The organism is Leifsonia sp. GW821-FHT13C05, from assembly GCF_058806515.1.
Window position 1 is genome coordinate 167,956 of the sequence record NZ_JBXAPT010000002.1, and the last position, 56,525, is coordinate 224,480.

Annotated in this window: 51 protein-coding genes (2 of these 51 only partly in view); 27 read left to right on the forward strand and 24 right to left on the reverse strand. The window is 68.7% G+C overall.

Annotation, left to right across the window (positions count from 1 at the left end):
• From AC1ROC_RS07380 to AC1ROC_RS07395, 4 genes are all read left to right on the forward strand, one after another.
• Positions 1 to 47: the end of a DUF8691 family protein gene (locus AC1ROC_RS07380; RefSeq protein ID WP_085369043.1), read on the forward strand. The gene continues 166 nt to the left of window position 1, outside the view; only the last 47 of its 213 coding nucleotides appear in the window; its start codon lies beyond the left edge, outside the window; it ends in the stop codon at positions 45 to 47.
• A gap of 117 nt (positions 48 to 164) precedes the next feature.
• Entirely contained in the window at positions 165 to 296 is a 132-nt protein-coding gene (locus AC1ROC_RS07385) for a hypothetical protein (protein WP_492999149.1), read from the forward strand.
• On the forward strand, positions 293 to 694 hold the full coding sequence (locus tag AC1ROC_RS07390) for a DUF7144 family membrane protein (protein WP_492999153.1): 402 nt from the start codon (positions 293 to 295) through the stop codon (positions 692 to 694). The genes AC1ROC_RS07385 and AC1ROC_RS07390 overlap by 4 nt, the downstream gene beginning before the upstream one ends.
• A 2-nt stretch (positions 695 to 696) precedes the next feature.
• Positions 697 to 1,077: an SHOCT domain-containing protein gene (locus AC1ROC_RS07395; protein ID WP_085369106.1), complete on the forward strand. Its 381-nt coding sequence runs from the start codon at positions 697 to 699 to the stop codon at positions 1,075 to 1,077.
• On the opposite strand, the gene AC1ROC_RS07400 is transcribed toward AC1ROC_RS07395, so the two are convergent.
• Positions 1,074 to 1,739, reverse strand: coding sequence for a winged helix-turn-helix transcriptional regulator (locus tag AC1ROC_RS07400; RefSeq protein ID WP_492999155.1), 666 nt, complete (start codon positions 1,737 to 1,739; stop codon positions 1,074 to 1,076). The genes AC1ROC_RS07395 and AC1ROC_RS07400 overlap by 4 nt on opposite strands.
• Positions 1,740 to 1,817: 78 nt before the next feature.
• Here AC1ROC_RS07400 and AC1ROC_RS07405 point away from each other — a divergent pair, with 78 nt between their 5' ends.
• Positions 1,818 to 3,323 carry a DHA2 family efflux MFS transporter permease subunit gene (locus AC1ROC_RS07405; RefSeq protein ID WP_492999156.1) on the forward strand — a complete coding sequence of 502 codons (1,506 nt, stop codon included), beginning with the start codon at positions 1,818 to 1,820 and terminating at the stop codon, positions 3,321 to 3,323.
• Positions 3,324 to 3,330: 7 nt separating this feature from the next.
• On the opposite strand, the gene AC1ROC_RS07410 is transcribed toward AC1ROC_RS07405, so the two are convergent.
• Complete coding sequence (locus AC1ROC_RS07410) at positions 3,331 to 3,771, reverse strand: VOC family protein (protein ID WP_492999159.1); 441 nt, start codon at positions 3,769 to 3,771, stop codon at positions 3,331 to 3,333.
• Between the two features lie 127 nt (positions 3,772 to 3,898).
• Here AC1ROC_RS07410 and AC1ROC_RS07415 point away from each other — a divergent pair, with 127 nt between their 5' ends.
• A complete protein-coding gene (locus AC1ROC_RS07415; RefSeq protein ID WP_492999161.1) occupies positions 3,899 to 4,360 on the forward strand; it encodes a pyridoxamine 5'-phosphate oxidase family protein in 462 nt (153 codons plus the stop codon).
• A 46-nt stretch (positions 4,361 to 4,406) separates the two neighbouring features.
• Here the strand turns inward: AC1ROC_RS07415 and mmsB are convergent, their stop codons facing one another.
• The 3 genes from mmsB to chvE form a co-directional block, all read right to left on the reverse strand.
• Positions 4,407 to 5,582: a multiple monosaccharide ABC transporter permease gene (gene mmsB / locus AC1ROC_RS07420; RefSeq protein ID WP_085369049.1), complete on the reverse strand. Its 1,176-nt coding sequence runs from the start codon at positions 5,580 to 5,582 to the stop codon at positions 4,407 to 4,409.
• A complete protein-coding gene (gene mmsA, locus AC1ROC_RS07425; RefSeq protein WP_492999163.1) occupies positions 5,579 to 7,123 on the reverse strand; it encodes a multiple monosaccharide ABC transporter ATP-binding protein in 1,545 nt (514 codons plus the stop codon). Before mmsA ends, mmsB begins: the two co-directional genes overlap by 4 nt.
• Positions 7,124 to 7,197: 74 nt before the next feature.
• Entirely contained in the window at positions 7,198 to 8,325 is a 1,128-nt protein-coding gene (chvE, locus tag AC1ROC_RS07430; RefSeq protein ID WP_281727771.1) for a multiple monosaccharide ABC transporter substrate-binding protein, read from the reverse strand.
• Between the two features lie 365 nt (positions 8,326 to 8,690).
• On the opposite strand from chvE, the gene AC1ROC_RS07435 reads away from it, so the two are divergent.
• Positions 8,691 to 9,719, forward strand: coding sequence for a LacI family DNA-binding transcriptional regulator (locus AC1ROC_RS07435; protein ID WP_168690289.1), 1,029 nt, complete (start codon positions 8,691 to 8,693; stop codon positions 9,717 to 9,719).
• A gap of 45 nt (positions 9,720 to 9,764) precedes the next feature.
• Here the strand turns inward: AC1ROC_RS07435 and AC1ROC_RS07440 are convergent, their stop codons facing one another.
• The 5 genes from AC1ROC_RS07440 to AC1ROC_RS07460 form a co-directional block, all read right to left on the reverse strand.
• A complete protein-coding gene (locus tag AC1ROC_RS07440; RefSeq protein WP_492999166.1) occupies positions 9,765 to 10,775 on the reverse strand; it encodes a glycosyltransferase family 4 protein in 1,011 nt (336 codons plus the stop codon).
• Positions 10,772 to 11,644, reverse strand: a complete 873-nt coding sequence (locus AC1ROC_RS07445; protein WP_492999168.1) for a glycosyltransferase family 2 protein — start codon at positions 11,642 to 11,644, stop codon at positions 10,772 to 10,774. The genes AC1ROC_RS07440 and AC1ROC_RS07445 overlap by 4 nt, the downstream gene beginning before the upstream one ends.
• Complete coding sequence (locus AC1ROC_RS07450; protein WP_492999170.1) at positions 11,620 to 12,735, reverse strand: glycosyltransferase; 1,116 nt, start codon at positions 12,733 to 12,735, stop codon at positions 11,620 to 11,622. The genes AC1ROC_RS07445 and AC1ROC_RS07450 overlap by 25 nt, the downstream gene beginning before the upstream one ends.
• A gap of 180 nt (positions 12,736 to 12,915) precedes the next feature.
• The gene (locus tag AC1ROC_RS07455; RefSeq protein ID WP_492999172.1) at positions 12,916 to 14,025 is read right to left on the reverse strand and encodes a polysaccharide pyruvyl transferase family protein; all 1,110 of its coding nucleotides are present in this window, start codon (positions 14,023 to 14,025) and stop codon (positions 12,916 to 12,918) included.
• Positions 14,022 to 15,440: an oligosaccharide flippase family protein gene (locus tag AC1ROC_RS07460; protein WP_492999174.1), complete on the reverse strand. Its 1,419-nt coding sequence runs from the start codon at positions 15,438 to 15,440 to the stop codon at positions 14,022 to 14,024. The genes AC1ROC_RS07455 and AC1ROC_RS07460 overlap by 4 nt, the downstream gene beginning before the upstream one ends.
• A gap of 129 nt (positions 15,441 to 15,569) precedes the next feature.
• On the opposite strand from AC1ROC_RS07460, the gene AC1ROC_RS07465 reads away from it, so the two are divergent.
• The 4 genes from AC1ROC_RS07465 (at position 15,570) to AC1ROC_RS07480 (ending at position 20,295) form a co-directional block, all read left to right on the forward strand.
• Positions 15,570 to 16,895 carry a hypothetical protein gene (locus AC1ROC_RS07465; protein ID WP_492999176.1) on the forward strand — a complete coding sequence of 442 codons (1,326 nt, stop codon included), beginning with the start codon at positions 15,570 to 15,572 and terminating at the stop codon, positions 16,893 to 16,895.
• A gap of 8 nt (positions 16,896 to 16,903) precedes the next feature.
• Complete coding sequence (locus AC1ROC_RS07470) at positions 16,904 to 18,364, forward strand: tyrosine-protein kinase domain-containing protein (protein WP_492999178.1); 1,461 nt, start codon at positions 16,904 to 16,906, stop codon at positions 18,362 to 18,364.
• Complete coding sequence (locus AC1ROC_RS07475) at positions 18,361 to 19,005, forward strand: arsenate reductase/protein-tyrosine-phosphatase family protein (RefSeq protein WP_492999180.1); 645 nt, start codon at positions 18,361 to 18,363, stop codon at positions 19,003 to 19,005. Before AC1ROC_RS07470 ends, AC1ROC_RS07475 begins: the two co-directional genes overlap by 4 nt.
• A gap of 198 nt (positions 19,006 to 19,203) precedes the next feature.
• Entirely contained in the window at positions 19,204 to 20,295 is a 1,092-nt protein-coding gene (locus tag AC1ROC_RS07480) for a DUF5937 family protein (protein WP_492999182.1), read from the forward strand.
• A gap of 28 nt (positions 20,296 to 20,323) precedes the next feature.
• Here the strand turns inward: AC1ROC_RS07480 and AC1ROC_RS07485 are convergent, their stop codons facing one another.
• The 9 genes from AC1ROC_RS07485 to AC1ROC_RS07525 form a co-directional block, all read right to left on the reverse strand.
• On the reverse strand, positions 20,324 to 21,832 hold the full coding sequence (locus AC1ROC_RS07485) for a glycoside hydrolase family 3 protein (protein ID WP_492999184.1): 1,509 nt from the start codon (positions 21,830 to 21,832) through the stop codon (positions 20,324 to 20,326).
• 81 nt (positions 21,833 to 21,913) lie between these two features.
• On the reverse strand, positions 21,914 to 24,670 hold the full coding sequence (locus tag AC1ROC_RS07490) for an FAD-binding and (Fe-S)-binding domain-containing protein (protein ID WP_492999186.1): 2,757 nt from the start codon (positions 24,668 to 24,670) through the stop codon (positions 21,914 to 21,916).
• Positions 24,667 to 25,356, reverse strand: coding sequence for a PIG-L deacetylase family protein (locus AC1ROC_RS07495; protein WP_085369061.1), 690 nt, complete (start codon positions 25,354 to 25,356; stop codon positions 24,667 to 24,669). Before AC1ROC_RS07495 ends, AC1ROC_RS07490 begins: the two co-directional genes overlap by 4 nt.
• 47 nt (positions 25,357 to 25,403) lie before the next feature.
• Positions 25,404 to 26,288 carry a carbohydrate ABC transporter permease gene (locus AC1ROC_RS07500; RefSeq protein WP_168690294.1) on the reverse strand — a complete coding sequence of 295 codons (885 nt, stop codon included), beginning with the start codon at positions 26,286 to 26,288 and terminating at the stop codon, positions 25,404 to 25,406.
• Positions 26,288 to 27,256, reverse strand: coding sequence for a carbohydrate ABC transporter permease (locus tag AC1ROC_RS07505; RefSeq protein ID WP_492999189.1), 969 nt, complete (start codon positions 27,254 to 27,256; stop codon positions 26,288 to 26,290). Before AC1ROC_RS07505 ends, AC1ROC_RS07500 begins: the two co-directional genes overlap by 1 nt.
• 74 nt (positions 27,257 to 27,330) lie before the next feature.
• On the reverse strand, positions 27,331 to 28,632 hold the full coding sequence (locus AC1ROC_RS07510) for an extracellular solute-binding protein (protein WP_492999191.1): 1,302 nt from the start codon (positions 28,630 to 28,632) through the stop codon (positions 27,331 to 27,333).
• Positions 28,633 to 28,664: 32 nt separating this feature from the next.
• Positions 28,665 to 29,639, reverse strand: a complete 975-nt coding sequence (locus AC1ROC_RS07515) for a GNAT family N-acetyltransferase (protein ID WP_492999193.1) — start codon at positions 29,637 to 29,639, stop codon at positions 28,665 to 28,667.
• Between the two features lie 132 nt (positions 29,640 to 29,771).
• Positions 29,772 to 30,974 (reverse strand): exo-beta-N-acetylmuramidase NamZ family protein, encoded by a 1,203-nt coding sequence (locus AC1ROC_RS07520; protein WP_492999195.1) that lies wholly within the window; start codon positions 30,972 to 30,974, stop codon positions 29,772 to 29,774.
• A 65-nt stretch (positions 30,975 to 31,039) separates the two neighbouring features.
• Positions 31,040 to 31,909, reverse strand: coding sequence for a MurR/RpiR family transcriptional regulator (locus tag AC1ROC_RS07525; RefSeq protein WP_085369109.1), 870 nt, complete (start codon positions 31,907 to 31,909; stop codon positions 31,040 to 31,042).
• A 158-nt stretch (positions 31,910 to 32,067) separates the two neighbouring features.
• Between AC1ROC_RS07525 and AC1ROC_RS07530 the strand changes: the two genes are divergently transcribed.
• The 10 genes from AC1ROC_RS07530 (at position 32,068) to mgrA (ending at position 40,359) form a co-directional block, all read left to right on the forward strand.
• A complete protein-coding gene (locus tag AC1ROC_RS07530; protein ID WP_179150761.1) occupies positions 32,068 to 32,988 on the forward strand; it encodes an N-acetylglucosamine kinase in 921 nt (306 codons plus the stop codon).
• Positions 32,981 to 33,922 carry an N-acetylmuramic acid 6-phosphate etherase gene (gene murQ, locus AC1ROC_RS07535; RefSeq protein WP_492999198.1) on the forward strand — a complete coding sequence of 314 codons (942 nt, stop codon included), beginning with the start codon at positions 32,981 to 32,983 and terminating at the stop codon, positions 33,920 to 33,922. The genes AC1ROC_RS07530 and murQ overlap by 8 nt, the downstream gene beginning before the upstream one ends.
• A 103-nt stretch (positions 33,923 to 34,025) precedes the next feature.
• The gene (locus AC1ROC_RS07540) at positions 34,026 to 34,676 is read left to right on the forward strand and encodes a GNAT family N-acetyltransferase (protein ID WP_492999200.1); all 651 of its coding nucleotides are present in this window, start codon (positions 34,026 to 34,028) and stop codon (positions 34,674 to 34,676) included.
• On the forward strand, positions 34,673 to 35,971 hold the full coding sequence (locus AC1ROC_RS07545) for a sensor histidine kinase (protein ID WP_492999202.1): 1,299 nt from the start codon (positions 34,673 to 34,675) through the stop codon (positions 35,969 to 35,971). Before AC1ROC_RS07540 ends, AC1ROC_RS07545 begins: the two co-directional genes overlap by 4 nt.
• Positions 35,968 to 36,642, forward strand: a complete 675-nt coding sequence (locus AC1ROC_RS07550; protein WP_168690301.1) for a response regulator — start codon at positions 35,968 to 35,970, stop codon at positions 36,640 to 36,642. The genes AC1ROC_RS07545 and AC1ROC_RS07550 overlap by 4 nt, the downstream gene beginning before the upstream one ends.
• Positions 36,643 to 36,757: 115 nt before the next feature.
• Positions 36,758 to 37,642, forward strand: a complete 885-nt coding sequence (locus tag AC1ROC_RS07555; RefSeq protein WP_493000001.1) for an ABC transporter ATP-binding protein — start codon at positions 36,758 to 36,760, stop codon at positions 37,640 to 37,642.
• A complete protein-coding gene (locus AC1ROC_RS07560) occupies positions 37,639 to 38,763 on the forward strand; it encodes an ABC transporter permease (protein ID WP_492999204.1) in 1,125 nt (374 codons plus the stop codon). The genes AC1ROC_RS07555 and AC1ROC_RS07560 overlap by 4 nt, the downstream gene beginning before the upstream one ends.
• 24 nt (positions 38,764 to 38,787) lie before the next feature.
• Positions 38,788 to 39,048, forward strand: a complete 261-nt coding sequence (locus tag AC1ROC_RS07565; protein ID WP_085369074.1) for a lipopolysaccharide assembly protein LapA domain-containing protein — start codon at positions 38,788 to 38,790, stop codon at positions 39,046 to 39,048.
• Positions 39,049 to 39,087: 39 nt separating this feature from the next.
• A complete protein-coding gene (locus tag AC1ROC_RS07570) occupies positions 39,088 to 39,246 on the forward strand; it encodes a hypothetical protein (RefSeq protein WP_168690303.1) in 159 nt (52 codons plus the stop codon).
• Between the two features lie 75 nt (positions 39,247 to 39,321).
• Positions 39,322 to 40,359 carry an L-glyceraldehyde 3-phosphate reductase gene (mgrA, locus tag AC1ROC_RS07575; protein WP_492999207.1) on the forward strand — a complete coding sequence of 346 codons (1,038 nt, stop codon included), beginning with the start codon at positions 39,322 to 39,324 and terminating at the stop codon, positions 40,357 to 40,359.
• 26 nt (positions 40,360 to 40,385) lie between these two features.
• Here the strand turns inward: mgrA and AC1ROC_RS07580 are convergent, their stop codons facing one another.
• Positions 40,386 to 41,093 carry an SOS response-associated peptidase gene (locus AC1ROC_RS07580; protein ID WP_085369076.1) on the reverse strand — a complete coding sequence of 236 codons (708 nt, stop codon included), beginning with the start codon at positions 41,091 to 41,093 and terminating at the stop codon, positions 40,386 to 40,388.
• A 113-nt stretch (positions 41,094 to 41,206) separates the two neighbouring features.
• Here AC1ROC_RS07580 and AC1ROC_RS07585 point away from each other — a divergent pair, with 113 nt between their 5' ends.
• From AC1ROC_RS07585 to AC1ROC_RS07610, 6 genes are all read left to right on the forward strand, one after another.
• A complete protein-coding gene (locus AC1ROC_RS07585) occupies positions 41,207 to 41,725 on the forward strand; it encodes a DUF2087 domain-containing protein (protein WP_492999209.1) in 519 nt (172 codons plus the stop codon).
• 426 nt (positions 41,726 to 42,151) lie between these two features.
• The gene (locus tag AC1ROC_RS07590) at positions 42,152 to 43,672 is read left to right on the forward strand and encodes a sugar transferase (RefSeq protein WP_492999211.1); all 1,521 of its coding nucleotides are present in this window, start codon (positions 42,152 to 42,154) and stop codon (positions 43,670 to 43,672) included.
• Between the two features lie 473 nt (positions 43,673 to 44,145).
• The gene (locus tag AC1ROC_RS07595) at positions 44,146 to 48,453 is read left to right on the forward strand and encodes a PKD domain-containing protein (protein WP_492999215.1); all 4,308 of its coding nucleotides are present in this window, start codon (positions 44,146 to 44,148) and stop codon (positions 48,451 to 48,453) included.
• A gap of 8 nt (positions 48,454 to 48,461) precedes the next feature.
• Positions 48,462 to 49,613, forward strand: coding sequence for a glycosyltransferase family 4 protein (locus AC1ROC_RS07600; protein WP_492999219.1), 1,152 nt, complete (start codon positions 48,462 to 48,464; stop codon positions 49,611 to 49,613).
• Positions 49,614 to 49,696: 83 nt separating this feature from the next.
• Complete coding sequence (locus AC1ROC_RS07605; protein ID WP_492999220.1) at positions 49,697 to 51,031, forward strand: hypothetical protein; 1,335 nt, start codon at positions 49,697 to 49,699, stop codon at positions 51,029 to 51,031.
• 121 nt (positions 51,032 to 51,152) lie between these two features.
• Positions 51,153 to 52,607, forward strand: coding sequence for a tyrosine-protein kinase domain-containing protein (locus AC1ROC_RS07610; RefSeq protein WP_492999221.1), 1,455 nt, complete (start codon positions 51,153 to 51,155; stop codon positions 52,605 to 52,607).
• Positions 52,608 to 52,782: 175 nt separating this feature from the next.
• Here AC1ROC_RS07610 and AC1ROC_RS07615 read toward each other — a convergent pair whose 3' ends face one another.
• From AC1ROC_RS07615 to AC1ROC_RS07630, 4 genes are all read right to left on the reverse strand, one after another.
• Complete coding sequence (locus AC1ROC_RS07615) at positions 52,783 to 53,478, reverse strand: DUF4352 domain-containing protein (RefSeq protein ID WP_085369082.1); 696 nt, start codon at positions 53,476 to 53,478, stop codon at positions 52,783 to 52,785.
• Positions 53,475 to 54,296, reverse strand: a complete 822-nt coding sequence (locus AC1ROC_RS07620) for a CDP-alcohol phosphatidyltransferase family protein (protein ID WP_492999223.1) — start codon at positions 54,294 to 54,296, stop codon at positions 53,475 to 53,477. Before AC1ROC_RS07620 ends, AC1ROC_RS07615 begins: the two co-directional genes overlap by 4 nt.
• Entirely contained in the window at positions 54,296 to 55,516 is a 1,221-nt protein-coding gene (locus tag AC1ROC_RS07625) for a DUF1972 domain-containing protein (protein ID WP_492999224.1), read from the reverse strand. Before AC1ROC_RS07625 ends, AC1ROC_RS07620 begins: the two co-directional genes overlap by 1 nt.
• Before the next feature lie 199 nt (positions 55,517 to 55,715).
• Positions 55,716 to 56,525: the 3' portion of a glycosyltransferase gene (locus AC1ROC_RS07630; RefSeq protein ID WP_492999226.1), read on the reverse strand. It continues 96 nt past the right edge of the window; 810 of the gene's 906 nt are visible here — the last part of the coding sequence; its start codon lies off the right edge, out of view; its stop codon occupies positions 55,716 to 55,718.

Below are 56,525 nucleotides of genomic sequence, written 5' to 3' on the forward strand. Positions count from 1 at the left end.
ACCTGACGGTGGAACTGATCTCGGTGAACAGGGTGGATCAGGTGTGAGAAGAAAAGGAGCGAGTAGACGGCCGATCTCATCCCCCGGGGGTGATGCCGCCCGAACCGTGCCCCACTACTTTCGGCACCATCAGTTCGCTCGAACTGCGGTCATCGGAGGAATCCATGTCACACATCGACCCGGCAGCGGTCAGCACTCCGGCAACGCACTCCATCGACATCACGGCGGCCCTGCAGAGCGCCGCGCCCGTCCAGCGGCCCACGAACGGCCCGGAAGCCAGAGGAGCGGCAGCATGACGACGGCCGACCGGAGCATGAACAGCTCCTGGGGCGTCTTCGCCTCGGTCGTGGTGCTGCTGTCCGGCCTGTTCAGCGTGCTCCAGGGCATCGTCGCGATCTTCGCGCCCGACCCGTACTACGTGGTCTCGCACGGGACGCTGTTCCTGCTCGACATCTCCGGATGGGGATGGTGGAACCTCATCATCGGCATCCTCATCGTCCTCACCGCCGGCGGCCTGTTCGCCGGTCAGACGTGGGCGCGGATCGTCGCCATCATCCTGGCCGTGCTGAGCGCGCTCGGCCAGCTGGTGCTCATCCCGGCCCAGCCGTGGTGGTCGGCGATCGTCATCGCAATGGACGTGCTCATCATCTACGCCGTGACAACCCACGGCGGTCGCCAGCACACGGAGGCATGATCATGAACTTCTGGGATTTCGTGGTGTATTCGTTCTGGATCTTCGTCTGGATCTCGTACCTGATGGTGCTCTTCTCGATCATCGCCGACATCTTCCGCGACCACGAGCTGAACGGCTGGCTGAAGGCGATCTGGATCATCTTCCTGGTCTTCGTGCCGTTCATCACCGCGCTGGTCTACCTCATCGCGCGCGGACCGAGCATGGCCCGCAGGAAGATGGCCGAGGTCCAGAGTGCGCAGGGGGAGACCGACGCGTACATCCGCACCGTCGCCTCCACGTCGTCGCCCGCCGATGAGATCGCGAAGGCGAAGACGTTGCTCGACAACGGGACAATCAGCCAGGCGGAGTTCGACTCGCTGAAGGCTCGCCTGCTCGCGGCTTAGGCCGCGTTCGGGCTGTATGGCACGCGCAGCGTCGCCGCGAACCGCTCGAACAGCGACGCATCGCCCTCGAGCTGCACGACGCCGGTCGCGACGGCTGTCGGCGCGTCCAGTTCGCCCGCCATCACATCCCGGATCTGCGGGCCGGCCGTGATCACGAGGTCCGGCTGCTCCGCCGGGCCCTGACCGACCCGGATGGCGCCGTCGCGCATGACGACGTGCGCCTCGATGTCGCCGACGCGCACCGTGTACGCGCTGTCCCAGTCCTGCGGGACGACGCCGTCCCCTGCCGCCACCCGCAGTGCGGCCGTGATGGATGCGGTGGTGACGATCTCCCCTTCGCGCGGGGTCCGCATCCCTGCCGCTCCCCAGCGGGACAGGGCATCCAGCACCGGGCGCAGCTCGTCGCCGCGCGGCGTGAGCTCGTAGACGACGGAACGCTCAGCCCCCGACGGCGCCACGCGGGCGACGATCCCCTCGTCCTCCAGGTCTTTCAGCCGGGAGGCCAGGGTGTTGGTCGGGATGCCCGGGAGGCCGCTCGCCAGGTCGGAGTATCGGCGGGCCCCCACGCTGAGGTCGCGCAGGATGAGCAGCGTCCAGCGCTGGCCGACGATCTCCGCCGCGCGCGCCAGACCGCAGAACTGCCCGTAGTGCTGGTTCGTCATGAATGTCACTCTACCACTTGACTTCATTAATTGCAGTGTGCTTTATTTTTTGCAGCACATCAATCAAGGGAGTTTGACATGACCGACACCATCGACCGGGCGGAGGCGACCACATCGTCGGCCACCGCTCCGCTGGCCGCCGCCTCACTGGCCTCCGCTCCACTGGCCGCCCGCAACCGCACAGTGCTCGCCCTCCTCCTCGCCGCCGTCTTCGTCGTGTTCCTGAACGAGACGATGATGGGTGTCGCCCTTCCGCGCATCCAGGAATCCCTGCACATCGACGCGACGCAGGGGCAGTGGCTGACCACCGCGTTCGCACTCACGATGGCCGTGGTCATCCCGATCACCGGCTGGCTGATGCAGCGGCTCGACACCCGTCCCGTCTTCACGGTCGCGATGTCGAGCTTCGCACTCGGCACACTGGTCGCCGCCCTCTCCCCCGCCTTCGAGCTGCTCGTGGTCGGTCGCGTCATCCAGGCGGTCGGCACCGCGATCATGATGCCGCTGATGATGACCACGGTGATGACGGTCGTGCAGGCCGACGACCGCGGACGGATCATGGGGCGCGTCTCGATCGTGATGTCGGTGGCGCCCGCCGTCGGTCCCATCGTCTCCGGCGCCCTCATCCAGGTGCTGCCGTGGCAGGGACTGTTCTGGGTGATGCTGCCCATCGCGCTGGTCATGCTCGCCATCGGCGTTCGAAAGGTGCCGAACGTCTCCGAGACCAGGAAGGTGCCCCTGGATGTGCTGTCGGTGATCCTGTCCGCCGTCGCGTTCTCCGCCCTGGTGTTCGGACTCAGCCAGATCGGCGCGGCAGCCGTCGGCGGGGCGGCGGTGCAGCCCTGGATCCCGGTCGCCGTCGGCCTTGTGACGCTCGGCTTCTTCGGCTGGCGGCAGCTCGTGCTGCAGCGCACGGACTCGGCCCTGCTCGACCTGCGCACGTTCCTCTCGCGCGACTTCGAGGTCTCCGTCTCGATGATGACCGCAGCGATGGTCGCCCTGTTCGGCGCGTTCATCGTGCTCCCCCAGTTCGCCAGGTACACGCTCGGCCTCGAACCGCTCTGGATCGGCGCGATCCTGCTCCCGGGCGGCCTCCTGATGGGCCTCGCCGGCCCGACCGTCGGCCGCCTCTACGACCGCTTCGGCCCGCGCCCGCTGGTCATCCCCGGCTCCATCGGCCTGGCCGTCGCGCTGTGGACCCTCGCCTTCGGACTCGGCGAAGGCTCATCCTGGGTCGTGCTCCTCGGCGCCCACATCGTGCTGATGCTGTCGCTCGCGTTCCTCTTCACCCCCGCGTTCAGCGCATCCCTCGGCTCGCTCCCTCCCCGCCTCTACTCGCACGGCAGCGCAACCATCGCCACCCTGCAGCAGGTCGCGGGAGCCGCGGGGACCGCGATCTTCGTCGCCCTCTACGCCACAGGAGTCGCCTCCACGGCGAACGCCGACCCCGACCTGCCGTCGCCCGCCGCCGCTGCCGCCGGATCGCACCTCGCGTTCCTCGCCGGAGCCATCCTGTCGCTCGGGGTGATCGTGCTCGCCCTGTTCGTCCGGAAGCCCGCCAGCGCGGAACAGCAGGCTGACTGACGGCCGTTCAGTCGTTCGTCACCGGCAGCGTGACACGTAAGTCGTCCTTTTCGCCGAACGCGGCGTCGGCGGGCGGGTCGGACTCACCCTGCCAGAAGTTCCACCGGTAGCCCCACGGGTCGACGATGGTGAAGGTGAGCGGCCCGTACGGTTGTTTCTGGACGGCGCTGATCGGAGCATTGCCGTCGGCCGCTGCGACGCGTGCCCGATAGGCGTCGATGTCATCGACATGCACGATGAGCAAAGCGCCGGCGCCCTCGCCGATACGCGGCGGCCGGCCCGAGACCGAGATACGGCTCTCCCCGACGAGGATGTCGGCCTCTTTGGTGGACGGCCCGCCCAGGCGCCAACGCGTCGACGGCCCGAACTCGAGCACCCGCTCGAGCCAGTCGAGTGCTGCATCCGCGTCGTCGTAGTACAAGTAGGGAATCACTTCACCGAAGGCCATGGCATGCCCCTCTCGTCGCACCGATCCAAGCAGCGAACGCGCCACACGGCAATACTCCGCTGCGCAGGAGCAGCAGCCGGAAGCAGACTGAGTTCAGCCCCGCCGCCGAGCGAAGGAGAAGACGACCATGACCGACCGTCCCGCCATCGAGGGCATCCTCGCCGCCAACCGCTACTGCGTGATCGGGAGCACGGACGCATCCGGTGCGCCGTGGGTCACCCCGGTGTTCTTCGCTCCGCTCGACGCCGACCGGATCTGCTGGGTGTCGTCACCGGATGCGCGGCACTCGCGCAACATCGCGAGCAGGGCGGCGGTGGCGATCACGGTGTTCGACTCCACGGTCGCCGTCGGCAGCGCGGAAGCGGCGTACTTCGACGCAGAGGCGTCCCCGGTGCCCGCCGATCAGGTCGCGGCCGCGCTGCTGGCGCTCAACCGGCGCCTGCCGGAGCAGAAGCAGCTGGAGCCGGCCGACCTCGAACCGGAGGGGCCGCTGGTGACGTATCAGGCGGTGGTGCGGCACCGGTACGTGCTGGTGCGCGGGGGCGACCCCGTGCACGGGAACACGCTGGACCTGTCGCTCGAGGTGTGAACGACGCCGTGAGGCCAGGAGCGTTCCCGCTCCTGGCCTCACCGGGTCACTGGCCGACCGAGCGGCGCTTGTTGTACACGTCGAACGCGACGGCGGCGAGCAGCACCAGGCCCTTGATGAGCAGCTGGTAGTCGCTGTCGACGCCGAGGATCGACATCCCGTTGTTGAGGACACCGATGATCAGACCACCGATGATCGCGCCAGGGACGGTGCCGATGCCGCCGGTGACCGCTGCGCCTCCGATGAACACGGCCGAGATGGCGTCCAGCTCGAAGCCGGTGCCCGCGCTCGGACTGGCCAGGTTGAGCCCCGCGGTGAACACGAGGCCCGCGATCGCCGAGATCACGCCCATGTTCACGAACAGCAGGAACGTCACGCGCTTGGTCTTGACACCGGACAGCTGGGCGGCGGCCAGGTTGCCGCCGATCGCGTAGATGTGGCGGCCGAACACCGAGCGGTTCATCACGGCCGTGTACCCGACCACGAGGGCGCCCAGGATGATCAGCACGATCGGCGTCCCGTTGTAGCTGGCGAGCAGCAGCGTGACGATCAGCACCAGCAGCACCAGGAAGACCACCTTGAGCACGAACCACCAGATCGGCTCGTCCTCGAGGTCGTACTTGCGGCGCACCAGACGCTGACGCACCGCGCTCGCGACGATCGCGATGGAGGCCAGCAGGCCCAGGATGAGCGTCAGCGGCTCGTACCCCGAGGTGCCGAAGGTGGGCAGGAAGCCGGAGCCGATCGCGCGGAACTCCTTCGGGAAGAACGAGATCTGCTGGTTGCCGAGGGCGATCTGCGCCGCACCGCGGAAGACGAGCATCCCGGCCAGCGTCACGATGAACGCCGGTATGCCGAAGTAGGCGATCCAGTAGCCCTGCCAGGCGCCGACGATGGCGCCGAGCACGAGGCAGAGCACCACCGCGAGCGGCCACGGAAGGTGCCACTCCGAGATCATCACACCGGCCATCGCGCCGATGAACGCCACGACACTGCCGACCGAGAGGTCGATGTGGCCCGCGATGATGACCATCACCATGCCGACCGCGAGGATCAGGATGTAGCTGTTCTGGACGATGAGGTTGGAGACGTTGATCGGTGCGAGCGTGATGCCCGCCGTGGTGATCTGGAAGAACAACACGATCACGATCAGGGCGATGAACAGGCCGATCTGGCGGAGCTGACCTGTCAGATAGTTGAGGGCCGTGCTGAGGGCTTTCATGCTGTGGTCTTCTCGCGTTCCTGGGTCATGAGTTGCATGAGGTATTCGGCGGTTGCCTTCTCGCGGGGGACATCCGCCGTGATGCGGCCCTCGCTCAGGGTGTAGATCCGGTCGCAGATGCCGAGAAGCTCCGGCAGCTCGGACGAGATGACGATGATGCCTTTGCCCGCGTCGGCCAGCCGGTCGATGATCGTGTAGATCTCGTACTTGGCTCCGACGTCGATGCCGCGGGTCGGCTCGTCGAGGATGAGCACATCCGGATCGGCGTACATCCACTTGGAGAGCACGACCTTCTGCTGGTTGCCGCCGGACAGCTTGCCCGTCAGGGTCGACACGCTCGGCGTCTTGATGTTCATGCTTTTGCGGTAGTCGTCCGCGACCGCGCGCTCCTTGAGCTCGTTGACGAACTTGAGCCAGTCGACCAGCTTGTCGAGCGCCGCGATCGAGATGTTGCGCTGGATGTTGTCGATCAGGTTGAGCCCGTACCGCTTGCGGTCCTCGGTGGAGTATGCGATCCCGTTGGCGATGGCCTTCGAGACCGTGCTCACCGAGATCGGCTCCCCGCGCTTGTAGACCTGGCCACTGATGTTGACGCCGTAGCTGCGCCCGAACACGCTCATCGCCAGCTCGGTGCGTCCGGCGCCCATGAGTCCGGCGATGCCGACGATCTCGCCGGCGCGGACCATCAGGTTGGCGCCGTCGACCACCTTCCTGGCGCGGTCGAGCGGGTGGTGCACCGTCCAGTCCTCGATGCGCAGCAGCTCCTCGCCGATGTGCGGGACGTGGTCGGGGAACCTGCTCGCGACGTCGCGGCCGACCATCCCCTTGATGATGCGGTTCTCGCTCGGGTCGTCGCTGCGCATGTCCAGCGTCTCGATGGTCTGGCCGTCGCGGATGATCGTCACCTTGTCCGCGATCGCTTTGATCTCGTTGAGCTTGTGACTGATGATGATCGACGTGATGCCGTGATCCTTCAGCTGCCGGATGAGGTCGAGCAGGTGGGCGGAATCGTCGTCGTTGAGCGCGGCGGTCGGCTCGTCCAGGATCAGGATGCGCACCTCCTTGGAGAGCGCCTTCGCGATCTCGACGAGCTGCTGCTTGCCGACCCCGATGTCCTTGATCTTGGTGATCGGGTTGTCGCGCAGGCCGACGCGTCGCAGCAGGTTGCCCGCTTCGACGTTGGTCTCGTTCCAGTCGATGAACCCGCCGCGCTGCCGCTCGTTGCCGAGGTAGATGTTCTCGGCGATCGAGAGGTACGGCGACAGTGCCAGCTCCTGGTGGATGATGACGATGCCTGCCGCTTCGGAGTCGTTGATCGACTTGAACTCGACCGGCTCTCCGTTCAGGAGGATCTCACCGTCGAAGGTGCCGTGCGGGTACACGCCGGACAGCACCTTCATCAGCGTCGATTTGCCTGCGCCGTTCTCACCGCAGATCGCGTGGACGGTACCTTCCTCGATGGAGATCGAGACATCCTGGAGGGCTTTCACCCCCGGGAAGGTTTTCGAGATGCCCCGCATCTCGAGGATCGTGTCGGACATGGTCTCCCTTGTTTCTTCGCGAGAGGGTGGGCGCGGCTGTGGCGCCGCGCCCACCCCTGTTCATGCCCTGCGGGCTACTTCAGGTCGGATTCCTTGTAGTAACCGCTGTCGACGAGGACCTTCTGGTAGTTGTCCTTGGTCACGACGACCGGCTGGAAGAGGTAGCTCGGCACGACCTTGGTCTTGTTGTCGTAGCTCTTCGTGTCGTTGACCTCGGGCTTCTTGCCGGTGAGGATGTCGTTCGCCATCTTCGCGGCCTCGTTGGCGAGCTGGCGGGTGTCCTTGTAGATCGTCGAGTACTGGGTTCCCGCGATGATCTGCTTGACGCTCGCCACCTCGGCGTCCTGCCCGGTGATGATCGGGAGTTTCTTGCCGCCCGATCCGTAGCCCGCGCCTTCCAGCGCGCTCAGGATGCCGTCGGAGAGTCCGTCGTACGGGGACAGCACGCCCTGCACGGCCGCTCCACCGGAGTACGACTTCGCGACGAGGTCCTGCATCCTGGCCTTGGCGGTCGCCGGGTCCCAGCGCAGGATGGCGACCTGGTTGAACGCGGTCTGGCCGCTGCCGACCTTCAGGGTGCCGTCGGCGATGTACGGCTTGAGGGTGTCCATCGCGCCGTTGTAGAAGAACGTGGCGTTGTTGTCGTCGGGGCTTCCGGCGAACACCTCGATGTTGAACGGTCCCTTGGCGCCGGTCTTCTTGCCGTCGGCGTCGAGCACACCCAGACCGGTGAGCAGCGAGTTGGCCTGGTAGACGCCGACCTTGTAGTTGTCGAACGACACGTAGTAGTCGACGTTCTTGTCGCCGGTGAGGAGGCGGTCGTACGAGATCACCTTGATGCCGGCCTTGGCTGCCGCATCCAGCTGGTCGGTGAGCGAACCACCGTCGATGGATGCGATGATCAGGACCTTCGCACCCTTGGTGATCATCGTGTTGACCTGCTGCACCTGGGTCGGGATGTCGTTGTTGGCGTACTCGAGATCGACCTTGTATCCGTTCTTCTCGAGGTCGCTCTTCACCGCGTTGCCGTCGGCGATCCAGCGCTCGGACACCTTGGTCGGCATGGCGACGCCGACCAGGGCGCCCTTGTTGTCGCTGCTTCCTGCGTCGCCTCCGGTCCCCGGCCGGCCGCCGGAGCAGGCGGCCAGCATGACGGCGACGCCGATGGCGACGGCCCCGATCGCAATTCTCTTCAATCTCACTGTGATTCCCTTCGAGCAAGGTGGTGGCCCGGGCGCCCGTCGCGCGCGGTGTCCAGCAGGACCGGGGCGGTCAGCGTTGGGGAGAGGTGAAGCTCAGCGGCGTCATGGAGCAAATCGCTTCCTCGCAATCCGTCGTCCATCTGTGCGACTCCCTCGTCATCCGCTAGGTTGGTCCCAAATATGTGACCGGTCCCAGAACGGTAAGACGTTATGCCCCTTCTCCCCCAGGCGTCAAGCACCCCGACGCAATTCGCTCACGATCCGTGTGGTCGCGCGAACAGCAGGACAGCATCCGCGCCCCCTAAGATCAGCAGCACACCGCGTGTGCAGACGGTCGCGTCGCACCGCCAGAACCCGGAGCGCGCATGACGGACAAAGTCGACGACGACTCTTCGCGCCCGCTGTCCATCCGCGACATCGCGCGGCTCGCCGGCGTCTCCCGGCAGACGGTCTCCCGGGTGCTCAACGGCGAGCGCTACATCAAGCCGTCCACCGAGGCGCAGGTGCGCAAAGTCATCGACGACCTCGCCTGGCGGCCGAACAGCGCCGCCCGCGCGCTCGCCACCTCCCGGTTCACGACCATCGGCGTCGTGGTCACGGCGCGTTCGCACTACGGGCCGTTCAGCGCGGCGGCCGCCGTCGACCAGGCCGCCAGGGCCCGCGGCTACGCCATCGTCTCTGCCACGCTCGCCCGCGAGGACGAGCAGAGCCTCGCGGCGGCGCTCGACACGTTCCTCGCCCATGGCGTGGACGGCGTGGTGATGATCGCCCCGCAGCAGCGCGCCCACGAAGCCCTGCAGCGCGTCTCCATCCGGGTGCCGTTCATCAGCCTGCAGTGGCGGGATGCCCCCGGCGAACGCGTGGTGGCCTTCGACCAGCGGGAGGGCGCCCGCCTCGCCACCCGCCACCTGCTCGAACTGGGCCACTCGCGCATCCTGCACCTGGCCGGTCCGCAGGACTGGAACGAGGCGGAGGAGAGGATGCACGGCTTCCTCGAAGAGATGTCGGCCTGGGACATCGCACCTCCACCGCCCGCCCTCGGCGACTGGACCTCCGACCTCGGCTACGACGTCGGCCTCAAGCTGCTGCGCCCGCGCGACTACACGGCGGTGTTCGCCTCCAACGACCAGATGGCCCTCGGCCTCATCCACGCCGCCGCCGACCTCGGCCTCTCTGTCCCCGGCGATCTGAGCGTGGTCGGCTTCGACGACATCCCGGAGGCCAAACACTTCAGCCCGCCGCTCACCACCGTCCGCCAGGACTTCAGCCTCCTCGGCGCGGTCGCGATCGACCTCCTGCTCGCCGAGATCGAAGGCACGAGCCCGCCGGACCGTCCGGAGTTCCCGGTGCCGGAGCTGATCGTGCGCGGGAGCACGGCGCCGCCGGGGCGGTAGGTGGGCGGCCGCACAGTGCCTGCCCCTCCTTCGTCGTGCGCGCGGTCAGCCGCAGAGATTCGTAGCGAACTCGTGGAGCGCCTCCGCGCTGGCCTCCCAGCTGAAGCGCCGGCTGGACAGGTCGGAGATCGGCTCCGCATCCAGGTCGTGCATCGCCCGCGCCATCGCGGCAGCGTCGCGCGGCGGTGCGTAGAGCGCGTCGCCGCCGCACGCCCACCGCAGAGCAGGGATGTCCGAGGCCAGGAGGCGCCCGCCCGCCGCGAGCGCCTCCACCGCCGGGAGCCCGAACCCTTCATCGAGACTGAGCAGCAGCACCCGGCCGGCGGCCGCGTACAGGGCAGCCAGGGTCACATCGTCGACGTAGCCCAACTGCCGGATGTCCGGTGCCTCGCGCACCGGGTCGGTTCCGGCGAAGACGTGCGCGGCCTGTCCACCGACGAGCACGAGCGGATGTCCGAGGCGCCACTCCTCCGGCAGGGAGCGGTACGCCTGGATGATCGTCCGAAGGTTCTTCCGCGGGTCGGTGCTCGCCACCGCGAGGAGGAAGGTTCCCGGCACCAGACCGAAGCGCTCGGAGACCGCGCCGGGCGCACCATCGGGGACGGAACGGAAAACGTCGGCCGCAGCGTTCGGAACGATCCGGATGGGCGTGCCAGGACCGACGAGCTCGCGCACTCTCTCGGCTGTCGGCTCGGACACCGCCACGATCCCGCGAGCGGATCGCAGCTGCGCGCGGAGGATCGGAGCGTGCGTCCAGCCGTATTTCCTGCTGTACCACTCCGGGTGATCCAGGACGAACAGGTCGTGCACCACGAGGATCTGTCGTGACGACCAGATCGGTCCCCTGCTGGTCAGGGTGACCAGGAGGTCGTCGCGCCGAAGCCTCGCCGAGACGCTCTGCGACCAGAGCCACGCGGAGACGGGATGCCGCTGGGCACGGGAGGAGGGGGCGAGCTCCCTCCACGGAAGTCGAGCAGCGAGTTCGGACGCGTACCGCTGCTGACCGGTGACGACCTGCCCGCGGAAAGCGCCGTTGACGATGACCGACACGGTCACCCTCGAATCGCGAGCATCGTGGGGCGCTGGAGATGGCCGGTGAACCGGCCGAGCCGCGTCGCCAGCTTCAGCGCTGAACCGAACGGGAGTTGGACGACCGCCGCTGCGACACCGCCGGCCTCCCGCACGAGGTCCCGGACGGTCCACCGGGCGCCGGCGTTCGCGTGACGCTTCAAGAGTTCCGGGTCGCTTGCGGCATCGGCGCGCCCCTGCAGGAAGAGAGCGGCGAACGTCTCGCGACGACGACAGTGGATGATCGCATCCGGCGCGAAGCCGAGTCGGCGACCAGCCGCGATGGCGCGCCAGGAGAAGTCGACGTCCTCACTCCGAGGCAACGCCTCGTCGAAGCCGCCGAGCTCGTCGAGCGCCTCCCGTGTCACGCCGAGGTTTCCGCTCGGGACGAAGGAGAGATGCGAGAACTTCGACGGTAGCCCGGTGACAGCGATGCGCCCCCAGCTGCCCAGCCGAGGCGGGTTCAGTCGATCGAACTCCAGCATTCCGCCCACGATGTCCGCGTCTCCGAGCCCGTCGACCATCGCGGTGACCCATCCGGGGCTCGCCACGTCGTCGGCGTCGCAGAACAGGATCAGCTCACCGGACGCTGCGCGCCACCCGGCGTTTCTGGCATGGCTCGGCCCCGCGACGGCCGACGAGTCGATCACGCGAAGCTCGACCCCGCGCGGCAGCCGGAGGTCGCTCAGCCCGGGAACCGGGCCGGCATTGCAGCTGAGGACGAGCTCGAACCTGTGCTGTCCGGCTTGCGCGCTGAGGGCATCCAGTTGCGCCGGCAGGTGCTCGATGTTCGGCCCCACCGGCACTACGACACTGATCGTGCGACGCGTCATCATGCGGACGTCGGGCTCATCCACGCGCGGATCGCCTCCTCGAAGCGAGCGGTGTCGAACGTCCTGGCGTGAGCGCGGGCAGCGTCCGAGTTCAGACCGGCGGCCTCCGCCACGGCCTGCCTGAGCAGGCTCCTGTCGTCGAAATCGCGCACGGCCACCCCGGTGACCCCGTCGACGACCGACTCGGAGGTGCCCCCGATCGCGTTGATCACCACCGGGGTTCCGAGAGCCATCGCCTCCACCGGCATGATCCCGAAGTCTTCGATGGCGGGGAAGACGTAGACGGAGGCCCGCTGCATGAGCGCCGCGAGCAGGGCATCGGAGGGGGCGCGAACGAACTGGGTCGGGACTCCCGACTGCTGGGCGCGGGCGCGCAGGCGGTGCTCCTCCGGCCCGGAGCCGGCGATCACCACCGGAGTATTCGAGGCCCGACCTGCCTCGATCACGAGATCGAGGCGCTTGTAGCTCACGAATCGCGAGGCGCCGAGCACGTATTCGGCGGGCAGCGCGTCGAGAATGCGCTGCTCCGACCCGTTCAGCCTCGAACGCCAATCGGTGGTCGCCTGCAGTCGCGCGACGTCGACGGGAGGGTGGGTGACGGTCGCATCCGTGCCCCAGCTGTCCTGGATGCGCGTGCGAACGAAGTTGCTGTTCGCCGCGATGTTGACGTTCGCCCGTGCACGCCGGACGTCCAGGGGCTTGAAGAGCGGAGCAGTGGCCCGCACCAGGGGGCTGCGCCCGCGCTGATCGAGGTCGGGCGACCAGATATAGCGTGCCGGGGTGTGCACGTAGACGAACTTCCGTTCGGCCGGAACGGTGGAGATCTTGGCGTGGTGGGCGAACAGGTGGGAGCTGACGAGCGCCCAGTCGTACTCGACCCTCCCGCGCATCCTGCGCCAGACGAAGGGCATCGCCGGCATCGCCAGGGCCTTGTTGCGGCGCAACGGCGTTCGCGACAGCGCGCTCTCGGCGACCCGGCGACCGGGGAACCGCTCTGGCGCATCGTTCCAGAGGCAGAACAGGTCTGCCGATGGATACATGTCGGCGAACGAGTCGAGTACCCGCTCGGCACCTCCGACGCGCTCGATCCACTCGTGCGCGATGAGGCCTGTCATGCGTCCCGCCGGCGGAGAGGGTCGCCAGACAGCGTGAAGAGAGTGCCGGTAGTGGCGTACATGAAAGCCTTCGTGATGCTTGCCCGACGGGTGGGCAAATGTGTAAGACATCACTACGTTAGTGATCAGACTTTACGCTTTCAACGCTTTGATTATGTATCGTTTTAGTATTCTGAAACGTTAGTCAGAGGTCAGTTCGGCAGCACTCACTGCACCGAAATCTGCCGCGCGCATCCGCAGCAACTCCTTGGTTGGAAGGCAGCCGGCCATCCACAGCCTGATGGCGTCAGCGGACCGGTCGAGCGCGTCTCCGAGGCGCTGGACGCTGGCACCGATCCGTGCCGACCGCTCCGAATCCAGGCTCTGCCGAAGCTCGGCGGCCAGCCGGTCCCCGGACACGCCGGGCTTGATCGCCGCACGCACGCCGGCCACGCTCAACCAGAAATCGTCACACTTGCTCGCGTACGCCAACGGCACGGCGGGGACTCCGGCGGCAACTGCCGCCACGACGCCGTGCAACCGCTCGGACACCATCAATCGACAGCGTGCGATCTCCGTCATCATGGCTCGAACATCGCCGTCGAAGCCGACGACTCGGGTGTCGGCGCCGAGAAGGTCTCGAAGTGCGTCCGTCACCGGCCTGTCGGCCGACGTCACCTCGAAGACGGTGACGGTCGCGCCGAGCTCGGTGGCGACACCGCGGACAGTTCGCGCGACCTCCGCCACGTCGAAGCGGCTCGTGCCCTCCGAGCCCAGGCAGAGGCCCACCGTGTTCAGCGGGCTGGACGTGACGTCGACGTGCCGAGGATAGAGCAGAGCCGGGTCACCCAGGACTGCGGTGGGCTCCCACTGGTCAGAGCACTCGAGGGCGGTCAGCGGGCCACGCACGCCGAAGAGAGCCACGTCGGGTTCGCGCTTCCAGGCCGCCCAATCGTGCGGCTGCCGACTCAGCAGGAAGCGATCCCCGCGCTCGGCGGCTCCCGCACCGGGCACGAGCGTTCCCGACGCACCGAACATCCGGCGAGCCAGCCGCGTATGCTCCGCCCACGTGCGAAAGCCGATGGTCGTGCCGCCGCCGAGCAGCACGAGTCGCTCACGCCCGGCAAGTCGCGTGCGCGCTCGAGCGTACTTCCCCGCTTCTTTCACGAGGTACCGGCCGAGGGTGAGCGGCGCCGTGACCTCCAGGCGATCGTGGAGAGCTGCACGCCACGAGTCATAGAGGAGCTCGTCTCCGAAGTTGTCGTTCCCTTGCCAGCCCAGGTAGATCAGGGATCGTCGGCCGTTGCTCATCGTGCATCCTCCGGTGTGGTGGTTTCGTCGTGCGTGCGCAGCGCGGTGAAGAGCCCGGCGACGGACCGCCGGGCAGGGCGGAGTGACGCGACGGTCAGCGCCCAGGCGACCAGCCCCGCCGACACCGTGCCGAGGAGGGCGAGTATCCCGGTGCCTGGCACGGCGCTGTCCGCGGCGAGCGCCGCAGCTCCCACAGTGATACTGGCGATCACGCCGGGAAGAAAGGGGACGAGGAGGTCGCCCGCTCTGGCGCACCCACTTCGATGGCAGGCGACCACCACGGCTGCCGCGGTGAGGAAGGCGGAGGCCACGACGCCGATCGCGATCCCGACCGTTCCGAATGGCGCGCCCACGGCGATCAGTGCGATCGTCCCCGCCGCCGTGCCGAGGGTGACGCGGGACTGCAGGCGCACGAGCCCGCAGGAGACGAGCACCCACGATGAGAGGAAGATCACCACGTTCGCCGCGCCCGCTATCGCCAGGATGCGGAAATACACGGAGGAACCGGCCCAGGCCGGACCGAAGAGCAGCAGGATGACCCGGTCGGCCACGGCGGCCAACCCCACGAGGGCAGGGAGGACGCTCAGCCCGACGAGCGATGCCATCGAGCGGAGAGCCCGCCGGAATCGCTCAGGATTCGACCGCAACCGGCTCAGCGCGGGCAGCGCGACCCGCTGGAGTGGTGCGGCGATCTGGGACACGGGAAGAGCGACGAGCTGGGTCGCCTGCGCATACAGCCCGGTGGCCGCCGGCCCAGCAACAACCGAGACGGTCACGCGGTCGGCGTTCTGAGCGACGAATCGGAGCAGCTGCGTGACCCCGGAGTGTCCGGCGAACACGAGGTCCGCGCGCAGCTGCGACAACGTCGCCGGGCGTCCTGGTTGCCAGCGACCCATGATCGCGAGGGTTGCCGCCAGGACACCGGCGGTGACGATCGCCTGGAGAACGAGGGCGTTCTCGGCCGCGCCGCCCGCCGCCGCCACGATCGCCGTCGCACAACCGACCACCGCGGCGAGCACGTCAGCCAGCGCAAGGCGCCGGAACGCGTGCCGACGGCCGAGCACAGCGGCCGGAATCGTCGCGACGCCGGCCAGCACGGGCACAGAACCGAGGAGCACCAGTGACAGTCCGGGAGCTCCGGTCGCCCACCACAGCACGAGGGAGGTGACGGAGCCGCCCACCATCCCGACGGCGATCGCGACGATATGCAGCGCACTGGTGACCGCGTTGTCGAAGCCTCCGCGCTGAATGACGACATTCGCGAGTCCAGAGGTCCGAATCACCTCGGCGAGTGTCGTGAACACGAGAACGATAGCGGCGAATCCGTACGCGGCCGGGCCCAGCGCTCTCGCGACGACGATGACCGTCACGAACTGCAGCAGGAAACGTCCCCAACTCGCCAGAGCAGTGACCATCCCGCCCCTGGCGGTCGTGCTGCGCAATGGAGTCTGCCCATCTGGGGTCATGGATTGCACACCCCAGTCGAAGTCATCACCCACTCAATATGTCATAGTTTAGCCTGTGCGCGAAGAGAGGAGGTCGGCGTGACGCTGCTCGGTGCCCTGTTCGTGCTGGCCGCTGTCGTGGCTTTCCTCTGCCGGCCGTCGTTCCTCGTCTACGTCCTGGCGGCATCCGCCGCCTTCCCTGCATCGGCCGCCGTCGTGGTCGCCGGCAACGCGTTGACACCGTTCGCCCTTCTCGGCCTGCTGGCCGCCGTGACGCTTCTCTTCGATCGTCGCCGGATACGCGCAGGCCGCGGACGGTCGATGCTCCTGGTGTTCGTGCTCTGGTCGCTGGTCGTCACCATCGTCGGGCCGAAGCTCTTCGCCGGAATGGCCGTCCTGTCACCGCGCGACGGCATCGACAACGCCGTCGTGGCGCCGGCACGCCTGGCCTTCAGCGTCTCCTCGCTCGCGCAGGCGGTCTACGTGCTGGTCGGCGCGCTGGTGGTGCTCTTCCTGGCCAGGTCGGGCGCGAGATCCACGGTGGCTGCCGTGCCGCTGGCGATCGGCACCGGCCTCTCCGCCCTGAGTGCCGTATTCTCGATGGCCGGAATCGCCTGGCCGCGCGAGTTCTTCGACACGAACCCCAACGTCCTGTACTCCGACACCTCCGACGGCGGGAGTTCGCGCCTGCGCGGCATCTTCAACGAGCCGTCCGAACTCGCCGGTTTCTCGCTCGGGGCCGCGGCCTTCTTCGCGGTCGCGGCCGCCCGATCCCGCGGCTGGGGCCGGGTGCTGTACGCCGGGTTCGGTGCCCTGGCCGTCGTCAATCTCGGCTTGTCGTCCTCGGGGACGGCCGCTGTCGGGGTCGTGGTGTTCGCGGCCTTCGCCGCCGTGGCCATCTTCGTGCACCTGATCAGAAGCAACGGCAGGAGCGTGCCGTACGTGCTCTTCGCGGTGATCGTCGGTGCTGCCGCCGCTGTCGCATTCGGGGCGCAGACCATCGGCTGGATCGACCAGATCGTCAACGGCAAGGTCGGAAGCGATTCCTATCTGACGCGCACCGCATCCGACCTCTTCTCCCTCCGCCTGGCAGCCGAGACCGGGGGCATCGGAGTGGGACTCGGTGTCAACCGCCCGTCGTCCTTGCTGACGATGCTCATCTCGAGCGTGGGAGTCATCGGCGTGGTGGCATTCGCGGCTTTCGCGTTCTCCGTGGCTCGCGGGGCTCTCGGGACGCCGGCCGCTCAGCCGGCGTTCTGGTCGCTGGTGGCCTTGCTGATCGCGAAGTCCGTCAGCCTCCCCGACCTCTCGACCCCGCTCCTGTGGCTGCTGCTCGGCGTGTGCGCGAGCGCGTCTTGGACGACCCAGCCCGTTCGCCCGGTCGACGCTTTCGAGCGTGGCCAACTGAAACCACTGAACCACTGAAGGACGCGATGGATCTCAAAGAGTATTTCCGAATTCTCCGTCGGCGCTGGCTCCTCATCCTGCTCGTCGTGCTCGCGGCGGCCGGTGCCGCTCAATCGGTCACGATGCTGACCACGCCCCGGTACGCCGCGACGTCCCAGCTCTTCGTCGCCGTCCACGGCAACGAGTCGGTGGGCGACCTGAACCAGGGCAACGCGTTCGCGCAGAGCCGCGTCGCCTCCTATGTCGCCCTGGCCACGAGCCCCACGATCCTGGATGCCGTCGCAGCGGAGACCGGGCTGCCCGCGGACGACCTGGCCACCTCGATCAGCGCCACGTCGCCCCCGAAGACCGTCCTGATCGAGATCCGCGCAGAGAGCTACAACGCGCGCCGCGCGGCACGAATCGCGAACGTCACGGCCGACCAGCTCGTGAAACTCGTCGGCGAACTGGAGGCGACGAACGATCACACGCAACAGCCGGTCAGTCTGCGGAAGGTTCACGATGCGGACGTTCCGCGCTCGCCCTTCGAGCCGAGCACCTTGCGCAACCTCGCGGCCGGCCTGCTCCTCGGGGCGGCAGGCGGAATCGGGGCGGCGCTGGTCGTCGATCGTCTCGACACCCGGCTGCGCGGTCGGCAAGCCGTGGAACAGGCAGCGGTCGCCAACGTCCTGGGAGCTATCACGACGGAGTCCGGCCAGCAGGACCTGCTGCTCCGGCCGAGTCAGAACTACTCGGCGCGCCACGAAGCGTTCCGCCAGTTGCGGACGCACCTCCAGTTCGCGAACGTCGACGGCGGCGTGCGCTCCGTGCTCGTCACCTCGTCGATTCCCGGCGAGGGAAAGAGCACGACGGCAGCCAACCTGGCGATCGTGCTCGGCGAGTCCGGCGTGCGGGTGCTGCTCGTCGACGCCGATCTCCGTCGCCCGGTCATCGCGAAGGCGTTCGGCCTCGAAGGCTCGGTCGGCCTGACCACCGTCTTGACCGGACGCATCCCCCTCGCAGACGCCGTCCAGCCTGTCGCCGGTTTCACGGGGCTCTCCGTGCTGACGGCGGGCATCCTGCCCCCGAACCCGAGCGAGATGCTGTCGTCTGCGGCGATGGAGCGCGCGCTGGGACAGATGCGCGAGCACTTCGAAGTCATCGTGGTCGACAGCCCGCCGCTCATCGATGTGTCGGATGCGGGTGCTCTCGCGACGCTCGTCAGCGGCGTCCTGCTCGTGGCCAGCGCCGATGGGCGGCTCCACAAGGATCAGCTGGCCCAGTCACTGGAGAATCTGCGCTTCGTCAACGCCAAGCTCTTCGGGCTCGTCCTCAACCGGCTCGACGCATCGCGAAGCAAGGCGGGCTACTACGGGTACCAGTCGAGCTCCGTCCCCGCGGGGCGTGACCGTTCGCGCAAAAGCCGGAGGGCGGGCAGGCTCGGAAGCGGGCAGGACACCCCCCGGCCGGAGCCGACCGCCCTCGACCCCAAGCGGAGGCGCTCATGACGGCTGCGCGCGTCGTCGTCGTGTGCACAGCGAACATCTGTCGCTCACCGTTCGCAGAGCTGGTCCTGCGGCGATGCCTGCACACGGCGCACGTCACGTCCATCGAGGTCGTCAGTGCAGGGACGGCGGCTCTCGTGGCCGCGCAGATCCATCCGCTCTCCGCCGCCGAGCTGACCCTGCGCGGCATCGACTCTGCATCGTTCGCTCCCCGGCAGGTGGATCGGCGAATCCTGTCGGAGAGCGACCTCGTTCTGACGATGACCAGAGCGCACCGCGGCGAATTGCTCGACCGCGAGCCGAGCGCTCTTCGCAGGACGTTCACTTTCCGGGAGTTCGCAACGCTGGTCGGGCATCCGTCTGCCGCCCAGGCCGACTCGTTCGCCGGCCTGGTGCGGGCCGCCTATCTCGCTCGATCGTCCCGCCCTGGCGCGGTCAACGGCGAGGAGGCCGATATCGCCGACCCGTACGGCGGGACGCGCGAAGCCTTCGCAGCGATGGCGGGCGCGATCGAACGGGACGCCCGCACGATCACGCACGCGCTCTCGCTGCTGTCAGAGCCACAGCCGTCTGCGCTCGGCGCTGCTGCGCAGCGCGTCGGCGCTGTCCAGCCGTTCTGCCAGGAGCCGGGCACTCTCCAGTGACCGCGTCCGCCGTCCGGCGGAGAGCCGTGAGAGCGTCAGCAGCAGGGCGGCCAGGCGGGCGCTGAGGCGATGGGAGAGTCGGAGAGGTGCCGTAGTCATGACTCACACGATCGACGTTTCCTACCCTGAGCGCGCTTGGATTGACCGTTATCGTCAATCGGTCGCAGGATCGCGCGTGGTTCTTGGGACAATCTCGGCATGAGCGTTTCGATCGACGTCAGCAGGATCGGCACGGAGGACTACCGGTTCTCCCCGTCCCCGCTCGCCGAGCTGGCGTCGGCGATCCACCTCCTCGTCGAGCCAGCCCACCATCCGGCCCAGCAGGGGTGGGTCGCTGCGGTGGCCGCATCCACGGAACCGCACCTCCTCGAACGGCTGATCGACGCCGACTTCCTCTGGCGCACCTCCCGCGCCGACATGTTCCTCCCCGCTCACCCCGGCACCGAGCTCGGCGACGAACTGGATGCGGTCGACGCGCTGGACGACGAACTCTGGGTGTCCGCAGCCCTGCTGACCAGCAGTTGCGGAACCCTCCCGCTCCACCGTGAGCTCGGCTCGCCGCTCGTGGATGCGCGAGCGCGCGAGGTGGCACGCGAACGAGCGCTCGCCAGAGGGCCGCGCCAGCTGGCGTTCGTCGACTTCGTGCTGTCCGACCCTCCGCGCGCCAGGGCGATGATGCGGCAGCTGCTCGAAGACTGCGACTCGGCGTTCTTCGGCGAGCTGTGGCGGCGCCTCCGGCCGGCGCTGGCCGCCGATGCGCGGGTCAAGCACGACCTGCTGGCGACCGCGGGCCTGCCGCGCATGCTGGAGGTGCTCTCTCCCGCGGTGACCACCGACAAAGCGGCGACGCGCATCGTGGTCGACAAGCTGCAGGATGCCTCCACCACGGCGGGCGAGGCTGGGATCACCTTCCTTCCGAGCGTGCTCGGCCACCCTCATCTGCTCGTGGTGCACGCCCCGAAGTGGTCGCCCGTCATCCAATATCCGGTGACCGCGGGCGATACGTCCGCGTCTACCACCGCCATCGACGTGATCGAGCAACGCCTGCACGCCCTCGACAACCCGATCAGGCTCCGGCTCGCCAGAAGCCTCATCCGCGGCCCGCACACCACGGCGGACCTCGCAGAGGCGTGGCACCTGAGCGCACCGGAGGTGTCCAGGCACCTGGCCATCCTGAGGGAGGCCGGGTTCATCACGTCGAGCAGACGCGGCCGCTACGTGGTGTACACGTTCGACGCGATCGTCGCCGCCCGGCTGGGGCAGGACATGATCGAGGCGCTGCTGCGGTGAGCGGCGTGCGAGGGGCGCGCCGCCGCACTCAGCCGCACAGCACCCTCGCCACCGCGGCGGCGTTCACGCGCGCCGAGCCGTACGCGTACACGGCGTTCGCCGCCGCGCCGGGCTCACCGGGCCCCGGCCAGCCTGCCACGATCACCACCGTCTCCGGGCGGCGGGCGAGCACCGCATCCACGACCCCGGCTTCCAGCGCGTTGCTCTGCACCTGGTTGACGATCAGGACGGGTGCGGCCGCGGAGGCGAGGACGTCGGCGGCGCGACGGGCGGCGTCCTCCGCCGTCCCGGCATCGGTGAGCCAGACGCGCTCGACCTCGCGGTAGCTGCTGAGGGCGCGGGTGAAATGGTCGGCCTGGGCGCCGACGGCGATGTTGCGCTTGGTTCGCGCGTCCACGACGGTCAGCGGGCCGGGGGCGAGACGCGCGGCCCCCACGATCCGGATGGAGGCGGTGACGATCGCGTCGAGGTCGGGTGCCGGGGGTGCTGCTGCCGCGCGCGGCTGGGAACGCACCCAGACTGACAGCGCGGCGACGCGCTCAGCCGCCTCTGCGACGCGGGAGGCGGGGAGCTCGCCGGAACGCACTGCGCCCACCAGCGCATCCCGCACGTCGAGATACTCCATCTCGTCGGTGGGGCCGTCCGGGTGCTGCGGGTTCTGAACGGGGTTGCCGATGCAGAGCAGGTCGACCCCGGCCAGGAGCGCGAGCACCGCTCCCCGTCCCATCCCGACGGTGTGGCGGATGGCAGCCATGTCGAGGGCGTCGGAGACGATGACGCCGTCGAAGCCGAGCGAGCGGAGAAGGCCCAGCGCGCGGGGGTTGAGGGTGGCGGGCTCGTCGCCGAGCTGTGGCACCCGGAGGTGCGCGGTCATCACGGCCTTCACTCCCGCGGACACGGCCTCGGCGAACGGGCGCAGGTGCGCCTCGTGGAACTGCTGGTCGGTGGCATTGCTCACGGCGAGCGCCAGGTGCGAATCGGTGGAGGTGTCTCCGTGGCCGGGATAGTGCTTGGCGCACGCGGCGACACCGGCCGACTGCAGGCCCCGGACGGCCGCGGCGGTGTGCCGGGCGACGAGCTCCGGATCTGCGCCGAACGAGCGGACGCCGATGACCGGGTTGCGCGGGTCCACGTTGACGTCGACGGTCGGGGCGAGGTCGATGTCGATGCCCGCCGCCGCCACGATGGCGCCCGTCCAGGCCGAGACGGCCTCGGTCGTGGCCACGTCGTCCGCCCTGCCGAGCACCGCATTGCCGGGCGTCGATGAACCGTCGCGGGCCTCGAGCCTCGTGACGATGCCGCCTTCCTCATCCACTCCGATCACCGCGGCCGGGTTCAGCTGGTGGATGCGCGCAGAGAGTGCACGGACCTCCTCCGGCCCTCCGATGTTCTGCTCGAAGTAGACCAGCCCGGCGAGCCCGGCGCGCAGGGCGTCCTCCGCCCATCCTGGGAGGGTGCGCCCGCGGAAGCCGGGCCAGATCACACTGTTGACCAGGCGCAGAAGCGCCTCGTCGTCGCCGATGTCCGGGTTCTGCATGGAGACTCCATTCGCGCGACAAGCGGGCAGAAGAATGTTCCGCCCCGTGCGATCGCGCCATACGCACGGGGCGGAAGCCGGTCAGGCGGGTGGCCTGGTCGCTCGTTCCAGGTGGACGAGGATGTGTTCGTAGTCCGCTCCGACGGCCCTGGTCATCCCGAGCTCGCAGGTGCGGTTGGTGGAGGCGTACGCGTCGTGATCTCGGGATGTCACCTCGGCGGCCTCCGCCGCTGTCGCGCTGGCGGTCAGCTCAGGATGCAGCAGCCCCCTGTCGCCCGCGAACCCGCAGCAGCTCCAGCTGACCGGCGTGACGACCTCGGCGGCGATGATGGATGCGATCGCCGCCAGCTCCTGGTCGATGCCGAGCTGGGCGGACGAGCACGTTGGATGCACGACCATCGAACCGATCGGCTCCGTGACCGACAACGCGGGCAGGAGGCGTTCGGCGGCGAACGCGATGCTGTCGACGACGGTGAACCCCGCCGTCGCCGCCATCAGCGCCAGCCCTTCCGTACAGCTGCTCGCGTCGCAGACCACGGGCAGGCGGCCCCCGTCCGTCGCCTCCAGCAGCACAGACCGCACGCTGTCGGACATCCGGTCGTACCCCGCCGTGTAGCCCTTGGACTTCCACGGGGTCCCGCAGCAGAGCGATCCGATTCCGTCCGGGACAGTCACTGACACTCCCGCCCGCTCGCACAGTGCGAGGAACGCCTCGGAGGCGGACAGCGCACCACGCGGCGCGCCGAACATGGTGCCGACACAGGCGGGGAAGAAGACGGCGACAGGATCGGCGGCGGCCAGCGGCCTGCGTGCCGCGCCTCCGGCGGGCAGTTCGGCCGAGTAGAGCGGCACCTGTTCGTCGCCGAGCATGCTGCGCCCGAGCACGGTCGCGGCTTTCACCACGGAGGGTGGCAGCGCCTTGGCGACCGTGAGGGCGGCTGCTGCGCCGACGGTCACGGCACCCCACTGACGGGATGCGGCGCCCCAGACGGCCGCCGCCGGCCGCGCCGCCGTCTCAGCGCGGAGCCGCCGCACCAGGTCGCCGGTGTTGATGCCGACCGGGCAGGCAGACTGGCACATCCCGTCGACGGCGCAGGTCTCGACACCCTGATACTCGTAGTCGTCGCGCAGTCGTTCGAGCAGAGCCGTGTCGCCGGCCCGCTCCGCGTCGGCCATCTCGCGCCGCAGGACGATGCGCTGGCGCGGGGTGAGGGTGAGGTCACGCGACGGGCAGGCCGGTTCGCAGTATCCGCACTCGACGCAGCGGTCCACTTCGGCCTCGACAGCGGGCGTGATCTTGAGGTCGCGGAGGTAGGAGCCTGGATCGTCCGACAGCAGGACGCCGGGGTTCAGCATCCCTGTCGGGTCGAGCAGTCGCTTGATCTGCCACATCACGGCGTAGAGCTCGTCGCCGTACTGCCGCGAGACGAACGGTGCCATCACCCTGCCCGTGCCGTGTTCGGCTTTGAGGGAGCCGCCGAAGAGGAGAACCAGATCCACCATCGCCTCCGTGAAGGCGCGGTAACGGTCGAGCGACTCCGCACGGTCGAACCGCTCGGTCAGCATGAAGTGGACGTTTCCGTCCTTGGCGTGACCGAAGATCACGGAGTCCTCGTAGCCGAACCTGTCGAACAGCTCGATGAGGCCGTCGCAGAACGCGCCCAGGTGTTCGACGGGCACCACCACATCCTCCAGCAGCGCCGTCGTTCCCGACGGGCGCGCTCCGGCGACCGCGGTGTACAGCCCTTTGCGCAGGTGCCAGAGGGAGGCGCGTCGCGCGGGCTCCTGAGACAGGAGGACCGGATGCACCACCGGCAGAGCATCCACGGTGGCCTCGGTGCGGCGAAGCTCGGCCGCGAGCGCCGCGTCGTCTTCCGTCTGCAACTCGATGAGGAGTGCGGCGTGCTGGTCGACGGGGAGCGCGGCGATGTCGGTCGGGCAGTCGGGGAGCTGCTGCGCGACGCGCAACGAGGTGGCATCCATCAGCTCCACGGTGGCGAAGCCGGCGTCGGCGAGCAGGCTCGTCGCTGCCGCCGCCTCCGTGAGCGTGCGGAACACGGCGAGGCCGGTCGCCACCGACGTCAGCACCGGCACCGTGCGGAAGGTCGCGGAGGAGATGAAGCCGAGGGTGCCCTCGCTGCCGATCATCAGATGGGCCAGGATGTCGACAGGCCGCTCGAAGTCGAGCAGCGCGTTCACGCCGTAGCCCATCGTGTTCTTGCGGCTGAACAGCCGCTCGATCGTCGCGACGGACGCCGGGTCTGCGAGCACCCGCTCGCGCAGCGCGGAGAGCCCGGCATGCACATCGGGTTCCGCGCGGGCCAACTCGGCGTCGGCGTCCCGCGCTGCCGTGTCGATCACGGTGCCGCTCGCCAGAACGACGACCATCGACTCCACCGTGCGGTACGAGTTCTGCGTGATGCCGCAGACCATCCCGCTCGAATTGTTGGCGAGCACGCCTCCGATGGTGCAGGCCACCTCGCTCGCCGGGTCCGGCCCGAGTTTGCGTCCGTGGCGGGCGAGGACGGCATTGACCTGTCTGACGGTCGCTCCGGGGCCGACGCTGACGCGCATCCCGTCGTCGAGCACCCGGATGACGCGGAAGTGCCGCCGGGTGTCGGCCAGCACGCCCGCGGTCGACCCCTGCCCGCTGAGGCTGGTGCCGCCGGAACGGAAGGTGAGGGATGCGCCGGATTCGCGTACTCGGCGCATCAGCTCGACCACCTCGGCCACCGTGCCGGGCGTCTCCACTGCCGACGGGACCAGGAGGTAGTGCGACGCGTCGTGTGCGATCGCGTGCCTCCTGGTCACGCTCTCGGCAGGCGCGGCAGTGCTCACGGTCCGGCGAGCTCGAACTTCGAACTGCCGCCGACGGTGAACCCGCACGCTCGTTCCGTGCCGACGAGGCAGCCCTTCGCCGACATCATCGCCGTGTAGTAGTCGATGTAGCGGAAGCCGTACGTCTCTCCGCGCGCGAACGCCTGGTTCTGGATGGCAGCGCGCCAGATGTCGAAGGCCTCCTGCGGGATGGGCACGTACAGGTCGGGCTGGAAGCCCTCCGCGTCCTCCCAGTTGTCCGCGTGCAGGAACTGCTTCACGCCATGCCGCCCGAGCGGGCTGTCGAGAGGAAGAGAGGCGAGGAACCTGGCGCGCTCGGCGATGATCGCCGCACGCTCGTGATCCCGGTGGATGCTCTTCGTCCAGTGCGTGATGATGATGTCCGGTTTCTCGGCCCGGATGATGTCGGCCAGCTGGCCGGCCGCCTCGTCGTCGTCGGGCAGGAAGCCGTCGGAGTAGTCGAGCACCCGGAACTCGGCGCCGATGTCCGCGGCGAACTGTTCGCCTTCCCGCACCTTCTGCACGCGGTACTCGTCCGGGCTCAGCGCCGGATGGCCGCGCTCTCCGTACGTGCACGCGACGATGATCGCCCGGTCTCCGTCGAGCACCATCTTGGCGAGGGTCGGCCCCGCCGTGAGGTCCATGTCTCCGATGTGCCCGCCGATGGCGAGGACTGTCCTGCTCACGTTTCGCTCCGTTTCTCGTTGTTCGCGCTGGTCACGTCGTGCCGGCGTCACTTCATGCCGCTGAGCATGACGCCGCGGACGTAGTACTTCTGGAAGAAGAGGAAGATGATCAGCACCGGGATGGTGCTGATGACGATTCCGGCCATGACGATCGGCATCGTGCGGTTGGGGTCGATGAAGCTCTGCAGCAGCTGGATGCCGACAGGGAGCGTCATCAGATCGGAGTTGGTCGACGCGATCAGCGACGTCCAGATGTAGTCGTTCCATTGGCCCACGAAGGTGATGAGGCCGAGCGTGATCGCCACCGGCTTGGCCTGCGGAAGCACGATGTTGTAGAACAGCCTCCACTCGCCCGCGCCGTCGATGCGCGCGGCCTCGAGCATCTCGTTCGGCACGCCGACCATGAACTGCCGCATCAGGAATATGCCGAAGCCGCTCACCAGGAACGGGAGCATCAGCGAGACGATGTTGGTCGTCATACCGCCGTCTCCCCCCTGACCCAGGATGTTGTTCCCGCCGACCAGCGGCCAGTTCACCATGATGAGGAAGTCGGGGATCAGCAGCAGGAACGGCGGGAGCATCATCGTCGCCAGGATGAAGCGGAAGATCACATCCCTCCCGCGGAAGCGCAGCTTGGCGAGCGCATAGCCCGCCATCGCGGACGTGATGAGCACGGACGCCGTGACCACCAGGGTCACGATCACACTGTTCATGAACAGGCGCCCGAGCTGCAGCTGGTCGAAGGCGGCGCTGTAGTTGCTCCAGGTGAAGTCCTGCGGCAGGAAGTGGTAGGGCAGCACGCCGTACTCGCCCGGGCCCTTGAACGAGCTGAAGAGCATGTCGAGGAAGGGCATCGCCATCAGCACACCGCCGATGGCGACCAGGGTGTATGAGAGCCAGGGCGTGCGTACCCGCTTGTTGCGCAGAGCCATCAGTCGTCGTCTCCTGAACGTCGGCTGACCCAGAGCTGGATCAGGGTGATGATGAAGATGATCACGAACAGCACCATCGCCATCGCGCTCGCTGTGCCCCACGCACCGAACTTGAAGGCCTGCTGGTACATCTCGAACGCCGCGACGTTCGTGGAGTTGACCGGCCCGCCGTCCTTCGTCATCACGATGATGAGCGCGAACGACTGCAGTCCGGCGATCGCCTGGGTGATGAAGACGAACACCAGCGACGGCCGCAGCAGCGGGAGCGTGATCCCCCAGAACGTCTGCCAGCTGTTGGCGCCGTCGATCTCGGCAGCCTCGTACACCGTGCGGTCGATCGACTTGATTCCAGCGGTCAGGATGAGCACCGCGGCGCCGATGGACGCCCACGCCTGCACGACGGCGACGGAGGGCAGTGCGATCTTCGGGTCGGAGAGGAAGCCGATCGAGTTGATGTGCAGCGCGTTCAGCAGGCCGTTGATGAGGCCGGAGGGCTGGTACATCATCTTCCACACGTTGCCGATCGCGACCACGGTGGCGACCACGGGGAGGAAGTAGAGGAACCGCCAGAAACCCTGGAAGCGGAGGCGCTCGATGCACTGGGCGACGAGGAGCGAACCGGCGACGGCGAGGATCACGGACAGCGCGGCGAAGACGAACGTGTTGACCAGGATCGGAGACAGGAACGTGCTGTTGAAGTTGAGGATGTCGGAGTAGTTCTCCACCCCGATGAATTTGATCTGGGTGAGGTCGTACCCTCCCCACTGCGAGAGGGAGAGGAAGATCGCGAAGAACGACGGCAGGATCAGGAAGACGAGGAAGAACAGCAGCGACGGCGCCAGGAACAGGTAGCCGGCCCTGCCCTCCCTCCTGAACCTCCGGGATTTCACCCTGGACGGCGCAGAGAGCTCCGCGTCGCCCAGTTGGCTCGCCGCTTCGCGCGTCGCGCTCGCGTACATTCCAGTCATATGTCGTCTCCGCCTGTGTGGCTGCTTCTGAGGGGGTGGGCAGGGCCGCGGGGGCGGCCCTGCCCACCGGATTGCTACTTGCGGTCGATCTCGGCGGTCAGGTTCTTGAAGGTCTGATCGACGGGAGCGTGATTCACAAGAATCTCGTTGAGTGCGTTGTGCAGCGAGGTCTTCGCCTTGTACGCGTTGGCGGCGTTGGACTCGGCCATCGCGTAGCTCGCCGCGTCGTAGATCGGCGTGAGGTTCGCATCCTCTGCCTGCAGCTTCGGGCCGAGGATGTCGGCGTCGGCCTTGCGCGGCGGGATGAGGCCGTTCGTCGCCAGGAAGTCACCCATCTCGGTGACGCCCTCCTTGTTCTTGTTGGAGTTCAGCCAGGTGAGGAACTCCCAGGCCTCCTTCTTGTGCTTGCTGCCCGAGTTCACCCCGGTGAAGAAGGAGTACGCGAGCGAGCCCTTGTCCCCTGCTTCCGGGCCGGGAACGGGAGCGGTGCCGACGTTGGAGTACTCGTCCTTCATCTGCGTCTTCAGGCTGCCGATCCACCAGCCGGCCTGGATCGCCATGGCGACGCCGTTGGTCGGGAAGGTCTTCGTCGGCATGATCGACGTGGTCGTCGCCCCGGACTTGGCCAGGTCGGCCTCGAGCTGCATCGTCTCCTTGGCCTTGCCGTTCAGTGCCGAGTCGCCGTTCGGCTCGAGGAATTTGCCGCCCGCCGAATCGAGCAACGAAAGGAACGGGTGGGCGGTCTGGTTGTCGCCGTCCTGGATGAGGGAGAGCCCGACCACCTGATAGTTGCCGGAGCCGTCCTTCTTGGTGGTCTTGTTCGCGATCTCCTTGAGCTCATCCCAGGTGGCAGGCGGCTTGTCGTACCCGGCGTCGGCGAGGATCTTCTTGTTGTAATACAGGACGTACGTGTTGAACTCCGTCGGATATCCGAACACCTGGTTCGCACCGGTGACGGATGCCGCCGCGGCCTCGCTGTAGTTGTCCTTGATGTCCTTCGCGACCTCGGCGGACGGCTTGTCGAGCACACCGTTCGCGGCGAGCTGGCCACCCCAGAGGGAGTACGAGCTCATGATGTCGGCACCCTTGCCGCCGGTCTGACGCACGTTGAGCGTGGTGAGGAGGTCGTCGAAGTTGACCGTCTGCTGCTTGACCTGGATGTCCGGGTGGGACGAGTTCCACTCGTCGATCATCTTGGTCATGCCGCTCTTCATGGGGTCCTGACCGTAGTGGCTCAGGAAGGTGAGCGTGACTTTGCCGTCGTCGCTTCCCGACGAACCGGTACCGCTGCAGGCGGACAGCGCGAGCGCTGCCGCCCCGACGACGAGTGCCGCCTGGGCGATTCGGCCTCTGCGGCCGAACAGTGCTGTTCTCATGGTTTTCCTCTCGGTGGGGTGGACGCTGCTGTTCAGGCAGCGAGCGGCGCGTGCAGGATCGCGAAGGTGCGAGTTACGGTGAAACCGGTCTTGGCGTACAGGTACCCTGCCGCCGAGGTCTCCTCTGTCCAGAGGAACCAGGCGCTGTGGGCGCCGAGTGCGCGCATCCGCTCGAGGGTCAGGTGCAGGAGGATCTCGCCGAGGCCCGTCCCGCGGCTCTCCGGCAGCACGCCGAACGGCCCGAAGCGTTCGAGCACGTTCTCGTACGTGCCGTGCATCGCCCAGCCGAGCATCACGCCCTCCGGGTTGCGCACGGAGATGATGCGTTCGAGCGGCTGGCCGCCGAGCACGCCCTCCCGGATGCCGCGCGACCAGTCGGGGTTGAACCGGGAGCCGGCGATGTCGATCAGGTCGACGAGGTCGTCCCCGGTCGGCGAGCCGAACGTCCAGCCGTCCGCCCTGAGGGACGCGACCTTCTCCCGGATGCGCTCCGGGAGTTCGTAGTCGTTGAGCGTCCTGTCCATTGCGACGGACTCGTACTGGGTGGTGAAGCCGAGCTTGGCGAGCAGCCTGGCGGCGTCCGGATAGCGGGCGGCGTCGAGGCCGGGGAGGAAGTAGTTCGGCGTGTACGAGGAGAAGTACGCGGTCTTCGCGCCCTTGTTCGCCAGCCACTCCATGACGCCGCCGACCAGTGCGGCTCCGAGTCCCTGGTTGCGGTGGCCCGGGGTGACGAAGAAGAACGGCACCCAGCCGGAGTCCGGCTCGAGGTCGGCTCCGTCGGCGGCGATCCGGCGGTGCACCCCGTATGCGGCTCCGACGATCTCGCCGTCCGCCTCGGCCACCAGGAGGCCGGATGCGTCGAAGTTGCGGTCGAGCAGGAACATGTCGCGGAACCGGTCGTATGTGATTCCGTCGGCCGACGCAGCGGCCGTCCAGGCCTGGGCGATCTGGGGGCCGTCGCCGCTCTGGAAGGGTCGGATCGTCGCGGTGGACGTGGACTGCTGCATCGAATCTCCTCGTGCCTTTTCACTTCGGTGTGCCGGCGCATCCTGGCCTTGGACCGAAATTACCTTCATTGATGGAACCATGTCAAGTATTTTCAACCACCGCCATAGATGCGGTAATCATTTACGCGCTCGTTACACGGACGAAACGCGCGAATAGAGCAGAACATCGTCGCCGTAGACGTCCTGGACGGGCACGACGCCCGGATTCAGGACTGCCGCCGGCTCACCGGCGTGGACGGCATCGCGCAGCGCGGAGGAGCCCCAGAGACGGTCGATCGCGTACCCGTGCTCGCCGGACTCCACCCGCTGGCCGGGCTCCAGGAACCGGAAATCGTCCGGGTAGAGCTCCGCAACGGCGTCCAGGATCGCGAGGCCGGTCGACACCGGATCGAAGGCGCTGCGATCGACGATGTGCAGCTGAACCCCCCGCACGGTCTCCCCCGCATACTTGTGGAACGTCGGCGAATACCAGAGCTCGCGGAACAGCACTCCCGGGATGCGAGCATCCCGCAACCGCGCGGCGAACCGGCCATCGATGTACGGCGCCCCGAGCATTTCGAAGGGCCGCGTCGTGCCCCTGCCCTCGCTGACGTTCGTCCCCTCGAAGATGCCGGTCCCCGTGAAGGCGTACGCGGTATCCAGCGTCGGCATGTTCGGAGATGGCGGCACCCAGGGCAGCCCCGTGGCGTCGAAGTCCGCCGATGCGTCCCAGCCCTCCATCCGGATGACGTCGAGGTCGGCGGAGAGACCGTCGGCGGGCAGATCCCTGGTGTTGAACAGCCGCGCCAGCTCGCCGGCGGTGAGCCCGTGGCGCTGGTGCACGTCGCTTCGCCCGACGAAACTGCCGAACCCGGCGACGTCGATCCCCGGTCCGGAGAGCACGCCTCCACCGAGCGGGTTCGGGCGGTCGAGGACCACGAACCGCACGCCGGTGCGCGCTGCACTCCGCAGGCAGTCGTAGAGCGACCAGATGTACGTGTAGTAGCGCACTCCGAGGTCCTGCATGTCGAACACGACGGTGTCGACACCGGAGTCCTCGATCAGGCGATCGAGTTCGTCGCCCGACTTCAGATACGTCTCGATGATCGGCAGGTCGGTGCGGGCGTCGTGTGTGCTCGTCTCGGTCTCGCCGGCCTGCACAGAACCGTTGAGCCCGTGTTCCGGCCCGAACAGCGCCGTGACCGGAGCACCGGCCTCCACCAGGGCGTCGACCGTGCGGCCGAGGTCGGGTGTCGTGCCGGTGAAGTTGGTGAGCAGGCCGATCCGCCTGCCGCCGAGCAGTCCGGGATCCTCCGCGGCGATCTCGACGCCGGTGCGGGCGCGCTGGGTTGTCATGGTTATCCTTCCGTGGGCGCGCGGCATCGCACCGACGCACGGGGGACGCCGGATGGAGGCAGCGCTCAGTTTTCTTCTCGGAGTTCTCTGACGATTTCGTATGTGCTCTTCAGCGCCTGCACGGTGCGGTCGTACCGGCCGCGGGCGACGCCGACGAAGATGTAGTCGACGAGCGTGAGCTGCGCGATCCTGCTCGCCATCGCGCCGGAGCGGAACGTCGTCTCGCGCACCGCGGTGCGCAGCACGTCGTCCGCGTGCTCGGAGAGCGGCGAATCGGGGACGTTGGTGATGGCGACGGTGTACGCCCCACCGTTGTGGGCGCCACGCAGGAAGGCGTTGGTCTCCTTGGTCTTGCCGTTGTGCGAGAAGCCGATCGCCACATCCCCCGCTCCGATCAGCGCGGCGGACACGAGTGCGTCGTGCGCGTCGGTGAAAGCGAGCGCGATGTGCCCGATGCGCAGCAGTTTCTGCGCGAGGTCCTGTGCGCCCGCGTTGCTCGCCCCGACACCGAAGACGACCACGCGCTTGGCGCGCTCGACCTTGCGGACCACTCGCTCGAGCACCGCGATGTCGATGCTGTCCGCCGTCTCCCTGATGCCGAGGATCTCGCTGCTGGCGATCTTCGACACCATCTCGGCGAGCGTGTCGGACGGGCTGATGTCCGCGCCGTATGTGCCGGAGCCTGTGCTGCCGAACTCCGCGGACTCCTTGCCCAGTTCCGCCGCGAGCTGCAGTTTGAGCTGCGGGTAGCCGGTGAGGCCGAGCGACTGGCAGAAGCGCACGATCGACGCCTCGGACGTGTTGCACGCCCTGGCGAGTTCGGTGATCGTGTTCTCCACGACGATCTGCGGCCGCTCGAGGATCGCGTCGGCGACGCGGCGCATGGTGGGCGGGAACGATTCGACGTGCGCCTGGATGTTGGTCTGGATGCTCACAGGGACGACACTAATGACACCGTTCGCCATGTCGGCTCCCTCCGCTCGTTTTCACGCTTGGCGAGTCACGCTATCGACGCGCCGGGCCGTTTGTCAATCATTTACTTTGGATCGCTGATCCATGTAAATTGTCTCTATCACCGATGGATAAGGACGACGTGAGCACAGAAGCCGTACGCAGCCACATTGCGGTCGACCTCGGCAAGACCAACTGCCGGGTGCGGCTCGACGCCGGGCGCGCATCCACCGAGGTCCGCGGCCACGGGTTCCCCGGACTCGCTGCCGAAGGGGGCGCCGAGCTGGCCATCGCGGCCATCGCCCCCCTCGTCGCGTCGCTGGGCGCGGAGCAGCTGGCTCGCGTCACCGAACTCGCCATCGGTGCAGCGGGCGCCGACTCCGACAGGGATGCCGCTCGCCGGGCCGCCGAGCGCGCTCGCGAACTCTGGGGCTTCGGCGTCGCCATCGCCTCCGACGTGCTCACCGCGCACATCGGCGCGTTCGACGGAGCAGCGGGGACGGTCCTCATCGCCGGGACGGGCGCGGTGGCCTTCGAGGTCGGAGACGACGGCAGTGCGCGGCGCTCGGACGGCTGGGGCCCGTGGCTCGGCGACGAGGGCAGCGGTCGCTGGATCGGCCAGGCCGGCCTCGTCGCGGCACTCAGGGCGGCGGACGGCCGCGGGCCGCGCACGGCGCTCGAAGAGGACGCAGCCTCCATCGCCGGGGACCTCGTCGGCCTTCCGCGCGCGATCATGGGCGGCGGCGATGTCGCACGCGCGCTCGCCTCCTTCGCCCCCGTCGTCCTTGCGAACGCGCGAGGTGGCGACCAGGTGGCGCAGGGCATCGTCGATGCCGCCATCGACCACCTCGCCGCAGCGGCGGCCTCCGTCGCCACCCCCGGCTCTCCTGTCTCCGTGATCGGCGGGCTCACCGACGACCCCGAGTTCCTGCGGAGGCTGCTCGACGAGCTGGGCCGCCGCCACCTGTCCCCGCGCCGCCCCTCCGGATCGTCGCTGGACGGAGCGGCGATCCTCGCCGCCCGCCGTGACCTTCCCCACGAAAGGTATGCCATCCGTGTCTGACATCCTCAACAGAGCGCGAGGTCCCCACGACCTCCTCCTCGCCGAGCTCTCCACGCTCACGACAGAAGCGATCGTGGAAGACGGACGCGACCTCGACATGCTCAGCACAGCGGGGCTGGTCGAGCTGATGAACGAGCACGACGAGAGCGTCCCTCCCGCGGTCGCCGTGGTGCTGCCGACCATCGCAGCGGCCATCGACGACATCGCCGCCCGGATGCGCGACGGCGGTCGCCTCATCTACATCGGAGCCGGCACCCCGGGACGGCTCGGCATCGTGGACGCCAGCGAGTGCCCTCCGACGTTCAACGTCGACCCCTCCCTGGTGGTCGGGATCATTGCGGGAGGGGACGGCGCGATCCGGACCGCGGTGGAGAACGCCGAGGACGACCCGCAGGGCGGGGCGGACGCTCTCAGCGGCATCGCACTCACGGCGATGGATGTCGTGGTCGGGATCTCCGCATCCGGTCGCACCCCGTATGTGGTCGGCGCCCTGGAGTACGCGGCGGAGATCGGCGCGCTCACCGTCGCGATCGCCTGCAACAGCAACTCCACCATCGGACGCGTCGCCGACCACGCCATCGAGGTCGTCGTCGGCCCCGAGCTGATCGCGGGCTCCACGAGGCTCAAGGCGGGCACGGCGCAGAAGCTCGTGCTCAACATGATCTCCACCATCGCGATGATCAGGCTCGGCAAGACGTACGGCAACATCATGGTCGACCTCCGTGCCACCAACGAGAAGCTGCGTGCACGCGCCGAGCGCACTGTCATGCTCGTCACCGATTGCAGCCCGGCGGAGGCGGCGGAGACGCTGGCCCAGAGCGACGGCTCGGTGAAGATCGCCATTCTCATGCTGCTGCGCGGCCTCAGTGCTGACGCCGCGCGCGCGTCGATGGCGACAGCGCCGAGTCTCAGGGCCGCCCTCGGCGCCGCCTGACCATGGCCATCCTCCTTCGGACGTTCTGGGCAGTGGTCGATGCCCACCGGCCAGGCGCGAGTCTCGGGAACGTGATCGCCGACCTCCCTCCCGGTGACCGTGCGTGATCCGGCCATATGCCCCGGGCGATGTGGCGTCGCTGTCCAGAGTCTGCCTCCTGACGGGTGACTCCGGCGGCGACGCCACGGGGAAGTACGCCGACGACGGACTGCTCGCCGACATCTTCCTCCTGCCGTACCTCGAGCTCGAACCGGAGCACGCGCACGTCCTCGACATCGGCGGCCGGGCGGTGGGGTACATCGTCGCGACCCCGGACAGCGTGGTCTTCGCCGAGCGGTACCGCCGCGAGTGGCTCCCACGGTTCGCGGCCGCTCATCCACTGGTCGACCCGCCGACCACGCCGACCGAGAGCCTCGCGCTGGTCGGCCACTCCACCTCGCACCTGATCGGCCCGGACCACGAGCTGTTCCCCGCCCACCTGCACATCGACCTCCTGCCGGTGGCACAGGGACAGGGCTGGGGGCGCAGGCTGATGGCCACGCTTCTGCGCCAGCTGGCGGATGCGGGCGTCCCCGGTGTGCAGCTCGGGGTCGGCGAGCGCAACACCGGGGCGCAGGCCTTCTATCGGCGGCTCGGGTTCGCGCCGTTGCCTTCGACCCCCGACGATGGGCTGCGGCTGGGCATCCGGACCGACGCCGCCTCCCCCGCACGACGGATCCGCCGCCGCGCATCCACCGCTAGCGTTGGAGGATGACCAGCGCATCACCACGACTGCTGGCCGCGCCGGCGAGCGAGTGGCACCGTCCAGCCCCGGATGCCCGTGGCCGGCGAGCGGACGTCGTGCTCGCCGTCGTCCTGACCGCCGCGATGATCGGCTCGGTGTTCCTCTACCAGCGCACCGGGATGTACGGCAGTTCGGAAGCGTGGGTGAGCATCGTCTGGGCCGTCGCGAGCGGGGCGCCGCTGGCCGTGCGGCGGCGCTGGCCGGAAGCAGTCGCGATCTGCTCCGCCGTCGCGTTCTGGTGGGGAGGCGAGTTCCGGGTCGGCGAGTACCTGTTCTCGAACATCGCCCTGTTCATCGCCGTCTACACGCTCGGCGCGTGGGGTCGCAGGCGCACCCTGGCGACGGTGCTGCGACTCGCGATCATCGCCGCGATGTTCGTCTGGCTGTTCTGGAACCTGATCGTCACCGCCGGGATCAGCTCGGTGGTCCCGGAGCTGTCGCGCGAGGGGACACTCTCCCCGTACGTCGCGTTCGGTCTCATCCAGATCATCATCAACCTGCTCTATTTCGGCGGCGCGTACTACTTCGGCGACGCCGCATTCCGGTCGGCGCGTGCGAGGCACGAGCTGGAGACGCTGACACTCGAACTGGCGGAGGAGCGCGAGCGCACCCAGCAGCAGGCCATCGCGCTCGAACGGGTACGGATCGCCCGCGAGCTGCACGACGTCGTCGCGCATCACGTATCGGTGATGGGGGTGCAGGCGGGAGCAGCGCGGCTCGTGCTCGACCGCGACCCCGCCGCCGCTCGCTCCTCGCTGCTGAACGTCGAGTCGAGTGCGCGCACCGCCGTCGACGAGCTGCGGCTGCTGCTCGGCGCCCTGCGCGATGACCAGGCGGCGCCCGCAGGCGACGCGGCGACGACGCACGGCGTGGACCAGCTGGGCGAACTGGTCGACGACGCCGTCGGCGCCGGCCTGCCCACCCGGCTGCACGTCATCGGCAGCCGCAGGGCGGTGCCGGCGACCATCGGGCTCTGTGTGTACCGCGTGGCGCAGGAGGCGCTCACCAACACCCGGAAGCACGGCGGGGCGGGGGCGACCGCCGAGCTGCGGCTCCGATACACCGACGACAGCCTCGAAGTGGAGGCGTCGGACACCGGGCTCGGCGCAGGACGCTCCGCCACCGCATCCGGGGCCGGGATGGGGCACCTCGGGATGCGCGAACGGGTCGCGTCCGTCGGAGGGAGCATCGAGATCGGTCCGCGCAGCCGCGGCGGATACCTCGTCCGCGCGCGCTTCCCGCTCGCCGCGGAGGTGATGAGGTGAGCATCCGGGTACTGCTCGCCGACGACCAGGAACTCGTCCGCGCCGGATTCCGGATCATCCTGCAGTCGGACGACGCGATCGAGGTGGTCGGCGAGGCGGGCGACGGCCAGACCGCCGTGCGGCTCTGCGAGGAACTGCAGCCGGACGTGATCTGCATGGACGTGCAGATGCCCGGCATGGACGGGCTCGAGGCGACCAGGCAGATCGTCGCCAGGCCCGACCTCGCCGCCAGCGTGCTCGTGCTCACCACGTTCAACCGCGACGACTACCTCTTCACCGCACTGCAGGCGGGCGCGAGCGGGTTCCTGCTGAAGAACTCGTCGCCGGAGGAGCTGGTCAACGCGGTGCACGTCCTCGCCAGAGGGGATGCGCTGCTGTCTCCGGATGTGACCCGCCAGGTGATCAGCCGGTTCAGCGATGGGCAGGCGGGAGCGCTGGCGGGTGGTGCGACAACCGCCACCGGCACCGCGGTCGACGACCTCACCGACCGCGAGCGCGAAGTACTCGGCCTCCTCGCCGGCGGCCTGTCCAACGCGGAGATCGCCGCGCGGCTCTACCTCGGCGAGGCCACCGTGAAGACGCACGTCTCGAAAGTGCTGCTCAAGCTGGGGCTGCGCGACCGCATCCAGGCGGTCATCTTCGCCTACGAGAACGGGCTCGCCGGGCGCTGACCCGCGCCGGGCGCTGACCCGCCTGCCCTCCGCCGAGCGGCGGACGACGGCAGGTGGATGCGGTGCTCGCCCGCGAATCCGTAGCGTGGAATCGACCACGGAAGGGACGGCGACAATGCTGCAGATCCAGAACGTCGAGAAGCGCTACGGGGACCGCCTCGTGCTGCGCGACGTGAACTTCACGGTGCCGCGAGCGCGCATGACCGGCTTCGTCGGAGGCAACGGCGCGGGCAAGACCACGACCATGCGCATCATCCTCGGCGTGCTCGCCTCGGACGGCGGCACGGTGCTGCTCGACGGCCAGCCGCTCACCGCGGACGACCGCCGCCGCTTCGGCTACATGCCGGAGGAGCGCGGCCTCTACCCGAAGATGAAGGTCGCGGAGCAGCTCGTCTACCTGGCGAGGCTGCACGGTCTCGGCGCCGCCGCCGCTGCACGCAATACCGACGCGCTGCTCGACAGGCTCGGTCTCGGCGAGCGCTCCGGCGATCTGGTGGAGAGCCTCAGCCTCGGCAACCAGCAGCGGGCGCAGATCGCCGCCGCCCTCGTGCACGACCCCGAGGTGCTGGTGCTGGACGAGCCGTTCTCCGGCCTCGACCCCCTGGCGGTGGATGTGGTGGTCGGCGTGCTCCGCGACTACGCGGCCTCCGGTGCTCCCGTGCTGTTCAGCTCGCACCAGCTCGACATCGTCGAGCGGCTCTGCGACGAGCTCGTGATCATCGCCGATGGCGAGGTCAAGGTCTCCGGCGGCACGGACGAACTGCGGCGCGAGCACGGCGGCGGACGCTACGAGCTGCTCGTCTCCGGCGACGCGGGCTGGCTCCGCGGGCTCGACGGTGTCACCGTGCTCGACTTCGACGGCGGATACGCGCTGTTCGAGTCCGACGACGCGACGGCGCAGGCCGTGCTCAAGCGGGCGACGGCCGACGGCGGCGTGGTCAGCTTCGGACCCCAGAACCCCTCCCTTGCACAGATCTTCCGAGAGGCCATCGGCAAATGAGCGCATCAGCATCCACCGGCACCCCGTCCACGCGCACCACCCCGCCCGCCCCGGGCTTCGCATCCGGGGTCGGTCTCGTCGCCCGCAGGGAGATCGTCACCCGGCTGCGCAGCAAGTCGTTCGTCGTCTCGGCGGCCGTGCTCGTGCTGCTCGTGCTCGCCTCCGTGCTGCTCGGCGGCATCTTCGGCGGGAGCGACAGCTCCACGAAGGTCGCCGTCGTCGGGTCGGCCGAGCAGGTCGTCGGCGGGGCGGACGGCCTGGATCCCGTGCAGGTCGATTCGCGCGCCGCCGGGGAGGAGCTGCTGCGCTCCGGCGACGTGTCCGCCGTGGTGGTCCCCGGCTCTGGGACGCCGCCCGTGACCGTGATCGGCCTCGACAGCGCGCCTCAGGGCGTGCTCGCCGCCCTGAGCATCCAGCCGGAGGTGGAACTGCTCGACCCGTCCGCGCAGCCCGCTGCCCTGGTCTACATCATCGCCCTCGGTTTCGGGATCGTCTTCATGATGTCCGCCGTGACCTTCGGCACGATGATCGCCCAGAGCGTCGTCGAGGAGAAGCAGACGCGCATCGTGGAGATCCTGCTGTCGACGGTGAGCGCCCGCGTGCTGCTCGCCGGCAAGGTCGTCGGGAACAGCGTCCTCGCACTCGGCCAGATCGCCGCCATCGCCATCGCAGCGATCCTCGGGATGATGGTCACCGGCCAGCAGGTGCTGCTCGGCACCGTCGGGCCGGCTGTCGCCTGGTTCGTGGTGTTCTTCGTGATCGGCTTCGTGCTGCTGGCCGCGCTCTACGCGGCGGCCGCCTCGCTCGTCTCCCGCTCGGAGGACATCGGGTCGGTGACGTCGCCGGTGATGATCCTCATCATGGTGCCGTACTTCCTGGTGATCTTCTTCAACGACAACCCCACCGTGATGGCGATCATGAGCTACGTGCCGTTCGCCGCACCGGTCGGGATGCCGGTGCGCATCTTCCTGGGAACGGCGGAGTGGTGGGAGCCGATCCTGTCGCTCGTGCTGCTCGTCGCATCCACTGCCGTGGTGATCGCGCTCGGCGCCCGGGTGTACTCCAACTCGCTGCTGCGGACCGGCGCTCGCGTGAAAGTCTCGGAAGCGCTGCGCGGCTGACCGGCCTGCGAGCATACTGAGCGCATGAGTGCTGAGGATGCTGGCGGCAGGGACAACGCCGTCGTTCGGTTTCTGAAACGGAAGTGGCTGGCCATCGTCCTGGTGGTGCTGCTGCTGATCGTGGCCATTCAGAACGGGGTGGGCAACGACCAGGCCACCATCTACCTGCTGTGGGCGCAGTTGCGGATGCCGACGTGGGTGCTGGTGGTGGCGGTGTTCGTGGTCGGCGGCGTGGTCGGATGGGTGCTCGCGCGCAACAGGGCGGCTCGCAAAGCCAGACGCTGACCTTGACGCGGCGCAGGTGCGCGGAGTTAGGTTGCCTGCATGGTCACTCTCATCATCGTGCTTCTGGTCGTCTGGGCTGTGCTCGCGATCCTGGGCTTCGCGATCAAGGGTCTGCTGTGGCTGGCGATCATCGGGCTCATCCTGTTCGTCATCACGGCGATCATCGGCTGGCTGAGGCGCAGCGGCAGCAAAGGCTGATTCAGCGACCGCATCCCTGAATCGGATCACCGCGGCCTGTTGGACAGGACGGCCCGCACACGGAAAAGTGGAAGCATGGCCTACCACCCCCTCCCCGAGCGCTACGACCGGATGCAGTACCGCCGCACCGGGCGCAGCGGGCTCGATCTTCCAGCGCTGTCCCTCGGTCTCTGGCACAACTTCGGCGACGACCGGCCGTTCGCGACGCAGCGGGACATCGTGCTGCGGGCGTTCGACCTCGGCATCACGCACTTCGACCTCGCCAACAACTACGGCCCGCCGTACGGCGCGGCAGAGGTGAACTTCGGGCGCATCATGCGCGACGACCTGCGCCCGTACCGCGACGAGATCGTGGTGTCGTCGAAGGCCGGCTGGGACATGTGGCCCGGTCCGTACGGCCAGGGCGGCGGCGGACGGAAGTACATGCTCGCGAGCCTCGACCAGTCCCTGTCGCGGCTCGGCCTCGACTACGTCGACATCTTCTACTCGCACCGACCCGACCCGTCGACTCCGCTGGAGGAGACGATGCAGGCACTGGACACCGCCGTCCGCTCCGGCAAGGCGCTGTACGTCGGCATCTCGTCCTACGGTGCAGAGGATGCGCGCCGCGCCGCCGAGATCCTGCGCGAACTCGGAACGCCCCTGCTCATCCACCAGCCGTCGTACTCGATGCTGAACCGCTGGATCGAGAACGAGGGGCTGCTGGATGCGGCGGGCGATGCCGGCTTCGGCGTCATCGGGTTCACCGCCCTGGCGCAGGGGATGCTCACCGACAAGTACCTGAACGGCATCCCGGACGGCTCGCGCGCCGCTGCGGGCAGCTCGCTCGACGCGGACTGGCTGACCGACGACGCGGTGGCGCGCCTGCGGTCGCTCAACGAGATCGCGGCACGGCGCGGCCAGTCGCTCGCGCAGCTGGCGCTCGCCTGGGCGCTGCGCGACGAACGCGTGACGTCGCTGGTTATCGGCGCGAGCAGCGTCGCCCAGCTGGAGCAGAACGTCGGGGCGCTGGACAACCTCGCGTTCACGGATGAGGAGCTGGCCGAGATCGACGAGCTGGCCGTGGATGCGGGCGTCGACCTGTGGGCGGGCGCGCGCCGCGGGGAACTGTAGGGTCGGAGCGGTCGGCCGGGCCCCAGTCAGTCGATCGGGCGGATGAGCTCTGGCCCGTCTCCGGTCACCGGCCCGACGCGGTCGAAAGCGAGCGACTCGGCGACGCCGACGGCCGCGCGCACGGCCTCGTCGAGCAGCGCCTGGTCTCCGACGACGGTCGGGTCGACCCAGTGGTCCCACAGTTCGCGCGGCAGCGGCACGGGGTTGCGGTCGTGGATGTGCTCGAGCGTGTGCACAGCGTCCGCCGTGAGGATGGTGGCGGTGAGGTGCCAGCGCTCAGGGTCGCCGTGTTCCTTGGCCGGGTCTGCCCACCAGGCGTACAGCCCCGCGAAACCCATCAGCTCGCCGTCGGGCAGGTGGATGAAGTACGGCGTCTTCTTCTTGGTGACGGGATCGGTCTGCCACTCGTAGTATCCGATGGCCGGCACGATCGCGCGGCGGGAGGCGACGGAGGCCTTGAACATGGGCTTCTCCGCCGCGGTCTCCGCGCGGGCGTTGAAGGTGGGGACCTTGGTCTTCAGCTCTTTCGACCAGGAGGGCACGAGCGACCACCTGGCCAGTTCGAGCCGTCGGACGCTCGGCTCGTCGTTCTTCTTGCTCTCCAGGAAGATCGGGATGGGGTCGGTGGGCGCGATGTTCCAGCTGGGCCGCCAGTCCCGGAAGTCGCCGCCCTCGGCGACGAACTCCTGGATCATGTCGTCCGTCTCTTTGTCCATCGCGAACCGTCCGCACATACCCCGACCATACCTCCCGCCTCCGACACCCGACGAGACACCACTATCTGTCGCGAAACGCCCGGGATGCGGCACAGTTACTGGTATCTCGATCGCTGGAGGGTGTGGATAACGTGGGCGACTGGCGGAGGATCGTGGCGGCGCTGGGGAACGCGGACGCCCGGGTGGTGTTCGCGGAGGTGGTGCTGGGCGGCGCAGGCGCGGCCGGCACGGCTGGCGCGGGGCTGTCGCCCGCGCGGCGGCGGCGCGCGCTGGCGGCGCTGACCGCATCCGGGGTCGTGGTGGAGCAGGACGGCGCGCTGGTGGTCGACGGCGCCGTGTTCGCCGACGCCCTCCGGGATGCGCAGCGACGGGATGCACGGGGCAGGGCTCCGCGCACCGGCGTCGAGCGGTTCCTCGACGCGGATGGACGCATCGACCGGTTCCCGGCGAACGCCGGGGAGCGGCGGGAGTTGCTGGCGCTGGTCGCCTCCGCGGTGCTCGGGGATTCCGAGGTGGTGGACGAGCGCGAGCTGTCCGAGCGGCTGCTGCGGTTCGGGGACGACCCCGCTCTGCTGCGCCGGTATCTGGTGGATTTCGGGCTCGTCGAACGCACCCGTTCCGGGTCGGAATACGCGAAAACACGGGCCTGAGAGTCCCGTTCCGGCGCGCCTCAGAGCGCCCGCACGCAAAGATGAGTAATAATCACCCCCATAGAGGGCTCACGCGAACCTGAAAAAACGATGTAATCTCACTTTTGTGAATAGGTGAGAAACAGTCACTTTCCGTTCGCTGAACAAGCTCGTCGGTCTCACGAGTGGGACTCACCGGTTCACGCCACCCGAAAAAGCACCAACCCGACACACGCAGGGACGACCCGTGAACCCGCATCCGCCACGTCGAGCGACCCGTTCGCTCAACCCCCTCGAACAGAGGGCCGCTCGGCGCGCGCGGAGCAACGGGACGACCCTCATCAGCGGGGCCGGCGGCGGTGAAGCCGTTCGAGACCACGGCTTTCCCCCAGCCGTCGTCGGCTCTTCGGTCGGTGCATCCATCAGCAGCGCGGGGAGGGCGCTCCGATGACCGTACTCAAACCACGCCTGACCACCATCGGCCGTTCGGCCGCCCCGACCCAGCGCCGCAGCTCTGAGCGCACCTGGGCGCGGCAGTACCGCGCTCGCTTGTTCATCACCGACACCGCGATCATCCTGGCGTCCACGCTCTGCGCGATGTTCCTGCGCTTCGGCCTCGACGACACCGGCACCCAGTTCGCCGGATACCGCACCGACTACTTCACGCTGTCCATGCTCATCGCGGCGACCTGGATGTTCGCCCTCGCCGTCAACCACTCGCGCGACCCGCGCGTGGTCGGCGTCGGCGTCGCGGAGTACAAGAGGGTCGTGAACGCCAGCGCGCTCACCTTCGGTCTGCTCGCCATCGTCTTCCTGGTCGCCAAGGTCGACATCGCCCGCGGCTACTTCGTGCTGGCGCTCCCGCTCGGGGTCGTCGGCGTGCTGACGTCGCGCTGGCTGTGGCGGCAGTGGCTGATCCGCCAGCGGATGTTCGACCACTACCTCTCCCGCGCACTCGTCGTCGGAGGGTTCTCCGACGTCGACTACGTCGTGCGGCAGATCCACAACAAGTCGGGCGCCGCCTACCACGTGGTCGGCGCATCCCTCGACACGGGCAAGCGCAAGGGCGCCAAGAAGGACGCGGCGATGAAGAAGCGCATCGCCGCCCCCGACCGCGAGGTGCCCGTGGTCTCCGATCTCGACGGCGTCGCGGACGCCGCCGCCCGCCTGGGCGTCGACACCGTGATCGTCGCCGGCCAGTCGCTGACCGGCGGCGACTTCGTGCGCACCCTGGCCTGGAAGCTCGAGGGCACGGCCACCGAGCTGGTGCTCGCGTCGCGCCTCACCGACGTCGCCGGCCCGCGCATCCATTTCCGCCCCGTGGAGGGGCTGCCGCTCATCCACGTGGAGATCCCGCAGTTCGAGGGAGGCAAGCACGTGCTCAAGCGCGCGTTCGACTTCTTCGCCTCCGGCCTCGCGCTCGCCCTGCTCTCCCCGGTCTTCCTCGCCGTCGCGCTGTTCGTGAAGCTCGACGACAACGGCCCCGTCGTGTTCTCGCAGGAGCGCGTCGGCCGCAACGGCGAGACGTTCCGGATGTTCAAGTTCCGTTCCATGTGCGTCGATGCAGAAGCGCGCCTCGCCGAACTGCAGGCGAGAAGCGACGGCAACGGCGTGCTGTTCAAGCTCAAGGACGACCCGCGCGTCACCCGCGTCGGCCGCATCCTGCGCAAGTACTCGCTCGACGAGCTGCCCCAGCTCGTGAATGTCTTCCTCGGCGACATGAGCCTTGTCGGACCGCGGCCGCCGCTGCGCTCCGAGGTCGAGGGATATGAGAACCACGTCCACCGTCGCCTGTACATCAAGCCGGGTCTCACCGGCATGTGGCAGGTCAACGGACGCTCCGACCTCTCCTGGGAGGAAAGCGTCCGACTCGATCTCTACTACGTGGAGAACTGGTCGCTCACCGGCGACCTGGTCATCATGTGGCGGACGGTCAAAGTGCTCACCCATCCCGTCGGCGCGTACTGACGCGCCAGGGCCTGCTCTCACAACAACCCCCAACCCGACCCGAACAGACACCGAGGTTGTCATGACCACAGAACTCCGCCCACGCGCTCGCTCGCTGGGCATCCTGACCGCGATCGTCACAGCGGTGGGCTTGGTCTTCGGAGGACTCGCGATCGCATCGCCGGCCTCCGCTGACAGTGCTCCACCAGACCCGACGAATCCCGCCACCCCTGCCACCGTCACCGACGACGTGCTCCCGACCCCGCAGATCAACGGCGTCGTGTGGGCTCAGGTCGTCGTCGGCAACACGGTGTACGTCGCGGGCAAGTTCACCTCCGCCCGGCCCTACGGCTCGCCGGCGGGCACGAACGAGACCCCCCCGCAACAACCTGCTCGCCTACAACATCACCACGGGCAGCCTCCTCCCCTTCGCGCCGAACCTGAACGCGCAGGCCCTCGGGATCACAGCATCCCCCGATGGGTCGCGCATCTACGTGGTCGGCGACTTCACCTCCATCGACAGCAAGGGCTACTACCGTCTCGCGGCGTTCTCGACGGCGACGAACACCATCGTGACGGCCTTCCGCCCCATCATGGAGAGCCAGACCCGCGCTGTCGCGGCCTCGAACACCACTGTGTACACGGGCGGTGACGCCTCCAGCATCAACGGCGTCGCCCGCGCGTACGTCGGAGCGGTGAGCGCGACGGACGGCTCGACCCTCAACTGGCAGGCCAACGCAGACGCCCCCGTGGATGCGCTGGCGCTGACCAAGGACGGTTCCAAGCTGATCGTCGGCGGACGCTTCCAGAACCTCGGCGGCGTCGCCAACTACGGCCTCGGCGCCGTGGACGCGAGCACGGCGGCGATCCTGCCGTTCGCCGCCAACCAGACCGTGCGCAACGCGGGCACGCAGGCGAGCATCACGTCGCTGTACACGACCGCAGACCGCGTCTACGGCTCCGGCTACGTCTTCGGCGCCGGCGGCAACCTCGAGGGCAGCTTCTCCGCCGACCCGAACACCGGCGCGATCAACTGGGTCGAGGACTGCCACGGAGACACGTACTCGATCTTCGCCCAGAACGACGGCCCGCTGTACGTCGCGGGTCACCCGCACTACTGCGGCAACATCGGCGGCTTCCCGCAGACGAGCCCGACCTGGACGTTCTACAACTCGATCGCTTTCAGCAAGGCGGCGACCGGCACGATCACGGCCGACCCGTACGGCTACTTCAACTGGGCGGGCACCCCGTCTCCGTCGCTGCTCGACTGGTTCCCCAAGTGGTCCGTCGGCACCTTCACCGGACAGAGCCAGGCCACCTGGAGCGTCGCGGGCAACGACAAGTACGTCGTCTACGGCGGCGAGTTCCCGACGGTCAACGGCATCGCGCAGCAGGGTCTGACCCGCTTCGCCGTGTCGAGCGCAGCGCCGAACAAGGTCGGCCCGCAGGGCATCCCGCTCACCCCGACGGCCGCGTCCTTCAACGCCGGTCAGGTGCGCGTCAGCTTCGCGGCGACGTACGACATGGACAACGGCTACCTCACGTACAAGGTGTACCGGGATGCGGGCACCACGCCGGTCTACCAGACCACCGTGCGCTCCAACTTCTACACCCGGCCGATGATCGGGTTCGTGGACAGCGGGCTCACGCCGGGATCGCATCCGATCTATCACGTGAAGGTGTTCGACCCGTTCGGCAACACCACATCGCGTGACACCAACGCGATCACGGTCGCGGCCACCAACAGCGGAGGCGCGTATTCCGACTCGGTGACGCAGGCGGGAGCATCCTCGTACTGGCCGCTGGACGAGTCGAGCGGCACCACCGGTTTCGACCACATCGGGTTCAACGACGTGCAGGAGACCGCCGTCACCCAGGGTGCAGCCGGCCCGATCACGGGCACCACCGCCAGCACGTTCAACGGGTCGACCAGCCTGGCCGTCACGCAGACCGCCATCCAGGCGCCTGACACGTACACGGCGTCCGCGTGGTTCCGCACCACGTCGACCAGCGGAGGCAAGATCCTCGGCTTCGGCAACGTGAACACCGGGCAGTCCGGCAGCTACGACCGTCACGTCTACATGGACAACAGCGGGAAGATCTGGTTCGGCGTCTACCCGGGAGGCGTCGCGACGCTGAACAGCTCCGGCTCGTACAACGACGGGCAGTGGCACCAGGTCGTCGCGTCGCTCGGCGCCAACGGCATGCGGCTGTACCTCGACGGCAAGCAGGTCGGCAGCCGCACGGACGTGACCAGCGGCCAGAACTACCAGGGCTACTGGCGCATCGGCGGTGACAACATCGGCGGATGGCCCAACCAGCCGGCGAGCAGCTACTTCGCCGGTGACATCGGTCAGGTGTCGATCTACCCGACGGTCCTCGACCGCAGCACCGTGGTGAACCAGTTCGTCGCATCCGGTCGTCCGTCTCCCCTCGCCCCCGCTCCCGCGGATGCATACGGAGCTGCCGTCTACAACGGCAACCCGGACATCTTCTGGCGCCTCGACGAGACCAGCGGCTCTGTGGCCAACAGCGCGGACGCGTACACCAACAACGGCACGTACTCCGGCACCGCGACCACCAAGAACCAGAGCGGCGTCCTGCCCGGCACGGCTGACAAGGCCGTGCGGTTCAACACGAACAACTCCGGATCGTCCGGCGGCATCGTGACGAGCAACCAGCAGTTCGCCAACCCCTCGGTGTACACCGAGGAGATCTGGTTCAAGACGACCACCACCAAGGGCGGAAAGCTGATCGGCTTCGGCGACCGGCAGACCGGCCTGTCGAGCAACTACGACCGCCACGTCTACATGCAGGACGACGGCCGCATCGTGTTCGGCGTCTGGACCGGTCAGGCCAACACCATCACATCGCCCAACCCGCTGAACAACAACCAGTGGCACCAGGCGGTGGCGTCGCAGGGACCGAACGGCATGGCCCTCTACGTCGACGGCCAGCTCGTCGGCACCAACCCGCAGACGCAGGCGCAGGCATACAGCGGATACTGGCGCATCGGCGGCGACAACACCTGGGGTTCCACCGGACCGTACTTCAGCGGCACGCTGGACGAGGCTGCGGTCTACCCGAGCGTGCTGAGCGCTCAGGATGTGGCGAACCACTACTCGCTCGGAACGTCCGGCACCCTGCCGAACCAACTGCCGACCGCGTCGTTCACCTCCTCCGCGTCGTTCCTCGACGCGAGCTTCGACGGCACGGCGTCCACGGACCCGGACGGCACGATCGCCTCGTACGCCTGGGACTTCGGAGACGGTGACACCGCAACGGGCGCAACGGCCACCCACACCTTCCTCCAGAGCGGCAGCTACCCCGTGAAGCTGACCGTGACGGACAACCAGGGTGGGACGGGCACCGTGACGCAGGTCGTGGCCGTCCAGGCCGCACCGCCGAACCAGCCGCCGGTGGCAGCGTTCACCTCCTCGGCGACGTTCCTCGACGCGAGCTTCGACGCATCCGGTTCGTCAGACCCGGACGGCACCATCGCCTCGTACGCCTGGGACTTCGGTGACGGAGCGACGGCGACCGGAGCGACGGCGACGCACACCTTCTCCGACACGGGCACATACCCCGTGAAGCTGACGGTGACCGACGACAAGGGCGCGACCGCGAGCATCACCAAGGGTGTCGCCGTTCAGGCCGCACCGCCGAACCAGCCGCCCGTGGCAGCGTTCACCTCCTCGGTGACGAACCTCGGCGCATCGTTCGACGGCTCGACCTCGAACGACCCGGACGGCACCATCGCCTCGTACGCCTGGGACTTCGGAGACGGAGCGACGGGAACCGGAGCGACGGCCACCCACACGTACGCCACCGGCGACACGTTCACGGTGACGCTCACGGTGACGGACAACCAGGGTCTGTCGACCTCGGTCTCGCACCAGGTCACCACGACCGTCCCGCCGAACCAGCTCCCGACCGCGTCGTTCACCGCAACGGTGACGAACCTCGGGGTCTCGGTCAACGGTTCGGCCTCGGCTGACCCGGACGGCACGATCGCCTCGTACGCCTGGAACTTCGGAGACGGAGCCACAGGTACCGGAGCGACCGCGACGCACACCTACGCTGCAGCCGGCCCGTACACGATCACCCTGACCGTGACGGACAACCGGGGAGGCACGGCCACCACCACCCGCGCGGTGACCGCGACCAACCCGGCCCCCAACGCCCTCGCCCAGGATGCGTTCGAACGCTCCGTGGCGAACGGCTGGGGAACGGCGGACAAGGGTGGGGCGTGGACGCTCTCCGGCGGAGCCACCAGCTTCAACGTCGCGAACGGCGTCGGCCAGCAGGTCGCAGCCGCCGGGACGACGAAGACGGCGACGCTGACAACGGTCACCCAGACGAGTGCCGATGTCACGGTCACGGTCTCCGCCGACAAGGCGGCGACCGGTGGCGGCATCTACTACTCGGCGATCGGCCGCATGATCGGCACGAACGACTACGAGGCCAGGGCATGGGTCAAGTCGACCGGTGCCGTGCAGCTCCAGCTGATGCAGGGTTCGACGACCCTGTCCGCGCTCAACGTCCCCAACCTGACGGTTGCTGCCGGTGACAAGCTGAAGATCCACCTGCAGGTGATCGGCACGTCGCCGACCACGATCAGGGCCAAGGTGTGGTCCGCATCCACCACGGAGCCCGCTGCCTGGCAGCTGACCTCCACGGATGCGACGGCAGCCCTCCAGGCCGCCGGGTTCACCGGACTCCGCACCTACGTCTCCGGAACGGCGACCGACATCCCGGTCACCACCCGTTTCGATGACTTCGTGGTGGTGCCCGCACAGTGAACGACCGGATGAACCGCACGCGGCGCACGGTTCTCGTGGCGCACCCGAGCTCGGAGCTGTACGGCTCCGACCGGGTGCTCCTCGAGAGCGTCACCGCCCTCGTGGACGATGGCTGGGATGTGGTGGTGACGGTGCCGGACGATGGCCCGCTGCTGCCCGAAGTCGTCGCCCGCGGGGCGAGGGTCAGGAGGTGCGCGGCACCCGTGGTGCGCAAGAGCGCCCTCCGCCCCCTCGGCTTCGTGCGGTTCGTCGGCACGGCCGTCCGCGGCCTCGTCGACGGGATGCGGATGCTCCGCCAGGAGCGTCCGGCCCTCGTCTACGTGAACACGGTCACCGTGCCCCTCTGGATCGGACTCGGACGCCTCGCCCGCGTGCCCGTGCTCTGTCACGTGCACGAGGGCGAGAGCTCCGCCTCCCCTCTGCTCCGGCGCATCCTGGCGCTGCCGCTGCTGCTCGCGAACACCATCGTGGCCAACAGCAGATTCAGCGTCGGCGTGCTCGGCGGGTCGTTCCCGTCGCTGGAGCGCCGCGCGGAGGTCGTGTACAACGCCGTCCCCGGCCCGCCGGAGCGCACGCCCGTGCGGGCGAGCATCGACGGCGACCTGCGGGTGACGTACATCGGCAGGCTCTCTCCCCGCAAGGGCGTCGACGTCGCCATCGACGCGATCGCCGAGCTCAACCGCCGCGGCGTGCCGGCGACGCTCGACCTCGTCGGAGCGGTGTTCCCCGGCTACGAGTGGTATGAGACGGCACTGCGCGAGCAGGTCGAGAACAAGAAGCTCGGCGACAGGGTCAGCTTCCGCGGGTTCCAGCCGTCGGTGTGGGAGTACGTGCACGGCGGCGACGTCGTCCTCGTGCCGTCGCGCGCCGACGAGCCGTTCGGCAACACCGCCGTCGAGGCCATCCTGAGCGGCCGTCCGGTCATCGCGAGCGCCACCAGCGGTCTCCTCGAGGCGACGGCGGGATACGCGACGGCCACCACGGTCGTCCCCGGCAGCTCCGACTCGCTGGCAGACGCCCTGGTCGGCACCATCGCGGACTGGGAAGACACCAGGGCGAACGTCGGTTCGGACGCCGAGACGGCCGAACGCCGGCACAGCCCGGGCGCCTACCGCCGCAGGATCGCCGCGATCGTGCGCGGCAACGCTCGCACGCGCTGACGACCGGCGCTCGCGAACTCGAACGGGCGCTGCGGCGCCCGCTGGCTTAACATGGGCGGAAGGGGGTGATGAGGATGTTTCACATGGCGGCGCTGACCGGTCCGGTCGTGGACAGGTCGCTCCTGCTGGCGCTCGCGCTGGTGGTCGCCTTCGTCGGCTTCCTCGTGCTCCGCCGCTCGCCCAGGCTCGCCGTCTGCGTCTGGATCTGCGTGCTCGCCTTCGTGCCGATCTGGCTGGGCGTCAACGTCGGCTTCAACGGCAACTACTACCTCCCTCCCGCGACGGCTGCCGGGCTCCTCGTGCTCGCCGCTCTGCTGCCCATCCCGCGCCTCCGGCTCAGCTGGGTGGACGGGCTGGTTGTGCTGGTGGTGGTCGCCGCGGTGTGCTCGCTCTACACGGGCAGCGCATCCATCGCCGTCAGCGCGCTGTTCAGCATCGTCACCTACTACGTCATCGCCTATCTGGTCGGCCGGTTCGCTCCGCTGAAGGTGGATGCGCGCTGGCTGCACGCCGCCATCGCCATCATCTTCACCGTCGTCGCCCTCCTCGCCGTCATCGAGGGACTGACGCACTGGAACCCGTTCGTGGAGATCCACGCCGGCAACTCGCTCTACACGATCTGGGGCAGCATCCAGGAGCGCGGCGGCGTCCCGCGCGCCGAGGGGGCGTTCGGCCACTCCATCGCACTCGGGTCCAGCCTGGCTCTGGCGGTTCCGCTCACGCTGGCCGCGCCGTTCCGGCTCTGGGTGCGCGCGGGCATGGTGCTGCTGATGCTGGTCGGGACCGTCTTCACCTTCAGCAGGATCGGGATGATCTGCGCGCTGCTCGGGCTCGTGCTGAGCATCCTGTTCATGCGCGACGCGATCACCAGGAAGGCGAGGATCGTGCTCGTCGCCGTGATGCTCGCCGTCTCCGCCGTGCTGTTCCCGCTGGTCGCCGCGGTGTTCGACGACGCCGGCTCCGAGGCGAGCGACAGCGCGAACTACCGGGGGGACCTGCTCTCACTGATCGGCACGATGAACCCGATCGGCGTCGCGTCGTCCGCCGAGAAGAACTCGGCGGGCAACCTCTACTTCGGGGACTTCCGCTCGATCGACAGCCAGCTCATCCTGACCGGGCTCACCAACGGCGTGATCGTGCTGCTGGGCATCCTGGTCGCTCTCGCCGGCGGCATCATCCTGCTGGTCAGGCGCAAGGCCAGCCCGGCGACGATCGCGCTGGTCGCCCAGATCCCCGCCTTCGCGACGGTGGCCCTCATCACCCAGTACTCGATCTTCGTGTGGTTCGTCGCCGGACTCGCAGCGACGACGCAGCTGCTCCCCCTCAATTCCGCGGGAGTCATGCTGGACGGCCACTCGGAGGAGCACCCGCGTCACACTCGCACCGACGCGCGTCCTCCGGTGAGGAGTGCCGCCTAGAATGCCTTCAACGACGCCCGACCGCGTCCGCCGTCCGCCAGACACCCGAGCGATCCACCGCTCGCTGCCCGGCGAGCGAGCGGCGCCTGCCATCACATCCGACTCCCTGGGAGGCCCGTCCATGAACACGCACCAGTACCTCACCGCATTCCGGCGGTTCTGGTACGTGATCGTGGTCGCGACCATCGTCGGCGGCCTCGCCGGTTTCGGTCTGTCACAGATCGCGAAGCCGGTGTACACGGCCACCTCCGGTCTCTACTTCTCGCTGAACTTCGGCGGGTCGGCCAGCGACCTCAGCCAGGGTTCGACGTACACCCAGAACCAGATGCTGTCCTTCGCCCAGCTGGCGGAGTCGCCCGTCGTGCTCCAGCCGGTGGTCGACGACCTCGACCTGGATGTGACCGCCAAGGGCCTCGCGGACGCCATCGCCGTCAGCACCCCGCAGAACACGGTCATCCTGGAACTCGCGGTGACGGACCCCGACCCCGCGCAGGCCGCGAAGATCGCGAACGCCGTCGCCGCCAGCCTCAGCAAGACGGTCGAGCAGATCGCGCCGAAGAACGCTGAGGGGCAGACCACGGTGTCCGTCCGGGTGATCGAGAACGCGAGCGAGCCGAAAGACCCGTCATCGCCGAACACCCGCCTCAACGTGGTCACCGGGCTGCTGCTCGGCCTGATCGTCGGCGTGCTGATCCTCGTGCTCAGGGCCACGCTGGACACGCGCGTGCACAGCGCGGAGATCGCGGCCGCCGTCACGCAGGCTCCGCTGCTCGGCTCCATCCAGAAAGAGCGGGGCAAGCATCCGCGTCCCGTTCTCGCCGTCGAGCCGCTGTCCAACTCGGCGGAGAACTATCGGCAGCTGCGGTCGAACCTGGAGTTCGTCACGCTGGGCTCCCCCTCGCGGGGCATCGTGGTCACCTCGTCCATCCCCGCTGAGGGCAAGTCGATGATCGCCACCAACCTGGCGCTCGCCCTCGCGGAGACCGGCCAGCGCGCCCTGCTCATCGACGCGGACCTGCGCCGCCCGATGGTCGCCAACTACTCGGGGCTGGTCGGAGACGCCGGCCTCACCTCCGTGCTCGCCGGCCGGGCGGAGTTCTCCGACGTCGTGCAGCGCTGGGGCGAGGGCAGCCTGGACGTGCTCACCTCCGGTCCGATCCCGCCGAACCCGAGCGAGCTCCTGTCGTCGCGGGCGATGACCGAACTGCTCGGCCGCCTGGTCGCCGACTACGACGTGGTCGTGATCGACACGGCCCCGCTCATCGCGGTGGCAGACGCCGCGATCCTCGCCCGCCAGGTGGGCGGAGCGATCGTGGTCGTCGACCGCACGCACGTCCGCCGCCAGCAGCTCACCCAGACGATGGACTCCCTGGAGAAGTCGGGCGTCACGGTGCTGGGCATCGTGCTCAACCGGGTCAGCGCGCAGAAGAACAGGGACGTGTACTACCCGGCGGCCAAGCAGCCGCAGCGCCGCTTCGGCCTGCCGACCAGGGCATCGTCCACCGCCGCCGGCACAGCAGCGGCGGACGACGCGGACTCCGCAGAGTCGTCGGAGTCGGTGCCCACCCACAAGTAGCAGGGCGGGCGGCTCCGCTCGCGCGGAGATTCCGGCCGGCCGGCGCCCAAAGTCCGTTCGAGCGGACTTTCGGTCGGCGAGTCGCTGGCGCCCTCCGTACGTGCGGAAGCGCCAGCGAGGGCTGACGCGTCGTGTCCGCGTTTCCGACCTGAATTTGCTGGTGATCGGTTGACGCTCAGCGCGCTCCGGTGAACACCACGAGCTTGGCGCCCGCGGCGTCGGCGAGGGTGACGGTGACCGTCTTCGCGTCGTCCGGCACGGTGAAGACGTAGGTGGCCGTCGCCGTCGCGCCGGGCGCGAGCTCGGAGCCGAACGGCTTCGTGGCCTTGTCGCTGTCGACCCTGGCCGCCGGTGTCGCGTCGTCTCCGTAGTATCCGTTGACCGTGACCGCGGTGAGCGGCACGGCAGCGCCCGTGTTGTTCGTGAGCGTGATCGTCGCCTTCACCGACGGTCCGCTGACCTCGCCTGCACGGGATGCGGTAGCGGTGTACGCCTCCAGCTTCGTGACGGCGGCGGTGAGACCGGCCGGCGTCTTCGCCTGCTGCTTGGTGCTCACCGTCTCCGCGACCTTCTGGCCGTATTTGACCTCGTCGCTGCGGGCAGCGGGAGCCTCGCTCTTGGTGCCGCCGGGCGCGGGCGTCGCTGTGCCGCTCGACCCGCCGGTCGCCGGGGTGTCGGACGGCGCGGCCTGCTGCGTCGCCACCGGCTGCAGCGCGTTCGGCACTGGGCCGCCCGGCTGTGCGCCGTGGATGCCGGCGACGATGAGGCCGGCTGCCACCGCTGCAACGGCGACACTGCCGACGACGATGAGCGTGATGCGGTTGCGGACGTGGTGGTCCGGGCCTCTGGTGGCCTCTGTTGCGTCGGTCATGATCGTCCTTCTTCGGTGCTCTGGCGTTGGTCGGTTGCCAGGTGCTGGTCGGGGTTGGCCGGGGCGCGCAGCTCCCGGAACCAGCTGGCAGCCGCCAGCAGGAGGAACGCGGTCGTGGCCGCGAAGAGCAGGGTGTACACCACCAGGAACAGCGGCAGTGCGCCGAGGAGCACGAACGAGAGGCAGAGCACGCCGTAGTCCATCGGCAGGACCGCGATGGCGCGCATCCACGACGGGCGCCCAGGGGCGTCGGCGGCGATGGATGCACGCCCGCGCTGCCGGCGGAGCTGCTCGGTCAGGATCATGCCGAAGAACAGCACGGACGAGACGATCGAGAACGCCACGGGGATGAGCAGCCACCAGGTCGGCACGGAGCCGTGCAGCCAGAAGCCGACGGCGAGCGCCAGCGGCATGGTGACCACCTTGGTCGCGTCGACCATGTGATCGAGCCATTCGCCCGCCGGACTGCTGAGTCCGGTGAGCCGGGAGACCTGTCCGTCAGCGCTGTCGAACGCGTAGCCGACGAGCAGCAGCACGGCGACGGTGATCCCGGCCCACCAGGACGGAGGGAAGACGACGAGGATGGCGATGGCCGCGAACGTCCAGACGGCGCTGATGGCCGTGACAGCGTTCGGGGTGAGTCCTGCGCGGTACGCCCACGCGGCGAGGTAGCGGCCGATGCGCCGGTTGACGTAGCGGGAGTACGCCGGCGCGCTCCGTGCTGCCGGCTTCTGCGCCGCCGCCAGGCGGTGCACCACGTCGAGGTAGCTCTCGCGAGCGGCGCCCGCTGCTGCCGCTTCTGCCGATCCGGCGCTCATCAGCTGGTCCGCTCTGCCGGGACGGCCACGGAGGCCAGTCTGCTCTGCCCGTTCACGCGCTGCCCGAACACGGGACGCTTCGGCTTGACCGCCCTGCGCTCCACGAGGTCGCTGCACAGTGCTTCGTATGCGTCGGCGACCGCATCCCAGTCGTAGCGCTTCGCGCGCTCGCGGGTAGCCGTGCTGCGCGCGGCGTGCTGCTCGACGGCCGCCTCCGCGAACCCGATCGTGCCGGAGAGGTCCGAGGCGGCGGAGAAGTAGAGACCTGCGTCGCCGAGCACCTCGCTGTTGAACGGGACGTCGTATGCGATGGTCGGCGTGCCGGCCCCGACGGCCCTGAGCAGCGACGGGTTCGTTCCGCCGACCGAGTGGCCGTGCAGGTAGGTGTACGCCGACGCGTAGAGCTGATCGAGCAGCTCCTGGTCCCAGACGCCGCCGAGGAAGCGCACCCGGTCGTCCGCGAGGGCGCGCACCCTGCGGGTGTACTCCTCGGCGTACGGCGCGGAGCCGACGACGACGAGCGGCAGCTTCGCGTCGCTCCTCCGGTAACCGTCCACGATGGTGTCGACGTGGTTCTCCGGCTCGAAGCGGGCGACGACCAGGTGATAGCCGTGCGGTGCGAGGCCCAGTTCGCCGAGGCGGTGGGTGGCTCCCGCGACGGTCGGCGCTCCGTAGGCGATCAGCCTCGTGCCCGCCGCGAACTCGGTGGTGTAGTAGTCGGCGATGCCCTGCGCGTCGGCGATCAGCGCATCCGACCAGCGGACGGCGGCGGACTCGGCGAAGCGGTAGTACCGCCTGCCCATCGCACCCCACTTGGCGCGCTGCCACTCCAGTCCGTCGACGTGGGTCGCGACCGGGATGCGCGCGGCACGCAGCATCGGCAGGTACAGCGAGTTGGCCGCGTTGAAGACGATCGCGGCGTCTGTCCGATGGGTGAGCAGGTGGCCGACCGAGAGTCCGGTGTGGCTGAGGGTTTCGAGCGACCTGCGCCGCATGGCGCCCTGGTGCACGAGGGTCATGCCCTTGTAGCTCGCCGGCTCCTCCTGCGGCTCTTCGCCGTCGGCGGTCTCCACACGACGGCAGTAGACCCGGACGCTGTGGCCGCGGTCGGCGAGCCGGCTTCCGACCTCTTCGACGCACGTCTCGAACCCGCCGTACCGAGCCGGGACGCCACGCGTCCCGACCAGTGCGATGCTGAGTTGCTTTCCCCCTGCGCCCATCGGATTTCCGCTCCCCGTCGTGTCTGGCCGTCTCCGGCCGTCGGTTCGCCGACGTCGGCACGGTCCGCGCTCCGACTGGACCGAGTCGGGGCACACCACGGGTGGAAAGGATCGCTTCAGCGTCGGGCTGCTGTTGCCCCGCCAGTCTAATCCGAGAAATCCTCATTGAATGCCCCCTTCTTCGGGGGGCGAGTGTTTCTCACTTCTTTCGGGACGCCCGCAACCCGTCCCTGACACCGGTGAACGCCGCCCGGAGCGGAGCGACCGGATGCGCGAACTGGCGCCGCCCGCCCTGGAGCAGCACCTCCCACGCGATCGGCAGGCTCGCCCGCCTCCATCGCCGCACAGTCGCCGCATCCAGATTCCGCGACGCGAACACCAGCCGGTTGCGGATGTTGAAGTAGTAATACCCCTCGGACTTCGCGGCGCCGGCGCTCTCCAGTCCGTCGCCCTGGGTGCCGCCCTCCGCGTGCACGGCAACCGCAGCATCCACCACCCGGACGCTCGCCCCCGCCCTGCGCGCCCGATAGGACAGCTCCACGTCCTCCCAGTACAGGAAGTACCCGTCGCCGAACCCGCCGATGCGATCCCACAGCTCGGCGGACACCATCAGGCAGGCACCGGACAGCCACTGCTCGAGACGCGGATCGTCGGCGACGGCCCGCTTGCGCGTCGCGGTGATCCGCCCGTCACCGAGATCCAGGTCGGACCCGTCGAACCAGACGGACCCGTCCGGCCGCAGGATGCGCGGGGCCAGCAGGGCAAGCGGCTCGGCGGCGACAGCGGCGGCGAGCGTCTCCACCGCATCCCGCGCGATGGTCGCATCCGGGTTCAGCAGCAGGAAACTGCTCGCACCGGCCGCGCGCGCGGCATCGACGCCCGCGTTCATCCCGAGCCCGAAACCGAGGTTGCCCTCCGGCGTGACGATCACCCAGCCGCGCTCGGCGCCGAGAGCGACGACGGCGGCGCGTTCGCCGGCGTCGGAGAAGTTGTCCACTACGACGAAACG

Excerpts from the sequence above, each read along its gene's own strand:
- AC1ROC_RS07385 (WP_492999149.1), top strand. The coding sequence starts at position 165 with ATGTCACACATCGACCCGGCAGCGGTCAGCACTCCGGCAACGCACTCC.
- AC1ROC_RS07390 (WP_492999153.1), top strand. The coding sequence starts at position 293 with ATGACGACGGCCGACCGGAGCATGAACAGCTCCTGGGGCGTCTTCGCC.
- AC1ROC_RS07395 (WP_085369106.1), top strand. The coding sequence starts at position 697 with ATGAACTTCTGGGATTTCGTGGTGTATTCGTTCTGGATCTTCGTCTGG.
- AC1ROC_RS07400 (WP_492999155.1), bottom strand. The coding sequence starts at position 1,739 with ATGACGAACCAGCACTACGGGCAGTTCTGCGGTCTGGCGCGCGCGGCG.
- AC1ROC_RS07405 (WP_492999156.1), top strand. The coding sequence starts at position 1,818 with ATGACCGACACCATCGACCGGGCGGAGGCGACCACATCGTCGGCCACC.
- AC1ROC_RS07410 (WP_492999159.1), bottom strand. The coding sequence starts at position 3,771 with ATGGCCTTCGGTGAAGTGATTCCCTACTTGTACTACGACGACGCGGAT.
- AC1ROC_RS07415 (WP_492999161.1), top strand. The coding sequence starts at position 3,899 with ATGACCGACCGTCCCGCCATCGAGGGCATCCTCGCCGCCAACCGCTAC.
- mmsB (WP_085369049.1), bottom strand. The coding sequence starts at position 5,582 with ATGAAAGCCCTCAGCACGGCCCTCAACTATCTGACAGGTCAGCTCCGC.
- mmsA (WP_492999163.1), bottom strand. The coding sequence starts at position 7,123 with ATGTCCGACACGATCCTCGAGATGCGGGGCATCTCGAAAACCTTCCCG.
- AC1ROC_RS07435 (WP_168690289.1), top strand. The coding sequence starts at position 8,691 with ATGACGGACAAAGTCGACGACGACTCTTCGCGCCCGCTGTCCATCCGC.
- AC1ROC_RS07450 (WP_492999170.1), bottom strand. The coding sequence starts at position 12,735 with ATGACAGGCCTCATCGCGCACGAGTGGATCGAGCGCGTCGGAGGTGCC.
- AC1ROC_RS07455 (WP_492999172.1), bottom strand. The coding sequence starts at position 14,025 with ATGAGCAACGGCCGACGATCCCTGATCTACCTGGGCTGGCAAGGGAAC.
- AC1ROC_RS07460 (WP_492999174.1), bottom strand. The coding sequence starts at position 15,440 with ATGGTCACTGCTCTGGCGAGTTGGGGACGTTTCCTGCTGCAGTTCGTG.
- AC1ROC_RS07470 (WP_492999178.1), top strand. The coding sequence starts at position 16,904 with ATGGATCTCAAAGAGTATTTCCGAATTCTCCGTCGGCGCTGGCTCCTC.
- AC1ROC_RS07475 (WP_492999180.1), top strand. The coding sequence starts at position 18,361 with ATGACGGCTGCGCGCGTCGTCGTCGTGTGCACAGCGAACATCTGTCGC.
- AC1ROC_RS07480 (WP_492999182.1), top strand. The coding sequence starts at position 19,204 with ATGAGCGTTTCGATCGACGTCAGCAGGATCGGCACGGAGGACTACCGG.
- AC1ROC_RS07485 (WP_492999184.1), bottom strand. The coding sequence starts at position 21,832 with ATGCAGAACCCGGACATCGGCGACGACGAGGCGCTTCTGCGCCTGGTC.
- AC1ROC_RS07500 (WP_168690294.1), bottom strand. The coding sequence starts at position 26,288 with ATGGCTCTGCGCAACAAGCGGGTACGCACGCCCTGGCTCTCATACACC.
- AC1ROC_RS07505 (WP_492999189.1), bottom strand. The coding sequence starts at position 27,256 with ATGACTGGAATGTACGCGAGCGCGACGCGCGAAGCGGCGAGCCAACTG.
- AC1ROC_RS07510 (WP_492999191.1), bottom strand. The coding sequence starts at position 28,632 with ATGAGAACAGCACTGTTCGGCCGCAGAGGCCGAATCGCCCAGGCGGCA.
- AC1ROC_RS07515 (WP_492999193.1), bottom strand. The coding sequence starts at position 29,639 with ATGCAGCAGTCCACGTCCACCGCGACGATCCGACCCTTCCAGAGCGGC.
- AC1ROC_RS07520 (WP_492999195.1), bottom strand. The coding sequence starts at position 30,974 with ATGACAACCCAGCGCGCCCGCACCGGCGTCGAGATCGCCGCGGAGGAT.
- AC1ROC_RS07545 (WP_492999202.1), top strand. The coding sequence starts at position 34,673 with ATGACCAGCGCATCACCACGACTGCTGGCCGCGCCGGCGAGCGAGTGG.
- AC1ROC_RS07555 (WP_493000001.1), top strand. The coding sequence starts at position 36,758 with ATGCTGCAGATCCAGAACGTCGAGAAGCGCTACGGGGACCGCCTCGTG.
- AC1ROC_RS07560 (WP_492999204.1), top strand. The coding sequence starts at position 37,639 with ATGAGCGCATCAGCATCCACCGGCACCCCGTCCACGCGCACCACCCCG.
- AC1ROC_RS07565 (WP_085369074.1), top strand. The coding sequence starts at position 38,788 with ATGAGTGCTGAGGATGCTGGCGGCAGGGACAACGCCGTCGTTCGGTTT.
- AC1ROC_RS07570 (WP_168690303.1), top strand. The coding sequence starts at position 39,088 with ATGGTCACTCTCATCATCGTGCTTCTGGTCGTCTGGGCTGTGCTCGCG.
- mgrA (WP_492999207.1), top strand. The coding sequence starts at position 39,322 with ATGGCCTACCACCCCCTCCCCGAGCGCTACGACCGGATGCAGTACCGC.
- AC1ROC_RS07580 (WP_085369076.1), bottom strand. The coding sequence starts at position 41,093 with ATGTGCGGACGGTTCGCGATGGACAAAGAGACGGACGACATGATCCAG.
- AC1ROC_RS07590 (WP_492999211.1), top strand. The coding sequence starts at position 42,152 with ATGACCGTACTCAAACCACGCCTGACCACCATCGGCCGTTCGGCCGCC.
- AC1ROC_RS07600 (WP_492999219.1), top strand. The coding sequence starts at position 48,462 with ATGAACCGCACGCGGCGCACGGTTCTCGTGGCGCACCCGAGCTCGGAG.
- AC1ROC_RS07605 (WP_492999220.1), top strand. The coding sequence starts at position 49,697 with ATGGCGGCGCTGACCGGTCCGGTCGTGGACAGGTCGCTCCTGCTGGCG.
- AC1ROC_RS07610 (WP_492999221.1), top strand. The coding sequence starts at position 51,153 with ATGAACACGCACCAGTACCTCACCGCATTCCGGCGGTTCTGGTACGTG.
- AC1ROC_RS07615 (WP_085369082.1), bottom strand. The coding sequence starts at position 53,478 with ATGACCGACGCAACAGAGGCCACCAGAGGCCCGGACCACCACGTCCGC.
- AC1ROC_RS07620 (WP_492999223.1), bottom strand. The coding sequence starts at position 54,296 with ATGAGCGCCGGATCGGCAGAAGCGGCAGCAGCGGGCGCCGCTCGCGAG.
- AC1ROC_RS07625 (WP_492999224.1), bottom strand. The coding sequence starts at position 55,516 with ATGGGCGCAGGGGGAAAGCAACTCAGCATCGCACTGGTCGGGACGCGT.